Here is a 57,671-nt window from a genome sequence, read left to right on the forward strand (position 1 = left end):
CCGCAGCCTAGGGGGCCTAAGGGGCCAGCCCCCGAAGCGCCCGCACCGGCCCCCGAGGCTCCCGCCGCACCGGCACCCGGGGGCGGCGCGGACGGCGGCACGGCTCCGGCCAGCCCGACTCCGGAGCAGCCGGCGCCGCCGGGCCACATCCGGCTGGCCCCTTAGGCCCCCTAGGCTGCGGCCATCGCGGGCTCGCCGACCGCGGTGATGGACGTCCGACGAACGTAGACGCCGAACGTGATCAGCGCCGCGACCACGTAGAAGCAGGCAAAGTCCCAGAACGCGGCTGTGGCGGTACCGGAGGTCAGGTAGGACCTGCGCAGCGCCAGGTTGATCGCCACACCACCCAGGCCGCCGATCGCACCGGTGATCCCGATGACCGCGCCCGACATCGAACGCGAGTAGTTGGCTCGGGCTTCCTCGTCGCCCTCCAGGGATCGCGAGGTGGCGTGGAAGATCGACGGGATCATCTTGTACACCGCGCCGTTGCCGATTCCGCTGAGCACGAACAACACGGCGAAGCCGGTCACATACGCAACCATCGTCGCCGCGGTGGTGTGGCGACCCGACAGGCCCGAGGTGATCGCCAGTAGCGCGTCGCCGCCGAGCATTCCGATGAATGCCCACAACGTCACGGTTCCCCCGCCGACGCGGTCGGCGATCCGGCCGCCGTAAATCCTCGACACCGAGCCCAAAAGTGGTCCCACAAAAGCGATTTCGGCTGCGTGCAGGGACGCCTGCGCCGGGCTCTGTCCACCGGCGGCGAACGACATCTGCAGCACCTGGCCGAACGCGAACGAGAAGCCGATGAACGACCCGAAGGTGCCGATGTAGAGCAGGCTGACCAACCACGTGTGACGGCTGCGCAGTGCGGCCCGCATCGCGCCGAGGTCGACCGAAACCACGTCGAGGTTGTCCATGTAGCAGGCCGCACCGATCGCGGCAACGATCAGCGCCGCAACGTAGAAGGCGCATACCCAGTAGGGCTGCCGATTGCCCGCGGTCGCAATGACGAGCAGACCGACCAATTGCACGGCGGGCACGCCGATGTTGCCGCCGCCGGCGTTGATACCCAGTGCGATGCCCTTGAGGCGTTGCGGGAAAAACGCATTGATATTGGTCATCGACGAAGCGAAGTTGCCGCCGCCGAGTCCGCACAGTGCCGCGCAGACCAGGTAGAACCACAACGGACGGCCCGGTTGGGCAAGCACCGCCACGGTCGCGAGGACGGGCACCACCAGCACACACGCCGAGAACACCGTCCAGTTGCGGCCACCGAAACGTGCCGTCGCCATCGTGTAGGGCAACCGCAGCACCGAACCGACCAGGGTCGCGGTCGCGGCAATCAGGAATTTGTCCCCGGCGGTCAGCCCGTACACCGACTGCGGCATGAACAGAACCATCACCGACCACAGCGACCAGACCGAGAATCCGACGTGCTCCGCCGCCACCGACCACACCAAATTGCGCCGTGCGACGGCCTTTCCGCCCGCCTCCCACGCAACCCGGTCCTCCGGGTCCCACCCTGTGATGTGCGATCGCGCCACCGCATTCTCCTCGCCAGTCTCCGACACTTCCGAGGTGAACGTAAAAGTGCGATGTTGCCGCGCGGCGTCTCACGATGTCGCGGCCGTGAAATCACCCTCACGGGTGGCCTGGTGGCACCGTGAGCGATCGACGGCTGCCGGTGGCAAATGCCCTGCACTAGAGTGCTGGCATGGTCGTGGCGCCCACCCAGCCTGAGTCGGATGCGAGCCCCTTCCGGTTCGATCGGGCGGAAATGGCTGGGGCGCTAGGCGATCTGGGGGTGCTGGTCCCGATCGCGGTAGCGCTGATCGTCAAGAACGGTCTGACGCCGACCGCGGTCTTGTTGCCGGCCGGTCTGCTGTATGTGGTGGCGGGCCTGATCTATCGGCTACCGGTTCCGGTGCAACCGCTCAAGGCGTTCGGGGCCATCGCGATCGCGCACGGTTTCGGTGCCGACGACATCGCGGCCGGTGCGCTGTTGATGGGGATGCTGTTTTTGGCGCTCGGTGCGTCGGGCCTGCTGGACTGGGTTGCAAAAGTGTTCCCGCACGCGATCATTCGCGGGATTCAGCTTTCGGTGGGGCTGTTGTTCTGTCAGCTGGCGTGGAAGCTGGTGTCGACACCGCCCAAGTCGTTCACCGATCATCGGCACTCGACCTGGTGGCTGGCGGGCTTGACCGTCGTGGTCATCGTCGTCGCACTGCTGCTGCGACGTCGCCAGATCACCCTGGTATTCCTCGCGATCGCCGTGGTGGCCATGGTGGGCGCGTTTCACGGCACGGTCAGCTTCGGCCCGTCCGCCGTGCACATCCCGCATCTGAGTCAGCACGCGTTCGCCGCGGCAGCCGTCGCGCTGGTGTTGCCGCAGGTGCCGCTGTCGTTCGCGAATTCGTGTTTGGCCACGGCCGACACCGCCCGCACCTACTTCGGCGACGCCGCCCGACGGGTCCGGCCCGGACGCCTGGCCACCACGATCGGGGTGGCCAACCTGTTCGCCGGCTCGATCAGCGGGATGCCGGTATGCCATGGCGCCGGCGGCATGACGGCGCACCGCAGCTTCGGCGCCCGCAGCGGCGGCGCCCCGATCATGTTGGGCAGTGTCCTGATTGGGATCGCTCTGGCGATGGGAGCGACCTTGACCGCCGCGCTGGCCGGTTTCCCGGTGCCGATCCTGGCGGGCTTGTTGACCGTGGCGGGGTTGCTGCACATCACGCTGCTGAAAGATCTACGCGGAAGCTGGCATTGGGTGACGGCGATCGCGGTCGGCGTGACCGGATTTTTGACTAATCTCGCGGTGGCTCTGGTTGGCGCGCTGGTGATTTGGTGGGCGGTCGACGTGCTGTGTTCGCGCCGCGCGAATCACGAATGATCTTTGCCGGCAAGCTGATCCAGCGCGTGCTGCAGCACGCCAGCCAGCACCCCGAGGCCGTCGCGCACTCCGCCGGGTGAGCCGGGCAGGTTCACCACCAAGGTTCGACCGGCGACCCCACAGACGCCCCGTGACAGCACCGATGTCGGGACCTTCGGCAGGCCGGAGCGCCGAATTTCGTCGGCCAGCCCGGGAATTTCGTAGTCGAGCACGGCTTTGGTCTGCGACGGCGTGTGGTCGGTCGGCGAAATGCCGGTGCCTCCGGAAGTGATCACCAGGGCGACACCGTCGGCAATCGCGTCGCGCAACGCCTGCCCCACCGGTTCCCCGTCGCTGACCACCGTCGGTAGGACCGCCGGAAAGCCTTGCTGCACAAGCCAGTCAGCGACGATCGGCCCGCAGCGATCGTCGTAGGTGCCGGTCGACGCGCGGGTCGAGGCGACGATGATGCGCGCCGATTGGCCGGCCATCATCGCGCCCAGGTTCCGTGCCGTCCGCCTTCTTTGCGCAACACCCGGATGTCGTCGATGCGAGCGGCCGGGTCGACCGCTTTGATCATGTCGTAGAGCGTCAACGCCGCCACGCTCACCGCGGTCATCGCCTCCATCTCCACCCCGGTGCGGTCGGTGCTGCGCGCCGTCGCCGTGATGTCGACATTGCTTGCGCCGATGGAGAATTCGACGTCGACGCCCGTCAACGCGAGCTGATGACACAGGGGAACCAGCTCGCTGGTGCGCTTGGCCGCTTGGATTCCAGCTATCCGGGCGGTGGCCAGCGCATCGCCCTTGGCCAGGCCACCCGACGAGATCAGCTCCACCACATCGGCTGTCGTGCGCAGCGAGCCGGCGGCGACCGCTTTCCGTTTCGTCGCGGTCTTCTCGGTGACATCGACCATGTGGGCCGCGCCGCTGGCATCGATGTGCGATAGCGGACCGCTGGGTGGTGTAGGGGCGGCGTCAGGCATGGCAGTTCATCTTTGCAGTCCGATCATCCCATGTCCCAGATCTGGACCTGTGAGCCGGCGGGAAGCTCCGTCGTGTCGACCGGAATGTCGATCAGGCAGTTCGCCGAGGCCAGGTAGCGCACGTGATGCGAACCCGCCGGTCCGTGGCTTGCCACCGTGCCGCCCGTCGCGTCGAAGACCCCGCGACGGAACTGGCGCTTACCCGCCGGCGACCTCAGCCCGTCGACCAGCACGGCGGATCGCATGGGGCGATTCGGGGCCGGCAGCCGCATGGCCGACCGCAGCGCCGGGCGGACGAAAACCTCGAAGGACACCAGCGCGCTCACCGGATTTCCCGGCACGGTGACGATCGGCACGCCGGCGACCCGGCCGGTGCCCTGCGGCATGCCGGGCTGCATCGCCACCTTGACGAACTCCACGCCCTGATCGCCGGAGCGTCCGAAAGCGTCCTTGACCACCTCGTAGGCGCCCGCGCTGACCCCGCCGCTGGTGATGATCAGGTCCGCCGCTGGCGCGTACCGGTCGAGCACCGCGGTGAAGTCCGCGACGTCGTCGCTGGTGGTCGCTGCGGCGACCACCTCAGCACCCGCCTCCCGAACCGCGGCGGCCAACATGCTCGAGTTCGACTCGTAGATCTGTCCTGGCTGTAGCGCCGCACCGGGTGCCACGAGTTCCGAGCCCGTGGAGATCACCAGAACCCGCTGTCGTGGGATCACCGTCAACTGGTGTAGTCCGGTCGCGGCGGCCAGTCCGACCACGGCCGGGCTCACCGGCTGGCCGGCCCGCAACACGGTGGCGCCCTCCGAGACGTCCTCACCCGCGCGGCGGATGAAGCTCCCCGCGGCGCTCGGCGCGGTGATCGTCACGACGTCGGTCCGGCCGTCGGTCGCCTCGACGGGCACGATCGCGGTGGCCCCGGCCGGGATCGGCGCCCCGGTCATGATGCGGTGGACGGTCCCGGCAGCCAGCATCGGAGTGTCGGTGCGGCCTGCCGGAATATCTTCGGCGACAGGCAATCTCACTGGATGCTCGGCGGTTGCTCCGACCACCTCGTCGGCGCGCACGGCGTAGCCGTCCATCGCTGAGTTGTCGAACACCGGAAGCGACAGCGCCGCGGTCACGTCGTCGGCCAGCACCAGACCCTCGGCTTCAGGCAAGCCGACAGACGCCGCGGCCCGGGCTGTGATCAACTCGGCGACGACGCGCTGATGTTCCTCGACCGACCGCATCACGACAGAGGAGAAAACCGTTGGCTGTCAATCATCGACATGTCCCGCCACCCGGCCAACCTTCGCTCTCGAACGCCTGAGCTTGCCAATATAGTTGGTTGTCATGCGAAGTCGCGGCTCGGCGGGGCCTCGGGTGCTGCGCGCTGCCCTGACCGACCAGCCGATCACGCTGCGCGAACACGAAGACCTGGTGCACGAGCGCGCCGCAGGTGCCGTCGTCGGGTTTGTCGGCGCGATACGCGACCACGACGGCGGACGGCAGGTGCTGAAGCTGGAGTATTCGGCGCATCCCTCGGCTGCCGACGTCATCGCCGAGGTGGTGGCCGATGCGTGCGCGAATTCGGTTGGCGTGCGGGCGGTTGCGGCAAGCCACCGGATCGGCTCGCTGCATATCGGAGACGCGGCACTGGTGGTGGCGGTGGCGGCCGATCATCGCCGCGAAGCGTTCGAAACCTGTGCGCACGTTGTGGATGCCATCAAAGCGCGGCTGCCGGTCTGGAAGCACCAGTTCTTCGCCGACGGCAGCGACGAGTGGGTCGGCTCGGCCTAGCGCTATCCCCCGGCGAACGGCGGCAACACATCGACCGTGTTGCCGGTACGCAGCGCCTGGGCCGTGTCGCGCACCGCAACGCCGTCGCACAGATACGAGCACCGCAGCAGCACCCGCGCCAGCTCCGGGCTGCGTCCGCTCAGTTCGTCGACGAGCCCGCCGACCGTGATGCCCGCCGGGACGGTCAGCTGTTCGGCGTCGGAGCCGGCCGCAGCACCGGCGGCGGCGAAATACCGCACACCGACCTCGATCAACTCGGCCGTCACGTCAGCCTCCGATCGCGCTCATCGACCGCAGCGGCTGGACGAAGTCCGGGCTGTTGATCCCGTGACCTGCCGGTTTGTCCCACATCGCGGCCCGCCAGGCGGCCTCGATCGCGTCGTCGTCCGCTCCGCCACGCAGCAGCGCACGCAGGTCGGTCTCCTGGGTGGCGAACAAGCAGCTACGCAGCTGCCCGTCGGCAGTCAGGCGGGTCCGGTTGCACGACGAGCAGAACGGCTCCGACACCGACGCGACGATCCCGACCTGGCCGGCCCGACCCGTCTCGCCGTCGCTGACCTGCCACATCGCAGCTGGCGCGCCGCCCCTCGGGCTGTCGTCAGGCTCCACGGTGAACCCATGACCGCGCAGTTCCGCCAGCGTCTGGTCCGCCGTCACCATCGTCTGGCGTTGCCAGTGGTGTCCGGCATCCAGCGGCATCTGTTCGATGATGCGCAGCTGGTAGTCGTGTTCGAGGCAGAACCGCACCAGCGCCACCGCGTCGTCCAAGCCACTCACCGGGTCGAGCACCGCATTCACCTTGACCGGCCGCAATCCCGACGCAGCCGCCGCCGCGAGTCCCGCGAGTACGTGGGTCAGCCGATCGCGCCGGGTGATGGCCGAGAAATGCGCGGAGTCGACGCTGTCCAGCGATACGTTAACCCGGTCCACGCCGGCGCGGGCCAGCGCCTCGGCACGGTCTGCCAATAGCACGCCGTTGGTGGTCAATGCGATCTCCGGGCGGGGTCGTAGAGCCGCGGCCGACGCCACAACCGCGTCAAGGTGCTTGGCCAGCAACGGTTCTCCGCCGGTGAATCGCACCTTGGTCACCCCGAGCCGGGTCACCGCAATACGCACCAGCCGGTCGATCTCGCCGGGCTGCAGCAGTTCCGCTGCACCGAGCCACGGCAGACCCGCAGCGGGCATGCAGTAGGTGCAGCGCAGATTGCAACGATCCGTCAGCGACACCCGCAGGTCGGTCGCCGCCCGCCCGTAGCTGTCGACCAACGGGCCGTCCGCTGGCGGTCGGGACGCCCAGGATTCCCTCCCGCGTGGCACCAACGGGACGCCGAGCGTCGTGATCGTCACGAGACCACTCCACCGGTTGTAGCCCGCCTATGCGGGTGCTGAATGAACATCACCGCCCATTATCCCCGCACTGGCGCCGCGCGCCGCCTTCAGCCACTCGTACGGACGTTGGCAGGACTACACCAGGGTTCGGGGGGTATCCGGGTGAAATGGGTGTGCTGACCCGACGGCGGCTGAAGCGCAACCAGGTCTACGACTGGATGCGGCTGAAGGGCTATGTGGCCTTCAATCTGCCGCGCGCCGTGACGGCGTTGGGCGCGGGATTGTTATCCGGTATCGCCGCAGTGCACGTCTATGTGCTGGCCAGCCGGCCGGCGTTGCCGACCAGCTTCACGGTGTACACCGGCCTGATTGTTGCCTTGTGCCTGCTGACGGCGGCTGCCATGGGATTCGCCGTCAATCCGCGGATTCCACCGTGGGGCTGGTTCGTCGGCGACGGGGTGTCGGTCGCCTACCTCGCGGTCTACCTGGCCACTCGGCCGATTCCGCTGCCGGGCCTGGTGGCGGTGACGGGGCGATGGGACTTCGCGCCCGGGACCTTGGCGGGAGCGTTGGCGTTGGGCTTCGTCGCCGTCCACATGTCGGTATTGCTTGGCATCAACGTCGCCTATCCGCGACGTCAACAGTGGTCGGACTGATGACGGTGCCGCGATGACGACGTTCGACTATCCGCTATGGCTTCGGATCGACCACTGGCTCAACGTGTTGTTCGTGACGCTGATCATTCGCAGCGGGATCGAGATCCTCGCCACCCACCCGAAGTTGTACTGGCATGACGACAGCCGACCCGGAAGCGAGTGGGCGCGGTTCACCCGCAAAGTGATGCCGAAAGACCGGCTGTTCGACACTCTCGATGAGGAGGAGGACTACAGCCCGTTCATCTCACTGCCGGGTCGCGCGCAACTGGGCATCGGCCGACACTGGCATTTCTTCTCGGTGATCGGCTGGATCCTGGTCGGCCTGTCGTACTACATCCTGCTGTTCGCGACCGGGCAGTGGCATCGCTACTGGCCGGCCTCGTGGTCGATCTTCACCGAGGCCTGGGATGACGTCGTCACCTACATGTCGTTCAACCTGCCACCGTTGTTGCCCGGCGAACCAATGGATGCCATGCAGAAGCTGGCCTACGCGGGTGTCGTCTTCGGCTTGGCGCCTTTCCAAATCCTCACCGGCGCAGCGCAATCCCCAGCCGTCGAGGCCAGGTTCCCGTGGTACGTGCAGATGTGGGGCGGGCGGCAATGGGCACGCAGCCTGCATTTCATCGGCTTGGTCTCCTTTGTGATCTTCATCGTGATCCACCTGTCGATGGTGTTCTTCTGGGGCTGGGGGCATTTGACCGCCGCGATGATCTTCGGCTCGGTCCGCAACACCTACTGGGCCACCGCCCTGTCGTTGGTGATCATCGCCGCGATCATCGCCGTCCACGTCGCGGCGACAGTGTGGAGCCTGCGCAACCCCCGTTCGGTTCAACGGGTACTCGGCGCGGTGGTCACCCGCGTCCGCCTTATTGTGTTGCGGCCGTTGAACTCACGGCAGAATTACCCGGAACGAAAACTGACCTTTCAGCATCGGGTCAACGGCAAGCCTCCATGTTCGGCCGAGTACAAGGTGATGGCCGTGCACAACTTCGCCGACTGGCGGTTGCGGGTCGGTGGATTGGTCGAGAACCCGGTCATTTTGGACCTGGCGGCGCTGCGGGCGCTGACCGACCCGGAAACGCAGCGGACCATGCACAACTGCGTTCAGGGCTGGACCAGCATCGGCCAGTGGAGCGGCGTGCACCTCAGCGCGCTGGTGGAACTTGTCCGGCCGCTACCGGAGGCCAAATACATCTGTTCGATGACGATGCAGGACAACGACCGCGACGAGCCAGCCTCCCACGGCGGCGGGCAGTTCTACGAGGTCATGGACCTCGAACTCGCGTACAAGCCGCAAACGATCCTCGCTTACGAGATGAACGGCAAGCCGTTACCGATCAAGCACGGTGCACCACTGCGGCTTCGAGTCGAAACCCAGGTCGGATTCAAGATGGCCAAGTGGATCAACCAGATCGAGTTCATCAACGACTATTCCGGTATCGGAAAGGGTGCCGGAGGCTGGCGCGAAGACAACGTCTATTACGACAAGGACGTGGAGATCTAACGTGACCGAAAAAGTGGAGGTCCGACCGGAGCTGGTCAGCTTGGTGCCGGTCGACCGGGATCGTGTCGCGGAGTTGGTCGCCGCGAAAGGCGGGCATTGCGAAAGCTGCGACGGGACCGATTTCGAGGTCGGCCGCGCCCTTTACCTCGGGTTCCTATTCCTCGACGAGGACATCGACGCGTACATGGTGGCGTTGACGTGCCGCAACCCAGAGTGTGGTCGGCACACCGGGATCAGATTGCGCGAGAAGGAGTTTCTCACCCGCGGCGAAAGCGAAGCCCGCGCCGCGACTTGGCTGGCTTCGGCCCCGAGCGGCGCTCGGCCGAGGGGGTGAACTCTGGACGGGCCAGCCCGATTCGATCGATCAGGTCGGACAACCCACGCAGCTCGTCGCACAGCGCTTGAAAACGGCGCTCGTCGGCGTCGGCGAGCAGCCCGCGCGAGCTGTAGTGCACCAGCCGCGGCAGCCGTCCGGCCAGCGCGGTGCCCCATCGGATGCTGAAGTCATATTTCTGGCCGTCATCGACGTCGTCTTGGCGCCCAAGCTGTTTGAGCGCCTGAATTTGTTCGGTGAGCCATTCGACGTCGTCGTCGATGGTGACCGGAGCCGGGTTGTTGTCCATTGCTACAGGTGGGCTTTCGCGACACTGACAACCAATGGTGTCCCCGCGAAGGTGAGAAACACCCGGTGTGGCCCGAGAGCCATCCCCGACACCGGCGCAGATCGCTGCGATTCCGGCAGGGCGGCACGGTAATTGGTGATCCGTAGGACTGGAACTTTGTCGTCCTCGAAGCGCATGAAACTGTTCGTCTCCAGCGTCGCCACCTCCTGATCGGTGGCCACGTAGATGCGGCTCTCATCCGAGCCGATTCGCCGAATGGGCGACGGCAGCCGGGTCGCCGCCCGGACCCGCATACCCGTCCCGGTACGCCGGACGTCGATGACATACAGCGTGTCGTCATTGGGGCGAGCCACATAGCTACGCGTCGTGGCGGTGGTATCGCCCGCCGACACCGCGACGTCCAACGCCATCGATCCGCGCTCGTCGGGTGGCGATGAATGTCCTTTGAAGTAACGGACTCCCGAGGGTCCGCAGATGTGGTACTCGATAGTGCGCCCACGGTTGGAGCCGTCGAGAATGTCGGCGGGGTCACCGGCGACGGAGGCAGCCGGCAGTTTCTGGAAACCGTACTCGTCAACCGGTGTCACAGACGATCCGTCCGCCGACAACGCCAGCAAGACGCGCATTCCGGCGTCCTCGGACAGGTAAGCCGGTGCCGGCCCGGCGTCGAACTCATCCACCTTCCGCATCGTGCCCAGATCGAGGACGGCGACTGTGTTTCGTTGCGGCTGTGGGACGAATACGTGCTGTTCGTTCTTCCGGCCGATCTGGAGGTTGCGTCCCGGCGACAAGGGCTGCGACAGTCGCGTCGTCGCGTGACCTGAGAGCACGTCAGAGATTTCGGCAATTCGACCGTCGCCGGTGAGGCCGACGAGCGAATTGTCACGATACGACCACACGGGGTCGTGCAGCGCCGCGCCGGCGGTCATTACGACGACTTCGGGCGACTCCTCCGCGGAACTTCCCGGCGCCGAACAGCCGCCGGCCACAACGACACTGGCCGCAAGAAGGGCCTGCCAGCGCCAAGTTCGGCGCATCGTTGATCTCGTCATGAATTCTCTGCTCACCGATTTGTGCTACCAGTACCCGTAATCGCCGTCGCGCTAACGCTTAGGCTTGCGAAATGGGCACCAAACCCGCGAAGCAGATTGACTTTCAACGGTTGGCCGACGCATTGGGCAACTACCGGTTCGCCTACCTCGTCACCGTCGGCGACGACTACCGGGTGCACACCGTCACCGTGGAACCCGAACTGCGCGAACGGGTGCTGAAGATCGGGCTGATCGGTGACCGAACCCGCACCAACGTCGAGAGCCACGACGCGATCACACTGCTGTGGCCGCCGAGCGATCCCGACGACTACTCGCTGATCGTCGACGGCAGGGCCGAGGTCGTCGAGACCGACGGCGCCGCGGCACTTCAGGTGCTGCCGACCCGTGCGCTGCTGCACCGCAACGCGGACGGGCCCGGGGACGCGATCCACGACTGCGTGGTGCTGTCTCGGCAGTAGCGCCTTGACCTGGGGGTTTGCCACCTCACCGGATGCCTCAGCGCCCTGACAGGTCGAGTTGATCCGGGCGTAACCGGAGCGACGAAGCTCGAAACACGCCCGCGCGACCATGGAGGTCTGGGTCAGTGCCGCGATAGCGGCCGGGGACGAGTGGGTGGTATGGCTTCCTCTGCACGGGTCGCCACGGTGTGTGGGTACTGCGGCGTCGGCTGCGGTATGGACCTGCACGTCTCGGGCGGGACGGTGACCAAGGCCACGGGGCGCGCCGACCATCCCGCCAACCGCGGCCGGCTGTGCACCAAGGGCAACACCACCGCCGACATGCTCCGCGCCGGCGGACGGCTGGACAAGGCCCTGATTCGTCGCCAGCGCGGCGTCGACGCCGAACCGATCGCGGTGGACGTCGCCGTCGCGGAGGTGGCGGCACGGTTGTCGGCGATCCGCGACGAGCACGGACCCGACTCGATCGCCCTCTACGTCTCGGGCCAGATGACCATCGAGGCACAGTATCTCGCCAATAAACTGGCCAAGGGCTATCTGCGGACCCAGTGGATCGAGTCCAACTCGCGGCTGTGCATGGCCAGCGCCGGCACCGGCTACAAGCAGTCGCTGGGGGCAGACGGACCGCCCGGCAGCTACGACGACCTCGATGCCGCCGACCTGTTCCTGGTGCTGGGCGCCAACATGGCCGACTGCCATCCGATCTTGTACCTGCGCATGATGGACCGGGTCCGCGCCGGCGCCAAACTGGTGGTGGTCGATCCGCGCCGCACGGCCACCGCGGCCAAGGCGGACCTGCACCTGCCGATCCGCCCGGGCACCGACTTGGCGCTGCTCAACGGACTGCTGCGACTGGTTCGCGACGCGGGCGGGGTGGACACCGATTTCGTCGCTGCCTACACCGAGGGCTGGGAGCCGCTGGACGTCCTGCTCGACGAGTACCCGGTCGATCTCGTCGCCGACATCACGGGTTTGGCTGAGGCGGATCTGCGGGCGGTCGCGGAGCTGATCTGTGGGACGCAGAACTGGATGAGTCTGTGGACCATGGGCCTCAATCAGTCCACGCACGGCACCTGGAACACCAACGCGCTGTGCAATCTGCACCTGGCGACGGGTGCGATCTGTCGTCCGGGGGCCGGCCCGTTCTCGCTCACCGGACAACCCAACGCGATGGGCGGCCGGGAGATGGGCTACATGGGCCCGGGCCTGCCGGGACAGCGGTCGGCGTTGGATCCCGACGACCGCGCGTTCGTCGAGACCCGCTGGGGACTGGAGCCGGGGACCATTCGTGCCGAGGGGGGCACCGGGACGGTCGACATGTACCGACAGATGGCCGACGGCGACATTCGAGCGGCGTGGATCATCTGCACCAATCCGGTTGCCTCCGTGTCGAATCGGGCCTCGGTGATCGCCGGGCTGGAGCGGGCCGAGTTCGTGGTGGTGCAGGAGGCATTCAGCGGAGCGGAAACCTCCGCGTACGCCGACGTGGTGCTGCCGGCCGCGCTGTGGGCCGAAAGCGACGGCGTGATGGTGAACAGCGAGCGCACGGTCACCCACTGCGCGCCCGCGATGACCCCGCCCGGCGACGCCGCGCCGGACTGGCAACTGATCTGCCGGGTAGCGACCGCGATGGGCTATCCGGGATTCGAGTTCGATTCTGCCGCAGATGTTTTCGATGAACTTGTGGAGTTTCACAACCCGCGCACCGGCTGGGACCTGCGCGGTGTGAACTACGAGCGGCTGCGCCGTGGACCGGTGCAGTGGCCCGCTCCGCCCGGCGGCGCGGACCGCAATCCGATCCGCTACCGCAACGACGGCGTCAGCCAGAGTTTGCACACCGACGTCGACGGCACCGTACCCGCACTCGCCTTTCCCACTCCGAGCCGGCGCGCCCGATTCCTGCCGCGGCCCCATCTTCCCGCCGCGGAGTTGCCCGACGACGACTTCCCGATGGTCTTCACCACCGGGCGGCTGGCCCACCAATGGCACACGATGACCAAGACCGGGCGGGTCGCCAAGCTCAACAAACTCAACCCGGAACCGTTCCTCCAGCTACACCCCGAGGATGCCGCCCGGCTCGGGGTGCGCGACGGCGACAAGGTCGAGATCCGTTCCCGCCGCGGCCAAGCCGTGCTGCCCGCGAACGTCGACGACGCCGTCCGCCCCGGCGTCTGCTTCGCGCCCATGCACTGGGCCGATGCGTTCGCACCCGATGTCGCCGTCAACGCGGTGACCAACGACGCGGTCGACCCCGACTCGCTGCAACCGGAGTTCAAGGTCTGCGCGGTCAGCGTCACACCGGTCGAAACCGACACCGCCGCAGGCGAACTCACAACCCGGGAAGCGCGATCCCCGGTTGACGCACTCGCCGCGGTGCTGGACGCGCTGCCGGCGTCGGCGACGCTGTCCGCCGACGAACGGCTGTTCCTGTCGGGTCTGATGGCCGGTATACGTGCGAACCCACCGAGCGCCGAGGTGCCGTTGCTGCCCGCGGTGACGCCGCTGTCACCGGGCAACCGGATGTGGGTCGACGGCGTGCTGGCCGGAATCTTCTCCCGCTCGGCGGTCCCGGCCGCCGCCGAGCCCGGGCACGTCGCCGGCGAGCCGGTCACCACGGTGGTATGGGCGTCGCAGACCGGCACGGCCGAGGAGTTCGCTACCACGTGCGTCGAAAGACTCACCAGCGCAGGCATTGCCGCGCGACTGCGCGGCGCGGAAGAAGTCGCGGTCGCAGACCTGAGCGGCACGGTGCTGTTCGTGACATCCACCACCGGCGACGGCGATCCACCGGACAACGGCATCGCGCTGTGGGACGCCTTGGCCGCCGCCGAACCCGGTGACCTGGACAACCTCAGGTTCTCAGTCCTCGGATTCGGCGACTCGTCGTACGCCGATTTCTGCGGTTTCGCCCGCAAGCTGGATGCCCGGCTGGAATACCTTGGCGCCCAACGCTTCGCCGACCGGATGCTGTGCGAACCCGACTACGAGGCAACCGCGCAGACGTGGACCGACCGCGTTACCGCGGCGTTGACCGACCGAACACCCGAGGCGGCCGCACCGAAACAATCTGCACGGCAACGCTATTCGCGAGCAAACCCACTGCGGACCACCATCGTCAGCAACGTCGCGCTGTCTGGCGCGGGCTCCGACAAAGATGTGCGCAGCATCGGCTTCCACCTGCCCGAGGGAACGCTGGAATACGACGCGGGCGACGCACTCGGAGTGTGGCCGCACAACTCGCCCGAGGCCGTCGCCGAATTTCTCGAACTCACCGGCCTGGATGGCGCCGCCGAGATCGCGATCGGCGAACAGACGATGCCACTGGCCGAGGCGTTGCGGCGGCGACTGGACATCACCCGAATCACCCCCGACCTGGTGCGGTTCGTCCACGACCGCCATCCGGTCGACGAGTTGCGGTCTGCCATCGACGATCCGCCGCGGTTCGCCGAATGGGCTTGGGGCCGTCAAACTCTCGACCTGCTGACCGATTTCCCGATCCAAGCCGACCTCGACGAATGGCTGGACGTGCTGCGACCGCTGGCTCCCCGGTTGTACTCGATTTCGTCGAGCTCGCTCGAGGATCCGACCCAAGTCCATGTCACTCCCGGCATCGTGCGGTTCGAGTCGTCACGCGGGACACCACGGAGCGGCGTGTGCTCGGGCCATCTCGCCGGCCTGGGGGCCGGCGCGGAAGTGGACATCTTCGTTCAGCGCACCAAGCACTTCCGGCCGCCGCAGGATCCCGATGCACGAGCCATCATGATCGGTCCCGGCACCGGTATCGCACCGTTCCGCGCCTTCCTGCACGACCGCGCGGCACGCGGGCACTCTGGTCACAACTGGCTGTTCTTCGGCGAGCAGCACGAAGCAACCAACTTCTACTATCGCGACGAGCTGGACGCTTTCGCCCAGTCCGGGGTGCTGACCCGGATGGACACCGCGTTCTCGCGTGACGGCGCCACCAAGGTCTACGTGCAGGACCGGATGCAGGAAAACGCTCCCGACCTGTGGAAGTGGATCGCCGACGGCGCCTACGTGTACGTGTGCGGCGATGCGGCCAGGATGGCCCGCGATGTCGACGAAACGCTACGTGGCATCATCGCCCAGCAGAGCGGTCGCAGCCCCCACAGCGCGACCTCTTACCTACACGCGATGTCTGCGGAGCGGCGCTATGTACGGGATGTCTACTGAGCAGTGCCGGCGCAGGCCGCTGCACGCGATCATCCTTGCCGGCGGCGCCTCGACACGGCTGGGCGCCGACAAGCCGGAGCAGCTCGTCGGCGGGCGGCGATTGCTCGACATCGCCTTGGCCGCGGTGACCGACGCCGAAGCCGTCGTCGTGGTCGGCCCACCACGCGAGGTACCGACAGGGGTCACGGTGGTGCGCGAAGACCCACCCCAGCGCGGGCCCGCGGCCGCGCTGGCCGCCGGCTTCGCCGCACTGCCCGACGGTCCGGCCGACGTTGCGGTGCTGGCCGCCGACCTGCCGCGCATCACCGCGGAAGCCGTCAAGGCGCTCGCCGATGCGCGGGGCGACGCACCCGTCGCACTCGCCGTCGACGACGACGGGCGGCGGCAGTACCTCACCGCGGTGTGGGATTCGGCTGCGCTGGCGACCGCGCTCACCTCGGCTCCGTCGCGGATGCGAGATCTGTTGCCGGACAACGTGATCAACATCAATCTCGCCGACATCGCCGACGTCGACACCCCAGAGCAGCTCGCGGCGGCACGGTCGCGCGTTGACCGTTCGCCCGACGGGGTCCGATCCGCGGTACGCGCCGCGATCGGTCCGCTGCCTGCCGTCGACCGCGAACCGGACACCGCGGTCGGCGCGGTACTGGCCGAACCCCTCACGGCCGCAAGGCCGTTCCCGCCCTTCGACGTGTCGGCGATGGATGGCTGGGCGGTGGCGGGACCGGGCCCGTGGGTCCCGCAGGATGACGCGATCGCGGCCGGAACGCACGGTGGGACACTGGCAGCCGGGCGAGCCCGCCGTATCGCCACCGGCGCGCGCCTACCCACCGGCGCGCAGCGGGTGATTCGCGACGAGGAGGTCGACACGACCGGGACGTTGGTCCGTCAACGCGATTCCGGGCCGGCCGCGCGCGACGACACCCGTCGCTGCGGAAGCGAATGGACGGCCGGCGCCGCTCTCGCCTCGGCCGGCACCCGGATCGACGAAGCGCTGGCCTCGCTCGCCCGGTCGGCCGGTGTCGAGCGGCTCGTCGTGCGCGGGCCGGTCCGAATCACGGTGCACAGTTCGGGCGATGAAATCAGTTCCGGTGCAAAGGCTCTCGACCCACACGCGCCGCTGCTACCCGAAACTGCCGTGGCGCCGGTAGCCGCGCTGTTGCGCGGCTACGGGGCAATCGTCGAGATCGGGTCGCATGTGTCCGACGACCCGACCGCACTTGCGGCGGCGTTCGCCGGTGACGCGGACCTGGTGGTCATCATCGGCGCCACCGGTCGCGGGGTGGCCGATCATCTGCGCGCGGCGATCATGCGGGCCGGCGGCTTCGTCGTCGCCGACGGAGTGGCCATGCGACCGGGTGGCTCGGTCCTGGTTGCGACGTTGCCCGGGATGGATCCTCGAACCCGGGTGCTGCTCGGGGTCGGCGGCAACCCACTGGCCGCGGTCGCCGGGGCGGCCCTTCTGGGACCGGTCGTGATCGATGCGCTCACCGCGGCCCAGCACTCGGTGGTCGACATGATCTCGGTTCGGGGGGTGCCCAGCACGGATCGGTGGCGGGTGGTTCCGGTCGAACCGAACGGCAGCGGCGCCTGGGTCGCCGCCGCACACGCACCGACCGCCCATCTCGCCGCGATGGTCGGCCGTCGCGGGCTGGCCCTGATACCGCCCGATTCCCCCGACGGGGCCCTGGTCGAGCGCCTGTCCTAGCCCCTCACGCACGCACGTCGCAGGGCGTGAGGAAGCCGTGACGACGCGGCAACCCGGCGCGACGCCGCCGCAATACACGGCTTCTAGCGTCGATCTAGAAAATTCGGGAAAGGAGCGCCGGCAGTGGGTCAACGCACCGTGGCGGTAATCGGACACGGGATGGTCGGGCACCGCTTCGTCGAGGCCCTGCGGACCCGCGATTCCGACGGGGCCTGGCGGGTCGTGGTATTCGGCGACGAGCCCGACGCTGCCTATGACCGGGTCGGGCTGTCGTCCTACGTCGGTGCGTGGGATCGCTCCTTGCTCGCGCTGGCCGGCAACGACTATGCGGGCGATCCCCTCGTCGAACTGCGCCTCGGCAGCGCGGTCACCGCCATCGACCGCGACGCCAAGCGGCTGACGATCGCGGATGGATCCGAACAGGCCTACGACGCGCTGGTGTTGGCGACCGGGTCGTATCCGTTCGTGCCGCCGGTACCCGGCAAAGACTCCCCCGGCTGCCACGTCTACCGGACGCTGGACGACCTGGACGCGATCCGCGCTGACGCCGAGGCCGCGCTGGCCCGCGACAGCGAGGCCGTCGGCATCGTCGTCGGCGGCGGGCTGCTCGGCCTGGAAGCCGCCAACGCCTTACGCCTGCTCGGAATACGGCCCCACGTCGTCGAATTCGCGCCCCGACTGATGCCCCTGCAGGTCGACCAGGCCGGCGGCGAGCATCTGTTGCGGTCGGTGCGTGAGCTCGGTATCGGGGTCACTGTCGGCGCGGGCACCTCGGCCATCGAGCCGATCGACGAGGGCGCCAACCGGCTGCGGGTGACGCTGAGCAACGACGAGGTGATCGATGCGGCGCTGCTCGTTTTCTCGGCAGGGGTGCGGCCGCGCGACGAGCTGGCCCGCGCGGCCGGCCTCGAGATCGGCGAACGCGGCGGCGTCGTCTGCGACCTGACCTGCACGACAAGCGATTCCGCTGTGTATGCGATCGGCGAAGTCGCCGCGGTCGAAGGCCGCTGTTACGGCCTGGTGGCACCGGGCTACACGACCGCAGAAATCGTCGCCGACCGGCTGCTCGACGGCGACGCCGAATTCCCGGGCGCCGACATGTCCACCAAGCTCAAGCTGCTGGGTGTCGACGTGGCCAGCTTCGGTGACGCGCTGGCCACCACGCCCGGCGCGTTGGAAGTCGTGGTGTCCGACCCGATCGGCGGCACCTACGCCAAGCTGGTGCTGTCCGACGACGCTCAAACGCTGCTCGGCGGCGTCCTAGTGGGCGACGCATCCAGCTACGGGGTGCTGCGACCACTGGTCGGCTCTCAGCTGCCGGGTGATCCCGTCGCATTGATCGCGCCGGCCGGAAGCGGCGGGGCCGCGATCGGCATCGGCGCACTGCCCGACGACGCGCAGATCTGCTCGTGCAACAACGTCACCAAGGCGGACCTGTGTTCGGCCATCGCCGACGGCGCGTGCACGGTGGCCGACCTCAAAGGTTGCACCGCCGCGGGCACGTCGTGCGGGTCGTGCGTGCCCCTGCTGTCGCAGTTGCTCACCGCCGAAGGCGTCGAGGTCTCAAAAGCGTTGTGCGAGCATTTCTCTCAGTCCCGCACCGAGCTGTTCGAGATCGTCCAAGCCAGCGGCCTGCGCACCTTCTCCGGCTTGATCGAGCGGTACGGCACCGGAACCGGCTGCGACATCTGCAAACCGGCCGTCGCCTCGATCCTGGCCTCCACCAGCTCCGAGCACATCCTCGACGGCGAGGCGGCATCGTTGCAGGACACCAACGATCATTTCCTGGCCAACCTGCAGCGCAACGGCACCTATTCGGTGGTGCCGCGGGTGCCCGGCGGTGACATCACTGCCGAGCAGTTGATCCTGATCGGTGAGATCGCCCGCGACTTCGGGCTGTACACCAAAATCACCGGAGGCCAGCGCATCGACATGTTCGGCGCCACCGTCGACCAGCTCCCCCAGATCTGGCTGCGCCTCGTCGAGGGCGGAATGGAATCCGGCCACGCCTATGGCAAGTCGCTGCGCACCGTCAAAAGCTGTGTGGGCACCGACTGGTGCCGCTACGGCCAACAGGATTCGGTGCAGATGGCCATCGACCTCGAACTGCGTTACCGCGGGCTGCGGGCGCCGCACAAAATCAAGATGGGCGTATCCGGGTGTGCCCGCGAATGTGCCGAGGCCCGCGGCAAAGACGTCGGCGTGATCGCCACCGAGGCCGGCTGGAACCTCTACGTCGGCGGCAACGGCGGCATGACCCCCAAACACGCCCAGCTGCTCGCCTCCGACCTCGACAGCGAAACCCTGGTCCGCTACATCGACCGCTTCCTGATGTACTACATCCGCACCGCGAACCGGTTACAGCGCACCGCGCCGTGGCTCGACGAACTCGACGGCGGCCTCGACCACCTCCACAACGTGATCATCGACGACTCCCTGGGCCTGGCAGCCGATTTCGAGGCGGCGATGGCACGCCACGTCGAAGGCTACGTCTGCGAATGGAAAGCCGTCCTCGACGACCCGGACAAGCTGGCCCGGTTCGTGACGTTCGTCAACGCACCCGGTGCACCCGACCCAACCGTCGAATTCACCGAAAAGAACGGGCGCAAGGTCCCGGTCCTGATCGGCACACCTACTGTGAGGAACCGCTGATATGGCAACGTCTTTCGATCTCGGCCGCTGGCGTCACGACTGGACCGCTGCGTGCTCCGTCGCACAGCTGCAGCCGATGCGCGGCGTCGCGGTGCTTTTGCCCGACAACGCCCAGGTTGCACTGTTCCTGTTGGCCGACAACAGTATCCGTGCGGTCGGCAACATCGACCCGATCGGCCGTGCCGCCGTGCTGTCACGCGGCATTGTCGGCGACCGCGGCGGGTTCCCCGTCGTGCAATCGCCGCTGAAGAAGCAGGCCTTCAGCCTGCTCGACGGGCGGTGCCTGGACGCCGAAGGGGTGTCGATCCCGGTGTACGCGACGCGCGTCGGCATCGACGGCACGGTGTGGGTGGCCAATTCGCCCGACATCCGCTTCGGTTACCGGCGCGTGGGTCTTTCGGCCTAACTCAACGCGCCCGCAAAGGCCGGCGCCGCGAGCACGGCTTCGCGTCGGCGACGGCAGGCCAGCCGGATCACCGCGGAGTGCAGACCCAGCGGTGCGGTCACCACATCGGCGTCCGCCTCATACAGGCGACCCTGAAAAAGGCCGTCGGCCAACAGGTATGACGCCAGTGCGACTCGGTGGGCGCCCGATTGACGGGCCGCGGCCACCACCTCGGGCACCGACGGGTAGCCGGAGCCGTCGCGGCAGGGAGCCGCGAACGCGATCGACACCCGGTGCCCGACCAACGCCGACAATGCGGCGGCCGTCTGACGCAACTCGCCTTGCCCCCGCCGATCGCGGGTACCGGCTGCGACCAGCACTACGTGATCGTCGCGGCGCCAGCCGGCGTCGATCAGTCGACACAGCAACGCGCGGGCCAACTCCGGCGACGGGCCGAGCGGACGCGCGACGGTGACGCGCTGATGGCCGGACTCGGCGACATAGCGCGGCAGGTCGACGCGGACGTGGTATCCGCTGGACAGCAGCGCCGGTACGACAACGGTCGGCTCATCGCGCAACGTGCCCAGCACCTCGGCGGGCGTGGGTCCCAGAACGTCGACGAACCCGACCCGCACCGGTTCGTCCAGCACACCGGCAACGGCCGCAGCCAGGTCACCGATCATCGTGACGCCCAACGGGTTTCGAGTCCCGTGGGCCACCAACAAGGTGGTCACGTCGACGTCTCGTCTGGCATGAAGTCCACCGCCAGCCGATAGCCACGCTTGACCGCGGTGGCAATCAGCTCCTTGGCACCGATCGCCGACCGCAATCGTGCGACGGCGGCCTCCACGACGTGCGGGTCATCCCCGCCGAGCGCTTCCAGCATCACGTCACGCGACACCACCGCGCCGGGGGCGGCGGCCAGCATCTTGAGCAGAACCAACGAGTTGGGCGAAAGGTCGCGCACCACGCCATCGACCACGGCGCAGTTGGCACGCACCCCCAGGGTGTGCCCGGCGACCACCAAATCCGGTTGGCGGCGCGGCAATTCGTCGACCACCGCACGCGCCAACGCCCCGAGCCGCATCCGTTCGGGTTGTACCGACGGCACGCCCGCACTGCACAACGGCCGGGCCGTCACCGGGCCCACGCAAAATGCGGTGACCGTCCCGGTCATCGCCCGTCGCACGGCCTCGGTGAGCCGCAGCTCCTCGGCGCGCATCAGGAACGACGCCGCTGCGGGCGCCGAGGTGAACGTGATCGCGTCCACTCCGCCGAGCGCGACCTTTTCGATCAGTGCGTCCAGCGGGCCGAGGTCCTCCGGCGGCTCCCACCGATACACCGGCACCCCTACGACCGTTGCGCCACGTTCGGCGAGCGTGTCGATGAATCCCGGCACCGGATCCCAATCGTCGGTGGCACCGTGCAGCTGCACCGCGACGCGCTTGCCCTTGAGGTCGTCGACGGTCAGGTGGGCGAGCACCTCTTCGGACGACTCGGAGACAGGTGACCACTCTTCGCGCAGGCCCGCCGCCCGCAGTGCGCCGGTCGCCTTCGGCCCGCGGGAGATCACCCGGGCCTTGCCCAGAGCAGCCAGCAGCTGTTCCGCCAGTCCCCAGCCCTCGGCCGCTTCGACCCAGCCGCGAAACCCGATTCCGGTGGTGGCGATCAGAACATCGGGAGGCGCGTCGATGACATCGTGGGTGGCGGCTCGCAGCCGCACGTCATCGGCGAGCGGGACCATGCTCATGGCCGCCCCGGTCACCACCTCGGCTCCGCGCCGGCGCAGCATCGTGGCGAATTCGTCGACCCGCCGCGACGCGGTGATCGCCACGGTGAATCCCGTCAGCGACGCACTATCCGGCTCGGTCATACCGCGCCTCGTCCCCTCGATTGGCCAATGCCCCTGCCCGTTCCGCTGTTATCTGACGAACTTATGAGGGCGATGTTGCTGCCCCGATGCCCGCGATGTCGCCGCGATGAATTCGCCCTCACGTCCGCCCGGACGGCGATGTGAGCCGGGAGAAGTACCAGGTGAGGCGATGTCTGGCGCGCTATACCAGCGTCGCCGAATGCGTGCCGAGTTGCAAATCGCGGCAATGTTCCATTGCTCACCACCCACGCGACCCGCGTGCGAACTCACGGTGATGTGCGGCAATCGACTGGTTACCACCGGTAATCGCCGGGTGATGGCGGCATAACGGTCGGGCAATGCCCCGATGGTGAAGTGGTTGCCATGGGAATGTTGTCACTTCTGCGCCAGCGCAAAGCGCCTGTTCCCGCCGAATCGGTCAGTATCTTCGACGCGATCGGCGGCTACGAGGCGCTCGAAATCGTCGTCGAGGACTTCTACATGCGGGTTCTTGCCGACGACCAATTGGCCGGCTTTTTCGCCGGATCGAATATGAACCGGCTCAAGGGCAAGCAGATCGAGTTCTTCGCGGCCGCACTCGGCGGTGCCGAACCGTATACCGGCGCCCCGATGAAGCAGGTCCATCAAGGCCGCGGCATCATGATGTCCCACTTCTCCTTGGTGGCCGGGCACTTGACCGATGCGCTGTTCGCCGCCGGCGTGCCGCGAACAACCGTCGACGAGATCATCGGCGCGATCGCTCCGCTGGCCGCCGATATCGCGTCGGATCACGCGACCGCGCAAACCTGATCGGCGCGCCGCCCGGGTCGGCGACAATGCAGGCATGGGCCGGACGTTCGACGAGTTGGTTTCCGAAGCCGCGGCGGCGCCGATCGATGGCTGGGACTTCTCCTGGCTCGACGGCCGCGCTACCGAGCAGCGCCCGTCTTGGGGCTATCAGCGGTTGATGAGTCAGCGGCTGGCGACGGCGTCGGCGGCATTGGATATCGACACAGGCGGCGGCGAGGTGCTTTCTGGGGCCGAGGTTTTCCCACCGACGATGGTCGCCACCGAGTCCTGGCCGCCGAACGCGATCTTGGCCACCAAACTGTTGCATCCGCGCGGAGTCGTGGTGGTGGCCACGCGCGGCGATGACCCCAGGCTGCCGTTCGCCGACGAGGCGTTCGACCTGGTGACCAGCCGGCACGCGACCGTGGTGCGGTGGGAGGAGATCGCGCGGGTGCTGCGGCCGGGTGGCGGCTACCTCGCCCAGCAGATCGGGCCCGCGACCATGCGGGAGTTGTTCGAGTACTTCCTCGGTCCGCAGCCGTCGAAATGGGCTGAGCTGCAACCGGATACCCAGACGGCGCAGGCCGAGTCGGCCGGCCTGGAGGTCCTGCAGATGCGCCTCGAACGCCTCCGCGCCGAGTTCTTCGACGTCGGTGCGGTGATCTATTTCCTGCGCAAGGTGATCTGGACGGTGCCCGACTTCACCGTCGAGCGCTACCGCGACCGGCTGCTCGAGATGCACGAGCACATCGAGGCGAACGGGCCGTTCGTCGCGCATTCGACCCGGCTGCTGGTCGAAGCCCGCAAGCCATAGCGACCGATCGCGGTGCCGGAGTCTGCGCAGCTAGTGTTCGGCCCGCAGCACGTCGAGGGCATGCTGTAGATCCGCAGGGTAAGGGCTGACAAATTCGACCTGCCGGCCGTCGCCGGGATGGATGAACGACAGCGACCGCGCATGCAGCCATTGCCGTTCCAGCCCAAGCTTTTCCGCGAGTTTTGGGTTCGCACCGTAGGTCAGGTCACCGCAACACGGATGATGCAGCGCCGCGAAATGCACCCGAATCTGGTGTGTGCGACCGGTTTCCAGATGCACATCCAACAGGCTTGCGGCGACGAAGGCTTCGACGGTGTCGTAATGGGTCAGGCTGTGCCGGCCATCGGAGGTGACGGCGAACTTCCAGTCGTGGCCGCGGTGACGGCCGATCGGCGCGTCGATGGTTCCACTGGACGGGTCCGGATGTCCTTGTACCAGAGCGTGATACCGCTTGTCGACGGTGCGCTGTTTGAACGCCCGCTTGAGCAGCGTGTACGCCCGCTCGGAGATCGCGACGACCATCACTCCGGAGGTGCCGACGTCGAGGCGATGCACGATCCCCTGCCGCTCATGCACGCCCGACGTGGTGATCCGGTAACCGGCCGCGGCCAGCCCGCCGAGCACGGTCGGCCCGGTCCAGCCGACCGACGCATGCGCGGCGACCCCGGCCGGCTTGTCCACAACGACGATGTCGTCGTCGGAGTAGAGGATGTCCATGCCCTCGATGTCGACGGGTGTGTTCTGCACCGGTGCCGGCGCGTCGGGAATCCGCACCTGCAGCCAGGCTCCGGCGGTCAGCCGATCCGACTTGCCCGCGGCCACCCCGTCCAGTTCGACGCCGCCGTCTTCGGCCATCGCCGCGGCGGCGGTGCGGGATACCCCGAGCAGCCGCGCGACCCCGGCATCGACCCGCATGCCCGCGAGGCCCTCCGGCACGGGCATGGACCGATCGGTCATTGAGGTCCGTCGACGCCCTCGGCAGGCTCCTCCGCCGCGTCGCCACGCTCTGCGTCGTCGGCGGGCACCCGGCGGCCGACGGTGTCGAAATCGAATCCGAGCGCCGACAGGGTGACCAGCAGGATCGCTCCTCCGACGACCGACGGATCGGCGACATTGAACACCGGCCACCAGCCGATCGACAAGAAGTCCACGACGTGCCCGCGCAGCGGTCCCGGCGAGCGGAAGAACCGGTCGACCAGGTTGCCCATCGCGCCACCCAGGATCATCCCGAGGCCGACGGCCCACCAGGTCGACACCAGCCGCCGGCCCATCCAGAAGATCCCGGCCACCACAGCGGTTGCAATCAACGTCAGCATCCAGGTGTAGCCGGTCGCCATCGAGAACGCCGCCCCGGAGTTGCGGACCAGGGTCCAGGTGACGGTGTCACCGATGATCGGCACCGGCTGACCGGGGGTCAGCAGCTTGACCGCGGCCACCTTGGTGACGATGTCCAGCGCCAGCACGACAGCCGCGACCGACAGCAACAGTGGCTGCCGGCGCCGCGGCGTGACCTCGGCTTCTGAGCCCGTATCGGCCTCTGTCACCGGATCCGCCGATCCCGCTGGTTGGTCAGTCACGCCTCCATCATCCACTAGGGGCCGCCACGACCACGACCCGCCGCGCTGGCGGTCGCTCGGGCTACCGGCGTCGACCCGCTGCACCCGGCCACGCCGCGCTGGCGATCGCCGCGATGCGGGATGATCTACCGATGGGCCGCGTGACCGTCATCGCCACCGGGGGGACCATCGCCAGCAGCGCCGCGGCCGACGGGGTGCAGCGTCCGACCCACGGCGGTGCCGATCTCGCCGCCGGCCTCGATGTCGACGTGGTCGACGTGATGACGAAAGACAGCTCGCAGGTGACACCGGCGGACTGGGACGTGATCGGCGCGGCGGCCCGGTCCGCGGTCGACGCCGGCGCCACGGGTGTGGTCGTGACCCACGGCACCGACACCCTCGAGGAGACCGCGCTGTGGCTGGATCTGACCTACGCCGGTGCCGGTCCGCTGGTGATCACGGGCGCGATGCGCGGCGCCGATGCCCCCGACGCGGACGGACCGGGCAATCTGCGTGACGCCGTCGCGGTGGCCTCGGCGCCCGCCGCACGCGAGATCGGTGTGCTGGTGTCGTTCGCCGGCCAAATTCTGCGGCCGGCGGGGCTGCACAAGGTGGCCAGCGGTATCGGTTTCGCGGGCACTGTGCTCGGCACCGTGGACGGCGGAGTGACGTTGGCGCAGAACAAGACTCGCCCGTTGCTCGGCGAACTGCGCGCGGCGGACGCGCCGCGGGTCGACGTCGTCGCGACGTACGCCGGCGCCGATGCGACCGCGATGAACGCCCTGGTGGACGGTGGTGCGCGCGGCATCGTGCTGGAAGCGTTGGGTTCGGGCAACGCGCCCGCGTCCGTGATCGACGGGGTACGACGGCACTGCCGCGACGGGGTCACGGTCGCGGTGTCGACCCGGGTGGTCGGCGGCGTGGTGAGCCCGGGCTACGGACCGGGCCGCGACCTGGTCGACGCCGGCGCGGTCATGGTGCCCAGGCTGCCGGCGAGCCAGGCCAGGGTGCTGACGATGGCCGCGCTGGCAGCGGGGCTACCCCTGCGCGACGTCGTCGACCGAATGCTCTGACGCCGCTTCCTCGGCCAGGGCGCTGAGGTAGTCCGGCCAGTCGAGGCTGTCGAGCGGATTGGCCGCGGTGATGTCGTCGGTGTCGGAGGCGAAGGTGCGCGCCGCGCCCGGACCGGTGCCCCGGGTTTCGAACCGCACGGTGACCACACCGTGCCCGGCTCCCTGAACCCAGCCGTGACCCCACTCGCGGTGGGTGACGTCGTCTCCGATACGCCACCCCGCGGTGTCCGGCGTCGACGGCACGACGGCGTCCCGCTTACCCTGCGTGCCGTCGTCACCGGCCTCGGTGTCCGACATAGCCAGCTCCAGGTCGGGGAACAGCGAGTCCTGCCGCACATTGCTCAGGCCCGAAAAGCCCACGCCCAGAAGCCGAATCGGGCCGATCTGGCGGGGGTCGAGCAACAGCCGGTGGGCCGTCGCGGACAGCGCGGCGGCGTCGGTGGTCGCATACGGCAGCGTCGCCGAGCGGGTCAGCGTGCTCATGTCCGACTTTTTCAGCTTGACGGTGACGGTGCGTGCGCCGCGGCCGTCCCGGCACAGCCGTGCGTGGGCGTGCTCGGCGATCGGCGCGATCGCCTCGCGCAACTCCTCGAGGGTGGTCAGATCGACCGCGAAGGTGGATTCGGCGCTGATCTGTTTGGCCACCGCGCGTTCGGCCACCGGGCGGTCGTCGATCCCGCGGGCCAGCCGGTGTAGCGCGGGGCCGATCGTCGCGCCCAGGATGTTGGCCACCTCGGCGTCGCTCAGCGCGGCGAGCTGACCGATCGTGTCGATGCCCAGCCGGTGCAGCTTCTCCTCGGCGACCGGGCCGATCCCCCACAGCTTGCGCACCGCGAGACCGTCCAGCAGCCGCTGCTCGTCGGCACGCCGAACCACCTCGATGCCATCGGGTTTGGCCAACCCGGACGCGATCTTGGCGACCTGCTTACCCGAGCCGGCGCCAACCGAGGCGATCAGACCGGTCTCCTCGCGCACCCGTTGCCGCAAGTGCGCGCAGAAGTCTTCGACCTCGCCCGCCGTGGCGCCGGCCAATTCCGGTGGCTCACCGAATGCTTCGTCGAATGACAGCTGCTCGACGACGGGAATCATCGCACGCACGGTGTGGAACACCCGACGGCTCGCGACGCTGTACACCGCGCCGCGCGGCGGCAGCACTACTGCCGTCACACCGATCAACCTGCGCGCCTGATGCATCGGCATCGCCGAGCGCGCCCCGAAAACGCGCGACTCGTAACTGGCGCCGGCCACCACACCACGTCCACCCAGCCCGCCGACCAGCACCGGTCGCCCCCGCAGGGTGGGCCGGGTGAGCTGCTCGACCGACGCGAAGAACGCGTCCATGTCGAGGTGCAGCACCCAGCGCGAATCCACAACCACCGATGCTATTGCGCCAACGGCAAAGCGCCCCCGCAAGAGGCTGCAGTCGTCCGTTGGGCGTCAGACTTTGGCGATCGACACCCGCACGCCGTCACCAATATCCGCAGCGCCTGACCCCGGCTCGCCGAAATCGAAGCCGGTGGCCAGGATTTCGCCGGCGATCAGGTCGCGATGAACGGCCGCCCACTCGGCCCGCTCGGACGGCACCGACATCACCACGCTGATCCGGTCGGACACGTCGAGCCCGGCCGTCTTGCGCAGCTCCTGCAGTTCGCGAATGCGGTCCTTGGCCCAACCCTCGGCCTCCAGTTCGGGAGTGAGCGTGGCGTCCAGGACCACCAACCCGGCGCCGCCCGGCAGCGGCGCGGTGTACTCCGGATCGGCGGCCACCAACCGCGAGCTGTACTCCTCGGGCTGCAGCAGCGCCGGGCCGGCGGTCAGCGTCCCGTCGGCATTGACGACGCCCTCCCCTGCCTTGACCGCCTTGATCGCGGCCTGCACGTCCTTGCCCAGTCGGGGGCCCGCGACCTTGGCGTTCACCGTCAGCTCGAAACGGCCGTAGCCGGCGATGTCGTCGGTGAGTTCGACCGCTTTGACGTTGAGCTCGTCGGCGATCAGATCGGTGAACTGGGCCAGCCGGTCCGGGTTCTCCACCGCCACAGTCAGTTTCGGCAGCGGCAGCCGCACCCGCAGCTTCTTGGCTTTGCGCAGCGACGAGGCCACCGAGCACACCTCACGCACCTGGTCCATCGCGTCGACCAGCGCGGCGTCCGCCGGCACAACGCCGGCCTCCGGCCAGTCGGACAAATGCACCGAGCGTTCGCCGGTGATGCCGCGCCAGATGATCTCGGTCGTCATCGGCAGCAGCGGCGCGGCCAGCCTCGCGGTGACCTCCAGCGCGGTGTGCAGGGTGTCGATCGCGTCGGGGTCCTCTTCCCAGAACCGCGAACGCGACCGTCGCACATACCAGTTCGTCAGCGCCTCGGTGAACTGACGCAACTGCTCACACGCCCCCGAGATGTCGCAGCCATCCATCGACGCCGTCAGGTCGTCGCGCAACACCGCCAGTTTGGCCAGGATGTAACGGTCCAGGACATGCCTCGAATCGGCGCGCCAGGTACCGACCTTCGGCGCATAGAGCGCCAGGAAGCTGTAGGCGTTCCAGAACGGCAGCAGAACCTGACGCACGCCGTCGCGGATGCCCTGTTCGGTCACGATCAGGTTGCCGCCGCGCAGGATCGGTGACGCCATCAGGAACCAGCGCATGGCATCGGAGCCGTCGCGGTCGAAAACCTCGCTGACGTCGGGATAGTTGCGCAACGACTTGCTCATCTTCTGGCCGTCGCTGCCTAGCACGATCCCATGCGCCACACAGGTTTTGAACGCCGGACGGTCGAACAACGCGGTGGCCAACACGTGCAGGGTGTAGAACCAGCCGCGGGTCTGCCCGATGTACTCGACGATGAAGTCGCCCGGGTAGTGGGTGTCGAACCAGTCGCGGTTCTCGAACGGATAGTGCACCTGGGCATACGGCATCGAGCCGGAGTCGAACCACACATCGAACACGTCCGGGATGCGCCGCATGGTCGCCTGCCCGGTCGGGTCGTCCGGGTTAGGCCGGGTCAGCTCGTCGATGTAGGGCCGGTGCAGATTCTCGGGCCGGGTGCCGAAGTCGCGCTCGAGTTCGTCGAGGCTGCCGTACACGTCGATCCGCGGAAACGCGGGATCGTCGGAGACCCACACCGGAATCGGTGTGCCCCAGTAGCGGTTTCGCGAGATCGACCAGTCGCGCGCCCCCTGCAGCCACTTGCCGAACTGACCGTCTTTAACGTGCTCGGGGTACCAGGTGATCTGCTGGTTGAGTTCCACCATGCGGTCGCGAAACTCGGTGACGTTGATGAACCACGACGAAACCGCCCGGTAGATCAGCGGATTGCGGCACCTCCAGCAGTGTGGGTAGGGGTGGTCGTAGGTTTCCTGGCGGATCAGCACGGGATCGTTGGCGGCGGCCGGGCCGGTGCGGTTTTTCAGGTCGCGGATGATCTGCGGGTTGGCGTCGAACACGTGCTGACCGCGGTAATCGGGCACGGTGGCGTCGAATCGCCCTCGGGCGTCGACGGGTGTCACCGGCACGATGCCGACCCTGTCGGCGGTCGCCTTGTCGTCCTCGCCGTAGGCCGGCGCCAGGTGGACGATCCCGGTCCCGTCGTCGGTGGTCACGAAGTCGGCCTCGAGGACCTGGAAAGAGTTGGGCGAGTCCATGAAATACGGGAACGGTGGTCGATACCGCATGCCGGCCAGGTCGCTTCCCCGGTACGTGCCAAGCACGTCGGGTTCTTCACCGAACTCCCGTGTGTAGGCGGCCAGCCGCGGCTCGGCAAGAACGACTCGGTGCTCGCCGGCTTGCACCTGGACGTAGGTGACGTCGGGGTTGACGGCTACGGCCTGGTTCGACGGCAAGGTCCACGGCGTGGTCGTCCACACCAGCAGATGTGCCCCGGCCAAATCCCCGTCCGTGATCGCGAATCCGACGGTGAGGGCCGGATCCTGCCGGTTCTGGTAGACGTCGTCATCCATCCGCAGCTCGTGGTTGGACAGCGGGGTCTCGTCTCGCCAGCAGTACGGCAGCACCCGGTACCCCTCGTAGGCCAGTCCCTTGTCCCACAGCTGTTTGAACGCCCAGATCACCGACTCCATGTAGGGCAGGTCGAGCGTCTTGTAGTCGTTGTCGAAGTCAACCCAGCGGGCCTGACGGGTGACATAGGCCCGCCATTCATCGGTGTACCGCAGCACCGACTCGCGGCAGGCGTCGTTGAATGCGGCGATACCCATCGCGTCGATCTGCGACTTGTCCGTGATGCCCAGCTGTCGTTCGACCTCGAGTTCGGCCGGCAGCCCGTGGGTGTCCCAGCCGAACCGGCGCTCGACCTTGAAGCCACGCATCGTCCGGTAGCGCGGAACGATGTCTTTGACGTAGCCGGTCAGCAGATGCCCGTAGTGCGGGAGCCCGTTGGCGAATGGCGGCCCGTCGTAGAAGACATATTCGGGGGCGTCGGCGCGACGGGCGATGCTGGCGCGGAACGTGTCGTCGCCCGCCCAGTAGTCGAGAACCTCGAGTTCCAGCGCCGGCAAGTCCGGTGAGCCGCCCGCCGGCTTCGGATAGGTGTTCTCGGTCACTGCGCGTCGTCTCCATGTGCCGCTGTCTGGCACGGGGACGACGGTGCGCTGGTGCGCATGCGCCGCGGTACCACCCCGCTTGCCACGCCGGGGGCATGGCCGCTCATCGCTCGGCTGTGACGGGCCTACCCGTTCGGCTCTACTGGGTCCGCAGAACTGCAGGTGCGGGCTGTTCTTCCGAAGGCTCCCCGGTGATGGCCGGATCGACGCCAATGCGGCAATTCTACGGATCAGCGCAAACTGGACGGTCTCGGCCCGCTGACTCATCGCAATTAGCGTCAGCACGGCTACTCTGACCGGATGACCGCAACCTCCGATGTCATGACGCTTCGCGGCCGCGGCGCCGATGACGATGCGTCGATCGCACACGACTGGTGCCCCATGGAGCGCGCCCTCAAAGAGATCGGCACCAACTCCGCCCTGTTGCTCTTACGCGAGATCTTCTGGGGCGCAAGGCGGTTCGACCAGCTGGCCCGCGGAGCCGACATCACCGAGCAGATGGCCGCGATCCGGCTGAAACAACTCGTCGAAGCGGGGATTTTAACCAAGCAGCCGTATCAGGAACCCGGACAGCGAACCCGGTACGAGTACGTGCTCACCAGCCGCGGGCGCGAACTGTATCCGGTGATCGTCGGCCTGATCGAATTCGGGCTGTTACTGCAGGGCGACTCCAGTCGACTCGACCTGGTGCATGGCGGCGGGTGCGGGGCCAAGGTCGTCTCCGTCGTGCAGTGCGCGCAGGGGCACGTGGTACCGCTCGACCAGACCGACGTGCGGATCGCCAGGAAAACCCCTAACCCTTGAAATAGACGATCTGATACGTCGTGGCCAGCAGCGCGCCGTCGCGACCCCACAGTTGCGCGCTCTGGTCGAAAAATCCGCGGTCGAAGCGGTTGGCCTGCGCGGTGCCAAGGATGAAGTCACCACCCAGGGCTTCGAGGTGACCGCTGTCGGCGTGAAAATACGTCGTCATCGAAATGGTGCCGGACGGGACGATGCCGCGGCGCAGAAAAATTCGCGGAAAGAAGATGTCGGACAACGCGGTCAGGGCGGGAAAGTCAAGCCGACGCCGGGCGCCGTCGCGCACCCACAGCGTCGATACCGACGACGGGCCGGCCTCGACGCCGGTCCCAGAGAACGAACCGGCGGCAAAACGCATGTCGTACATCTGAAACCAGGTGGGGAGGTTCGTGACGTCGGTGCGCGGAATCTCATCGGGCGACGGCACCACCGGCATGGCCGCTTCGGTGTCCGACCAGGTGTCGCGGTGGTTCCCGAACACCGCCGTCGCTGTGGTCTTGACCTCCCCGGCCTGGCTGAGTTCGACGATCCAGTGCTGGTTGGTGCGGTTGGTCCGCGCAGCGCGACGCGAGATCTCGAAGTCACCGTCGGCGATCGGCGCGGCGAAATTGACGGTCAGGGCCACTGGCTCGCCGAGCCGGTGTGGATGCACGTCGATCGCCTGCAGGATGGCGGCCGCGGTGATACCGCCAAAGGGGCCAACCATGTTCGCCCACTCCGGTTGCGTCTCACCCCGCACCGCCTCGTCATTCACGACCTCGAATTCGATGGCGCGGTCCAAGGGGTGCAATTCGGCCTTCGACAACAGATCTCCTGAGTTCGACTCTGCTACAGCAGGGTTCGCAAGCGGTAGCGCTGCTGCCCGGTAGCCTACCTCTGGCTCAACAAGTCTCAAGACAGGGTAGTGATCGTTAGACTTCGACCTACCGCGATGCCCGACCCGGTTTAAATCCGCTGCCAGCGGGCTATCAACATGCGCAGAATTGGTGCTTGCGGATACTCAAAGGAGTAACACGATGACGAATACGCGGCGGCTGCTGCTCTTCGGTGGCGCGATCCTTCTCATCGCGGGTGTGATCGGGTTGTTCGTTCCCGTGTCGGTGTCTGGTGGCATTGGCTGCGGCAATGCATTCCATTCGGATCTGTCAGCGGCTCGTGCACAAGACGACCGCAATATCGGGAACTCGCCTGTCGTGCAACAGGTTCCTATCGCCAATCAACTCGCACCCAAGAGCCAGTTCGTCGCATCGTGCAATTCGGCTTTGGGTACCCGGCGGGCCTGGACTATCCCGCTGACCGTCATCGGCCTCGTCGGCGTAGGTGTCGCCCTCGCACAGCGACGAAGCGAAGGCCAAGCCGTTTAAGTCGCCGCGGCGCCGGCTACATCGCCGCCCAGCAGTGACGAAAAACTCCCGGCACCAAGCCAATCAAGCACTTGGGTGCCGGGAGCCTGCGACGCCTTTCAGGCACCGACCTCGATAACGCCGGCGCGCCACAGCGCGGCGTACAACTGACGCAGCGGAACACACAGCAGCCGAGCGGCACCGTCGACCAACGGGTCGCCGCCCATCAGACGGGGGCTGGGCCGCTTGGAGGTCTTCGGGGCGCGGGGTGTCATCGGTGCCGGGTCCGGCACCACCCTGAGCCGCGGCGCGGACGTCGCCGCTACTACCTCGTCGTACAGAACAGCGGTCATGATCGCCTCCTACGCAGAAAATCAAACGGGCACAATCGGATTCGGTGTCCGTCCGATACGGCGGTGAGCAGGCGAGAAGCAGTCAGGGCCGAAAATGGCTCAGCTGAAGGCAATGCGCCGCAGGCCGGATCGGGACGAAACGCCCGGATATCGATCCGGACTAGAACTGGAACTCATACGTCCCTCACCTCCTCGCGGTCGCTCGGCGTGCGGATACACCGCACAATTCACACGCAAGCAGGAATACAGAACCCGAACATCATCGGGAAGTCCGCACCCCACTCGTCAGAGTTTCGGCACTACACGGCGTATCCGGAAGATTCCGGAAGCCACTTGGGCTCAACCCTTAAGCCGGGAGGAGCTGTCCTGACCCTGGGCGTCTCTCGACGTTCGGGGTCAGTGGCCTGTATCCGTGTAGACGCCTCACCTAACGAGGTGCTTACCCCGTCGATGATGCACGAACATCCCGCCGCGGTCAAACCCCCACACCAAACGCGCTGACCAGCCGTTATGGTTTTGTGATCGGCTGGCTGGTCGCATTGTCCCGCGGCCGGAGGCCGTTGAGAGCAAACGAGACGACGATCTCCGAGACGTCCTCGGCGCTCACTCCGTCATCGGTGGAGAGCCGGCGATGCGCCAACTGGCCGATCAACGCCGCCAGGCTGAAGGCAAGCATCCGCGGCGGAGCGCTGATCACCGTCCCCAGCTGTTGCGCCACGATCATGTGCTTCTCGATGTCGTCGATGAAGCGTTCGTAGATGCTGCCCAGATGCTTCTCGAACTGGTCGCCGAGTGCGTAGGCGTCACGCAGCAAGAGTTTCGTCACGGCCTTGTCCGCCTCGAAGAATTCCAGCACCGCCTGCACAGTGATGCGCAGCGGCTCCCAATTCCGCTCGGGTCGGTTGCTGGCCGCGGCGATCGCGGCCGCGATGTGGGCGCGCAGGGCGTCGCCCTCGGCGGCCATCAGCGCATGGAAGATCTCGTCTTTCGAGTCGAAGTACCAGTAGACCGACCCGTACGCCAGGCCTGCCTCCTTGGCGATATGGGAGATCGTAGTGGCATGAAAACCATTGCGCGCGAACACTTTCTTTGCCGCGCTCATGATCTCGTCACGCCGCCTCGTCTTGTCTTCCTTACTGACTGCCCGCCGTCTGCGGGCGCCCGCAACCTCGGTCACTTGTCCACTACCCCCTCGAGATGTTCTATGGCGTCAATGAATTCGGCAACCATATCCAGTACGACGTTCTTGGCCGGCTGGACTTTGTTCATCGAGCCCACGACCTGGCCGACAAAGTAGGTAGCCAGCTCGCGAGCCTTTGAATCAGGCTGGGCCGCAGCATTATTGATGCGCATCTGGGCATCCTCGACCAGCGCCGTCTGCAGCGGCATCTGCAGCGGGTCGGGGTTCTCGCCACGCTCCCACTCGTCGGTCCACGCAGTGCGCAGCATTCGGGCCGGCTTGCCGGTCAACGACCGCGACCGCACGGTGTCCGACGAGGTGGCGGCGAGGAACTTGTCCCGGACCACGGGCGGGGTCTCCGCCTCCTCGGTGGTCAGCCACACCGACCCGCACCACACCCCTTCGGCGCCTAATGCGAGCGCAGCGGCGATCTGGCGTCCCCGAGCGATTCCGCCCGCCGCGAGCACCGGGATCGGCGCTACGGCGTCCACCACCTCGGGAACCAGCACCATCGTCGCCACTTCACCGGTGTGCCCGCCCGCCTCGGTTCCCTGCGCGACGATCAGATCGACGCCGGACTCGGCGTGCCGCAGGGCGTGCCGGGTACTGCCAGCCAGCGACGCGACGACGACGTCGCTGTCGTGCGCCCGCGCGACCAAGTCGGCCGGCGCAGGCCCCAGCGCGCTGGCGATCAGCCGGATCCGATGGCTGAAGGCGACGTCGAGCAACGGTTCGTAACCCTTGGGTGAAATGTTGAGCTGGCCGGGTAATCGGCGCTTTTGGTCGCCGGAAGGCGTTATGCCGTAACGGTTTAGCAGCTCGTCGACAAACGCGCGGTGTTCGTTGGGTAACAACTCGCGAACTTGGTCGCGGTCGATCCCGCCTTCGTCGTGTCCCACGTATTTGGGCGGCAGCAGCAGATCGACACCGTATGGCTTTCCGCCGGTCTGCTGCTCGATCCAGCTCAGTTCGCTTTCCAGCCGCGCCGGGCTGTGCGCGACAGCCCCCAGGATGCCGAAGCCACCGGCGTTGGAGACGGCCGCCACCACGTCTCGGCAGTGGCTGAAGGCACAGATCGGGAACTCCACGCCGAGCATTTCTGCCACTCTCGTCCGCATCGCAATGACGGTACGAATTACTGATTCGCATGTCAATATGTCGGGCGCATTATTGATTGATATGTCAATCGCACTATGTATTTAACTGACTGATGTGTCAATCAAACTTCGCCGCAGAGAATAGCGCACTTTTGGACCTCCGGAATCAACCGCGGTCGACACCATGGCGCATACAGGAGTGAGCCAGAAAAAGCAACAGTAAGAAAGCTTCGGTGTGTTAAAACCTTGCACCCGACGACCGACGGACTGAAACAGTGCTGAGAATCAGATGAGACACCGATAAAGAAACATCCTCCAAGTTGACGGGGCTGCTCGGCGACCTCACGATAAAACAACATCGCAAACTCTGGACAACGGCGTTGAATGAGTGTCTAATATCGTTCTCACCAGCGGAAGGCCTCATTGACATGCAAGGAAGCGAAGGATCGAGGATCCCGGCGGAGTCGACGACGACGTAGAGCTCTGCAGCATCGCGCGAGCGCCTTGGCGCTCCCATTTCCGGCCGTCGTAGCTCAGTCCGCTATTGCCACAAGGGGGAAAATGATCCTTTTGAGATCATTGTCGGCCGTTTGGCGGACGCCGATTCAAGTCGCTGTTTTCCCTTCGGCGGTAAACAGATGACAACCGGGGTTGCCATTGTTGGGGCCGTCTTTCGGTCAACTGGGGCACCTATTTCAGCAACCCATTGCGGGGAGCCGGAGCGCGTGATACTGATCTGCCAATCGGATATTTCGTTGGACCGGCGGCATGCCGTTGACCTTTTGGACCTAGACGGGTAACGCGCACTTAACACCTAGCGCGTTACGTATAGAAAGAAGGCGAATTGCATACTTCCGAGACGAATCAGATCCCGTCGTCATACCTGGACTCGGGTGAACCGTCGTCCAACGGCCCGCTTCCGACGACTCCCATCGCGGTCATCGGCATGTCCTGCCGGCTCCCCGGCGGAATCGACTCGCCAGAGCAACTGTGGGACGCGCTGCTGCGCGGCGACGACCTCGTCAAGGAGGTGCCGGCCGACCGATGGGACATGGACCAGTACTACGACCCCGAGCCCGGCGTGCCCGGTCGCTCGATTTCGAAGTGGGCCGCGTTTCTCGACGATCCGACCGGGTTCGATGCGGACTTCTTCGGCATCGGCGACCGGGAAGCGCTTGCCAGCGACCCGCAGCATCGCGTGCTGCTGGAGACCGCGTGGGAGGCCATGGAGCACGCGGGTCTGACCCCCGACCAGATCGCCGGGACGTTGACCGGCGTATTCGTCGGATTGACGCACTCCGACTACTCGTACTTGGCTGCCGACGCCGCCGCGCTGGAGGGGCCGTACGGATTCTCCGGGACCAACTTCAGCCTGGGCTCCGGGCGGATCGCGTATGCGCTGGGCGTGCACGGACCGGCAGTCACGGTCGACACCGCATGCTCGTCAGGTCTGTTGGCGGTCCATCTGGCCTGCCGCAGTCTGCACAGCGGGGAAAGCAATCTGGCCGTCGCGGCCGGCGCCTCGGTGAGCCTGGAACCGCGCAAGTTCGCGGCGGGCTCAGCCGAAGGCATGCTGTCGCCGACCGGCCGTTGCCACGCCTTCGACGCCGCCGCTGACGGATTCGCGGTGTCCGAAGGCAGCGTGGTGTTGCTGCTGAAGCGGCTGGCCGACGCAACGGCGGACGGCGACCGGATTCTGGCAGTGCTGCGCGGAACGGCCGCCAACCAGGATGGCCGCACGGTCAACATCTCGGTGCCATCGGCCAGGGCGCAGACGGCGGTCTATCGGGCGGCGTTGGCCGCGGCCGCCGTCGACGCCGCCACCGTCGGGATGGTCGAGGCACACGGCCCCGGGACACCGGTGGGTGACCCGATCGAGTACGAAAGCCTCGCCAACGTCTACGGCATCACCGGTCCGACGGCGCTTGCCTCGGTGAAGACCAACTTCGGCCACGCCCAATCCGCCTCGGGCCCACTCGGACTGATGAAAGCGATCCTGGCGCTGCAGCACGGTGTCGTGCCGCCGAACCTGCACTTCGAGCGACTGCCGGACGCGCTGGCCCCGATTCAGACCAAACTGTTCGTGCCACAGGTCACCACCCCGTGGCCGACCAACGGCGGTCACCCACGACGGGCATCGGTGTCGTCCTATGGCTTTTCCGGCACCAACGTGCACGCGGTGGTCGAGCAGGCCCCGGTTGTCGTTCCGGCCGGCGACGAGACGACCACCCCACCAGCCGAGGGCCCCCTGGTGTTCCCGCTGTCGTCCACGTCGCCCGATGCGCTGCGCCAGACCGCCGCGCGTCTCGCCGACTGGGTCGACGCGCACGCCGGCGAGATCACCGGTTGCGATCTGGGCTATACGCTCGCGCGCCGACGCGCGCACCGCCCGGTGCGGACATCGGTGACCGCCAACGATTTACCGCAGCTGACGGTGGCGCTGCGGGAGATCGCCGCCGACGACATTCCGTACGAGCCGGCCGCCGGCCGCGACGATCTGGGCCCGGTCTGGCTGTTCTCCGGGCAAGGTTCGCAGTGGGCCGGCATGGGCGCCGAATTGCTGTCGAAGGAGCCAGTTTTCGCCGCGACCATCGCACGCCTCGAGCCACTGATCGCGGCCGAATCGGGATTCTCGGTCACCGAGGCGATCTCGTCGCCGCAGACCGTGACCGGCATCGACCGGGTTCAACCGACCATCTTCGCCATGCAGGTCGCGCTGGCCGACACCCTGAAGTCCTACGGCGTGGTTCCCGGCGCGGTGATCGGACACTCGATGGGCGAAGCCGCGGCCTCCGTCGTCGCCGGAGCGCTTTCGCTCGAGGACGGCGTCCGCGTCATCAGTCGCCGATCACGGCTGATGCTGCGCGTCTCCGGTGCGGGCGCCATGGCGTCGGTGGAACTGCCTGCCCAGCAGGTTCTTTCCGAGCTGATGGCTCGCGGCATCAAGGACGTTGTGGTGGCCGTGGTGGCCTCGCCGAAGTCCACGGTCATCGGGGGCGCCACCGAGTCTGTTCGCGAGTTGGTCGCGGTGTGGGAGCAGCGCGACATCATGGCCCGCGAGGTCGCCGTCGATGTCGCGTCCCACTCGCCACAGGTCGACCCGATCCTCGACGAGCTGGCGGAGGTGCTGACCGACCTCGACCCCCGCGAACCGGCGATTCCGTATTTCTCGGCCACCCATTTCGACCCGCGTGATCTGCCGCAGTGCGACGCCGACTACTGGGTCGAAAACCTGCGCTACACCGTGCGATTCTCCTCGGCCGTGCAGGCAGCGCTCGAGGACGGTTTCCGGGTGTTCGCCGAACTGGCACCGCACCCGCTGCTGACCCACGCCGTCGACCAGACCGCCGGCAGCCTGGACATGCGGGTGGCGGCGTTGGCCGGCATGCGGCGCGAGCAGGACATGCCACACGGGCTGCGCGGCTTGCTGGGTGATCTGCACAGCGCCGGTGCGGCGGTGGACTTCTCGGTGCTCTACCCCCATGGGCAGTTGATCGATGCGCCGCTGCCGTCGTGGACGCACCGAAAGTTCGTCTACGAGCCCGGCGTCAAAGACCTTCGCTCACAGGGCATCAACACCGTCGCGGTGCACCCGCTGCTCGGCTCGCATGTGCGACTGCTCGAGGAGCCCGAGCGGCACGCCTGGGAGGCTGAGGTCGGCACCGCCGTATTGCCGTGGCTGGGCGACCACAAAATCCACGACATCGGGGTGCTGCCGGGTGCCGGGTATCTCGAGATGGCCCTCACCGCCGCCCGCGAAATCCTCGGTGAGACAGCCGAAGTGCGCGAGGTCCAATTCGAGCAGATGCTGCTGCTCGACGAGAAGACAACCGTCGGAGCCTCCGCGACCGTCACCGCACCCGGTGTCGCCCGGTTCGCCGTAGAAGCCGAGCAGGAAGGTGAGCGTGCGCGTCGGGCCAGCGCGGTCCTGCACGCGGGAGAACAAGAAGACTCCCCACCCGCTCATGACATCGCCGAGCTTCTCGCACAGCACCCGCGTCGGGTCGACGGTGACGAACTCAGGCAAGGATTCGACAAGCGCGGTCTGCAGTACGGCCCGGCCTTCAGCGGCCTGGCGGCAGTCTTGATCGCCGAAGACGCAGTCGACACAGTGCTTGCCGAGGTCGGCCTACCGCCGTCGATCCGGTCTCAACAGACCGCCTACAACGTCCACCCGGCGCTGCTCGACGCCTGCTTCCAGTCGGTCGCCGCCCATCCCGCGATCCAGGCGGCGGGCATCGGCGGGCTGATGCTGCCGCTGGGCGTGCGACGGCTGCGGACGCACGGCGCGGCCCGCGACGTCCGCTACTCCTACTCGCGCGTGATTCGCGCCGACGCGACCTGGGTCGAGGCCGACCTCGAGTTGCTGGACGAGCACGGCGCGGTGGTGGTCGCCGTCGAGGGACTCCACATCGGCAGCGGCACTTCGGAAAACGCCAACCGGCAACGGCTGCTCAACGAGCGGCTGCTGACCGTCGAATGGCAGCAGCGGGAACTACCCGAACCACCACAGGGCGACGCTGGAAACTGGTTGCTGATAAGCACTTCCGCGGCGGCGGATGTGGTGGCAACCGCGCTGACCGACGCCTTGAAGGTCGCACACGCCCAAACCACCACCATGTGCTGGCCGCAGGAAGCCGACCATGAGTCGAACGCCGAGGAACTCGCCGGTCACCTGCGCGGCGGCGAATTCAGCGGCATGGTCGTGCTCACCGGTCCGAAGAACGGCAACCCGGACGAAGAATGCGCGTCGCGCGGCGGCGACTACGTGCACCATCTGGTCCGCATCATCCGGGGTCTGCCTGAAAGCGGCAGCGCCCCACCGCGGTTGTTCGTGGCGACCCGCAACGCGCAGACCGTCCTCGCCGACGATCGCGCCAACCTGGAGCAGGCCGGGCTGCGTGGATTGCTGCGCTCGATCGGCAACGAGTATCCCGAGCTCCGGGTCACGCAGATCGACGTGGACGAGCGGACCGATCACGGCCAGCTCGCCCGCCAACTGCTCAGCGGCTCAGAAGAAGACGAGACCGCGTGGCGTAATGGCGAGTGGTTCACCGCACGGCTGTTCCCGAGCCCGTTACGGGCCGAGGAGCGGTTCATCGCGTCGGTCGACCCGGCACACGGCGGCATGCGCCTGCAGATCCGCACACCCGGCGACCTGCAGACGATCGAGCTCACCGCGTTCGACCGCGTCCCGCCGGGCCCAGGCGAGATCGAGGTCGCGGTAACCGCATCCAGCATCAACTTCGCCGACGTTCTTGTCACCTTCGGTCGCTATCCCTCCTTCGAGGGTCGGCTACCGCAACTGGGCACCGACTTCGCTGGCGTGGTGAGCGCGGTCGGCAGCGACGTGACCACACACAAGGTGGGCGACCGTGTCGGCGGCATCTCCCCCAATGGCTGCTGGGGCACGTTCGTGACATGCGACGCCGACCTCGCGGTCACGCTGCCCGACGGCCTCACCGAACACCAGGCGGCGGCCATCACCACCGCGCACGCCACGGCCTGGTACGGCCTGAACGACCTGGCCCGGATCGGTCGCGGCGACAAGGTGCTGATTCACTCCGCCACCGGCGGCGTCGGCCAGGCGGCGATCGCGATCGCCCGGGCGGCCGGTGCCGAGATCTTCGCCACGGCCGGCAGCGACGAGCGTCGACAACTGTTGCGGGACTGGGGTATCGAGCACGTCTACGACTCGCGAAGCGTCGAGTTCGCGCAGCAGATCCGCGACGACACCAACGGATACGGCGTCGACATCGTGCTGAACTCCGTCACCGGTGCCGCACAGCGGGCCGGCATCGAATTGCTGGCGCTCGGTGGACGATTCATCGAAATCGGCAAACGGGACATCTACGGTGACAGTCGCCTTGGCCTGTTCCCGTTCCGCCGCAACCTGGCGTTCCACGGTGTCGACCTCGGATTGATGTCGCACAGCCATCCCGCACGGTTCCACGATGTGCTGAACACCGTCTACCGGCTGACCGCCGAGGGTGTGCTGCCGCTGCCGGAGACCACCCACTATCCACTTACCGAGGCGGCCAACGCCATTCGCGCGATGAGCGGAGCCCAGCACACCGGCAAGCTGGTGCTCGACGTGCCGCGGACCGAGCCGACCCGGGTGGCTGTTCCACCGGGTCTGGTTCGGGTTTTCCGGTCGGACGGCTCCTACATCATTACCGGCGGACTCGGCGGGCTCGGTTTGTTCCTGGCCGAGAAGCTGGCCGCGGCGGGCTGCGGCCGGATCGTGTTGACCTCGCGCTCGCAACCGAGTGACGAGGTGCGCGAGGCCATCGAGTTGATCCGCGCCGCCGGCGCCGACGTCGTGGTGGAGTGTGGCGACATCGCCGAGAGCACCACCGCGGACCGGTTGGTGGAAGTGGCGACGAGCACCGGCCTGCCGCTGCGGGGTGTATTGCATGCCGCGGCGGTGGTGGAAGACGCCACCCTCGTCAACATCACCGACGGCCTGATCGACCGTGACTGGCGCCCAAAGGTTTACGGCGCGTGGAACCTACACGAGGCCACGATCGGCCAGCCGCTGGACTGGTTCTGCTCGTTCTCCTCCGCCGCATCGCTCGTCGGCTCACCCGGGCAGGGCGCCTATGCGGCGGCCAACAGCTGGCTGGACGCATTCACCCATTGGCGTAAAGCTCAAGGCTTGCCGGCGACCTCGATCGCGTGGGGCGCCTGGGGTGAGGTCGGACGTGCCACCGCTCTGGCCGAGCAACACGACTCCGCGATCGCACCGGATGAGGGTGCCTACGCCTTCGAATCGATGTTGCGGCACGACCGTGCCTACGCGGGTTACGCGCCGCTGATGGGCTCGCCGTGGCTGACCACGTTCGCGCAGCGCAGCAAGTTCGCGGAGATGTTCAAAACCGCGGGCCAAGGCGCCAAGGGCTCGAGCAAGCTGAGGGCCGAACTGAACGAGCTGCCGGTCGAGGAGTGGCCGGGCCGACTCCGGAAGTTGTTGTCCGAGCAGCTCGGTCTGCTGTTGCGGCGCTCGGTCGACCCGGACCGCCCGTTGTCGGAATACGGACTGGATTCCCTCGGCACGCTCGAGTTGCGCACCCGGGTCGAGTCCGAGACCGGGATTCGCATCAGCGCACAGAACATCATCGAGCACGGCACGGTGCGGGCCCTGTCGCAGTTCCTCGCCGACGAACTGGCGGCCTCGCAGAGCGTGTCGGCGGTCAAGGAGGACTGACGGTGGCGCAATCACGGGTCACTCCCGTCGCGGTCATCGGGATGTCGTGCCGGCTTCCCGGCGGCATCGACTCCCCGGAGCTGTTGTGGGAGGCGTTGCTTCGCGGCGACGATCTGATCACCGAGATCCCGTCCGACCGGTGGGACGCCGAAGACCGCTACGACCCCGAACGCGGAGCGCCCGGGCGCTCGGTCTCCAAGTGGGGCGGATTCCTCGACGACGTCGCCGGTTTCGACTCGGAGTTCTTCGGCATCGGCGAGCGCGAAGCGATCGCGATCGATCCACAGCACCGGCTGCTGCTGGAGACCTCCTGGGAGGCACTGCAGCACAGCGGGATTGACCCGACCTCTCTGGCCGGTTCGGCGACCGGGGTGTTCGTCGGGCTGGCACACGACGACTACACCGTGGTGACCGGCGACGCCAATGCCCTGGACGAACCATACGGATACACCGGTACCGCGTTCAGTATGGCGTCCGGTCGCATCAGCTACACGCTCGGCTTGAACGGGCCGGCGATCACGATGGACACCGCGTGCTCGTCGGGTCTTGTCACGGTGCACATGGCGTGTCGCAGCCTGCACCTGGGCGAAAGCGACCTCGCCCTGGCCGGCGGCTGCATGTTGATGCTCGAGCCGCGGGTCAATTCGTCGATGTCGGCGATCGGCATGCTGTCTGCGACGGGTCGCTGCCAGAGCTTCGACACGCATGCGAACGGATTCGTCCGCTCCGAGGGCTGTGCCATGGTAGCGCTCAAACGGCTCCCCGACGCGGTACGCGACGGCGACCGGGTGTTGGCCGTAATCCGCGGAACCGCAACCAATCAGGACGGCCGCTCCGACACGATCACGATGCCGTCGATGGAGGCGCAGGTGGCCGCGTACCGATCGGCGCTCGAGGTGTCGGGCGTGGACCCCGCCACCATCGGCATGGTCGAGGCGCACGGCACCGGGACTCCCGTCGGTGATCCCGTCGAATTCCGCGGCTTGGCACAGGTTTACGGCGTCGATGGCCCGTGCGCGTTATCGTCGGTCAAGAGCAACCTCGGCCACACCGAATCCGCCGCGGGAGCCGTCGGACTCATCAAGGCCGTATTGGCGCTGCAACACGGCACGGTCCCCCGGATGCTGCATTTCACCGAGCTGCCCGCCGACGTGGCCCAAGTCGAGACCAATCTGTTTGTACCGCAGGATATTACGCCGTGGCCGACCAACGGCGCACATCCGCGACGTGCCGCGGTTTCGTCGTACGGCATGTCGGGGACCAACGCGCACGCGATCCTCGAACAGGCTCCGCAGGCCGCCGAACACAACGGCGTGACAGTCGATTCCGTGCTGGCGGCCCCGCTGCTGTTCCCGATCTCGTCCACGTCGGGTGACGCGCTGCGTCACACGGCTGGTCGGCTGGCCGACTGGGTCGAGCGGAGTACGGCCCCGCTCGACGATGTGGCGTACACCCTGGCCCGGCGCCGGGCCCACGGGCCCGTGCGTGCGGCTATGCTGGCCGAAGACAAGCCGCAGCTTGCCGCGGCGCTGCGTGAGGCCGCGGAAAGCGATTTGCCGTATCTGCCCACCGTCGGCGATGACAAGCACGGACCCGTGTGGGTCTTCTCCGGGCAGGGCTCGCAGTGGGCCGGCATGGGTGTCGAACTGCTGGCGGCAGAACCGGTTTTCGCCGCGACCATCGCACGCCTCGAGCCAATGATCGCCGCGGAGTCCGGCTTCTCGGTCACCGAGGCGATGACCTCACCGGAGACCGTGACGGGTATCGACCGGGTCCAGCCGACCCTATTCGCCATGCAGGTCGCGCTGGCCGCCACCATGAAGTCCTACGGTGTGCTGCCCGGTGCGGTCATCGGACATTCGCTCGGCGAGGTCGCCGCCGCCGTCGTCGCCGAGGCACTGTCCTTGGAAGACGGCGTGCGGGTGATCTGCCGCCGTTCCAGACTGTGCCTCGCCCTCGCTGGAGGCGGAGCGATGGCATCGGTCGAATTGCCTGCGCAACATGTTCTTTCGCAACTCGCCGAGCACGGAATCAACGACGTCGTGGTGGCCGTGGTGGCCTCGCCGTCGTCCACCGTGATCGGCGGCGCCACCGAAACCGTCCGCGAACTCGTCGCCGGCTGGGAGCAACGCGAGATCATGGCGCGCGAGGTGGCCGTCGACGTCGCGTCGCACTCGCCACAGGTCGACCCGATCCTCGACGAATTGACCGATGTGCTGGCCGATCTCGCCCCGGCGGCACCGACAATCCCCTACTACTCGGCGACGTCGATCGACCCGCGCGAGGAACCGTTCTGCGACGCCGACTACTGGGTGGAGAACCTGCGCCAGATGGTGCGGTTCGCCGCGGCCGTACAGGCTGCACTCGAGGACGGCTACCGGGTGTTCGCCGAATTGTCGCCGCACCCGCTGCTGGTTCGCGCGGTCGAGCAGACCGCCCTGAGTCTCGAGGTGCCCGCGGCCGCGCTGGCCGGCCTGCGCCGTCAACAGCCGCTGCCGAACGGCATGCGCGGACTGCTGGCCGATCTGTACGGGGCCGGGTCCGCGGTCGACTTCTCGGCGCTGTACCCGACCGGCCACCTGGTGGACGTCCCCCTGCCGAGCTGGACCCATCGCCGTCTGCTCTTGACCGCGCAGGACTCGACGACGCATGGCACCACAACGGTATCGGCGCATCCCCTGCTGGGTGCGCACGTCCGCCTGCAGGAAGAACCCGAGCGCCACGTCTGGCACGCCGAGGTCGGTACCGCTGCGTCGCCGTGGCTGGCCGACCACCAAATCCACAGTGTCGCAGCCCTTCCCGGGGCCGCTTATTGCGAAATGGCGCTGGCCGCCGCTCGCACCGTTCTCGGAGGCGCATCCGAGGTCCGCAACATCCGTTTCGAGCAGATGCTGCTGCTGGACGAGAGCACCACTGTCGGAGCGGTCGCATCGGTCGAGACGGCCACAGCCGCGGCCTTCTCGGTGGAGTCCCACGAGGAGGGCACCAACACCCGGTGGGCGTCTGCCACACTGCACAAAGCGGACGACGATCACCCGCCGGCGCACGACCTGAGCGCACTTATGGCCGACCACCCGGTTCGGATCGACGGCGCCGACGTCCGAGAGTCGTTCGCCGCCCGCGGGATCCAGTTCGGCCCCGCATTTGTCGGCCTCACCGCCGTACACACCGGCAGCGGGTCCCACGGCACCATCGTCGCCGAGATCAGCATGCCGAGTCCGATTCGCTCTCAACACAATGCGTTCGGCGTGCATCCCGCGCTCCTCGACGCCTGCTTCCAGTCGGTCGCTGCGCACCCGGGTGCGCAGCACATCGGCAACGGCGGTCTGCTGTTGCCGCTGGGCGTGCGTCGATTACGCCTCCACGGCCACGCCCGCGAAGCGCGCTACTGCTACGCACGAGTCACCGCGTCCGCCACCGGCCTCGACGCCGACCTCGAACTCATCGACGCGCACGGTGCCGTGCTGCTGACCGCTGGCGGGCTGCAGATGGGCACCGGCACCTCGGCGACCGCGCGTCACGACCGCCTGCTCGCCGAGAACCTGCTGACCATCGAATGGCAGCCCCAACAGCTGCCGGCGGTCGGCAGCGCCCAGCGCGGAAAGTGGCTCCTGGTCGACACATATGACGAGCCAGACCTGCTGGCGACCGAGTTGGCCGACAGACTCAAGCTGCACGATGCCGACGTGACGTCGATGGCGTGGTCGGCGCACGCCGATCACGCCCTCAGCATCGAACGGTTCGCGAGCCTCGTGCGCGAAAGCGAATTCGCGGGAGTGGTCGTGCTGACGGCACCGGGCGGCGACAGCGCGGACGAACAGACGCTGACCGACGGCCGAGAACAGGTGTGCCATCTGGTGCGGATCGCACGGGAACTGACCGAGCTGCCCGGAACATCGCCGCGTTTGTTCGTGGTCACCCGCGACGCGCAACATGTCACCTCGCAGGAGGCACTGAACCTGGAGCAGGCAGGCCTGCGTGGCCTGCTACGTGTGGTCGGCGCCGAGAACCCGCACCTGCGCGTCACCCAGATCGACGTGGACAACCGCACCGACGCTGAACTGCTGGCGCGCGAACTCCTCTGCAATTCGAACGAGGACGAGACGGCCTGGCGCGCCGGGCAATGGTATGTGGCGCGCTTGCGGCCCGCTCCGCTGCGCCCGGACGAGCGGTACACGACCCTCGTCGATCACGCCGAAGACGGTGTGCGACTCAAAGTCCGCACGCCAGGCGACCTGGAGACGATGGAACGAATTGCATTCGAACGTCTTTCGCCAGGTCCGGGCCAGATCGAAGTGGCGATCACGGCGTCCAGCGTGAATTTCGCCGACGTGCTGATGGCCATGGGCCGCTTTCCCACTATCGATGAGCGCGAACCCGAGTTGGGCGTGGACTTTGTCGGGGTGGTAACGGCGGTCGGTCCGAACGTCACGGAGCATCGCGTCGGCGACCGGGTGGGCGGATTCTCCCGAAACGGTTGCTGGGCAACCTTTGTGACCTGCGATGCCCGAGTCGCTGTTACGCTGCCGGCGGAGTTGACCGACCGCCAGGCGGTCGCGGTGTCGACCGGCCACGCGACGGCCTGGTATGGACTGCACGACCAAGCGAGAATCTCCGCGGGCGATCGGGTGCTGATCCACTCGGCGACCGGCGGCGTCGGGCAGGCCGCGATCGCCATCGCCCGCGCCGCGGGCGCAGAGATCTTCGCCACGGCTGGTAGCCCGCAGCGCCGGGAACTGCTGAAGAGCATGGGCATCGAACACGTCTATGACTCGCGCAGCACCGACTTCGCCGAGTTGATCCGTCGCGACACCGATGGCTACGGAGTGGACATCGTGCTCAACTCGCTAACCGCCGCGGCCCAACGCGCCGGGTTCGAATTGCTTTCTGACGGTGGACGTTTCATCGAGATCGGTAAACGCGATGTCTACGCAAACGCACGTCTGGGCCTCTACCCGTTCCGTCGCAACCTGACGTTCCACTACGTCGACCTCGCGCTGATGTCGGAAACCCACCCGCAGCGGATCGGGCAGCTGCTCGACACCGTGTTTCGTCGCGTCGCCGACGGTGAGTTGCCGCCCGCGGAATTCAACGCGTATCGATTCGACGAGGCGGCCACGGCCATCCGGGTGATGAGCGCGGCCGAGCACACCGGCAAACTCGTCCTCGATGTGCCGCGCGCGGGAACCGTCAGCGCGATGGTGCCCCCGGTTGAGGCCCGCCCCTTCCGCGCCGACGGCTCCTACCTGATCACCGGCGGATTGGGCGGTCTCGGTCTCTACCTGGCGGAGCAAATGGCCGCCGCGGGCTGCGGCCGTATCGTCCTGACCTCCCGCTCCCAGCCGGATGCGTTGGCCCAGGCCACCATCGAGCGGATTCGCGGGACCGGCGCCGACATCGCGGTGGAGTGCGGCGACGTCGCGACCCGTGACACCGCGGACCGCCTGGTGGAAGCCGCCACCGCCACGGGGCTCGCGCTGCGCGGAGTGCTGCACGCCGCAGCGGTCGTCGAGGACGCGACGCTGAATAACATCTCGGATGATCTCATCGACCGGGACTGGGCGCCAAAGGTTTACGGTGCCTGGAATCTGCACCACGCGACGGTCGATCAGCCGCTGGACTGGTTCTGCTCGTTCTCGTCCGCGACCGCCCTGCTCGGCTCACGCGGGCAGGGGGCCTACGCGGCCGCGAACAGTTGGCTGGACGTCTTCACCCACTGGCGACGCGCACAGGGCCGCCCCGCCTCTGCGGTCGCGTGGGGAGCATGGGACAAGATCGGTCGCGGTGCCGGTCTCGCCGCGGTCGGTGAGACCACGATGATCGCCCCAGAAGACGGCGCCCACGCATTCCAGGCGCTGTTACGGCACGACCGCGCGTACGCGGGCTACATCTCGATCACCGGAACGCCGTGGTTGACCTCGCTCGCGCAACGTAGCCGGTTTGCCGAGGCGCTCCAGTCGGTTGACCAAAGCGCCACGGAGGCAGACAAATTCCGCGGTGAGCTGATCGAGTTGCCGTCCGAGGAGTGGCCCATCCGGCTACGCCGCCTAGTCTCCGAGCAGGTCGGCCTGATCCTGCGACGAAGCGTCGATCCCAACCGGTCTCTCGCGGAATACGGTCTGGACTCGCTGGGCAATCTCGAGCTACGGACCCGCATCGAGACCGAAACGGGCATCCGGGTCAGCTCGTACCACATCACCACCGTTCGCGGGCTCGCCGGCCATCTGTGCAACGAATTGTCAGACCTGGAGGCCATGCCGGCCTGATGGACGTTTCCGCATCCACGCACCACACACCGAGGAGGCGACAGTGCTCGAGGTAGGGAAAGTGACCGTGAAGAGCGTGTACGACTGGGTACCGGAACCCGGTTCAGTCGTCTCATGGGACCCGACTCCGGCCACGCTGGTCAAAGCCGCTGAGGCACAGGTCAATCCGACACCGCCCAGCTATATGCAGGCCGAACACCTGCGCAGCTGGCTCGATTTCGCCGCCAAGGGCGTCGACATGTCCCGTCTCTGCATTGCGACCTGGGAGATCCCCGGCCACTGCGACGTCCGAGCCATGACACACGTGATCAACATGCACCTGCGGCGGCACGACACGTTCCACAGTTGGTTCGAGTACATCGACAGCAAGAACATCGTGAGGCGCACGATCGACAACCCCGCGGCGATCAAGTTCGTTCCGACCACGCACGGCGAGATGACTCCCGCGGCCCTGCAGAGCCTGGCGATGGCCACGCCGGACCCGCTGCAATGGGACAGTTTTCGCTTCATGGTGATCCAGCACTCCGACCACTTCACGTTCTGCATCTCGATCGACCACATCAACATCGATGCGGCGTACCCGAGCGTGCTGTTGCCGGAGATCCAGATGCAGTATGCCGCTCTGGCCACTGGTGGAGCGCCCATCCCGTTGCCGAAGGCGGGCAGCTACCTCGACTACTGCGAACGCCAGCACCAGTACCTGTCGTCGCTCACCGCGGACTCCCCGGAGGTGAAAGCCTGGATCGAATACTTCGAGAGCAACTCCGGGACTCTCCCGGATTGCCCCGTGTCGCTGGGCGACGGATCCGGCATCTGCGACCTCATGAGCCTGACGCTGCTCGACCAGAAGCAAACGGCCGCTTTCGAATCAGTCTGCGTGTCGGCGGGCGCCCGATTCAGTGGTGGTGTGTTCGCCTGCGCCGCGCTGACCGAGCGGGAGCTCACCGGTGCCGACACCTACTACGGCTATGTGGTCACCGACATCCGGTCCACCCCTGAGGATTTCATGACGTCGGGTTGGATCACCGGCTTCGTCCCGATCACGGTACCTGTCGGCACCTCGTCGTTCGACGAGACCGTGCGAGTCGCTCAGGCGTCGTTCGATTCCGGGCGAGAGCTCGCGAAGGTCCCGTTCGCCCGGGTTCTGGACCTGGCGCCGTGGTTGCAGCGCCCCGACCGACGCGTGCCGCTGATGTTCCACATCGACCTCGGCATCCCGCCGTTCTCGGCCCTGGTCACCGAGAAGCTGGAGGGTCTCAATGCCCGGATCTTCCAGGACGGCGGGGCGCCGGCCCAATTCGACATCCGGGTGACCCGACTCGAGAACGAGACGCGCGCAGTCGTGCTTTTCCCGGACAACCCCGTCGCGCGCGAATCCGTCACCCAATTTCTGGCGGTGCTGAAGTCCGTGTACGTGCGGGTTGCCGAGCGCCGCTACCGCGCCATCTCGGAACGTGAGGTGGCCTGATCAGCTGCGGCCCGCAGCCGAGTCAGGCGCATGCTATTCCGGAGGTAACCACGCCCATGTCGTCGCGGACGGTTGAGATCGACCCGCCTTCGACGAAGGGTGTCTACCCGAAGCTGGGCGCCTTCGTTACCCGGCATCCGCTCATCGTCATCGTTACCTGGATCGCGCTTGCGGCGGGGGTTTCGCTCGGTCTGCCGCCGCTGGCAGTGGTCATCGGGCAAAAGCAGGCGCAGATCATGCCCGACGATGCGCCGATGATGGTCGCGGCCCGCGAGATGGTTGCCGCCTTCCATGACAAGGGAACCGACAACGTCGTCCTGGCCGTACTGACCGACGACAAGGGCCTGAGCCCCGCCGACGAAGGCACATACCGCACTCTGGTCGGCAAGCTGCGCGAAGACTCCGCCGATGTCGTCTCGCTGCAGGACTTCCTGAACTCGCCTGAAGTTCGCGAGGTGCTGTCGAGCAAAGACAAGAAAGCGTGGTATCTGCCCATCGCCCTCGCCGGGCACGCGGGTTCGGCGGAGGGCGCGGTCGCGTTTCAGAACGCGTCCAGGCTGATCAAACAGACCGTCGCGGGCTCGACACTGGTCGCCCACCTGGCGGGACCGGCGGCCACCGCCGCCGACCTCACCGCGATCAGCGAGCGCGACATGCACGTGATCGAAATCGGCACGGGGATCATGGTGTTGCTGATCCTGCTGATCGTGTATCGCAATCCCCTGACGCTGGTGATGCCGCTGATCACCATCGGCATATCGCTCGTGACGGCGCAAGGAGTCCTGGCCGGATTGGCCCTATTGGGCCTCGGTGTGTCCAGCCAGACCATGGTCTTCATGAGCGGCATTGTGTACGGCGCCGGTACCGACTACGCCGTGTTCCTCATCAGCCGCTATCACGACTACGTGCGGCTCGGCGAGGACTCGGACCGGGCCATCCGAAATGCGTTGGGCTCCATCGGAAAGGTGATCGCCGCCTCGGCGGCCACGGTGGCGGTCACGTTCGTCACGATGGTCTTCACTAAGCTGCCGGTGTTCTCGACGGTCGGTCCGGCGTTGGCAATCGCGGTCACGGTGGCTTTCCTCGCTGCGGTGACCGTGCTTCCGGCGATCATGACACTCGCGGGGCGGCGGGGCTGGATCAAGCCGCGTCGCGAATTGACCACACGGTTTTGGCGCACATCGGGTGTACGGATCGTGCGCCGACCGAAGATCCACCTGGCCGCGAGCCTGCTGATCCTGATCACCTTGGCGGTCTGCTCGGGCTACGCGCGCTACAACTACGACGACCGCAAGACTCTGCCGAGCTCGGTCGAGAGCGCCGCGGGATACGACGTGATGGCGCAACACTTCCCGCTGGACACGATCATTCCGCAGTACCTGTTCATCCAATCGCCGCGCGACATGCGCGACCCGAAAGTCTTGGCGGACCTGGAACAGATGGCGCAGCGGGTGAGTCAGCTGCCCAGCATCTCGATAGTTCGGGGTATCACGCGTCCGACCGGGGAGTCACTGGAGCAGGCCAGGCTGGCATGGCAGGCCGGTGAAGTCGGCAACAAACTCGGCGACGCCTCACAACAGATCAACGGCCACGCGGGCGAACTCGACACGATGACCGATGGAGCCGACCAATTGGCAAACGCACTGGGCGACTTGCGATCTCAGGTCGACCAGGCGTTACCGAATATCACCGGTCTCGTCGATTCGCTGACCGTCTTGCAGAAGAACTTCGGCGGGACAAAGATTCTCAACCAGCTCGAAGACGCCGCCAAGCTCGTCGGCGACATGCGCACGCTCGGCCAGACGCTCGATCTGAACATCGTCGATGTCAACAACATCGCCAGTTTGGCGAGACCAATCCTGAACGCCCTCGACACGACCCCGGTGTGCGCCCTAGACCCGAACTGTCTCTCCGCCCGCAATCAACTGCAGCGCATCGCCGAAGCGCATGAGAGTGGCGCGCTCAACAACGTCGCGGAGCTGTCGAAGAAACTCGAATCGACTGAGGGCACCGAAAGTCTCGGCGCAGCAACCGACAAGTTGAAGCAACTGGTGACACAACTCAACAGCGCGACGCAGATGTTGGGCGGCGGTGGGCTGCAGGCGAAGCTGGCCTACCTGCAGAACGGCGCCAACCAACTCGCCGACGGCAGCCGCAAGCTAGCCGACGCCGTCGCCCTGCTAGTTGGCCAGACGAAGCAGATGGGGGCGGGCCTCAACGACGCCTCCGGCTTCCTGATGGCGATGAAGAACGGCGCTAACGACCCCCCGATGGCCGGATTCTTCATCCCGCCGCAAGTGTTGACGCGGGACGACTTCAAGAAGGCGGCGGGCATTTTCGTCTCCCCCGACGGGCATGCCGTGCGGTACCTGGTGCAGACCAAGCTGAATCCGTTCAGTGTCGCGGCGATGGATCAGGTGAACGCGATCCTTGAGACGGCCCGGGAGTCGCAACCGAACACCACCCTGTCCGACGCCAAAGTGTCGATGGCCGGAATCTCGGTGGGGCTCCGCGATACCCGCGACTATTACAACAAAGACTTCAACTTCATCATCGTGACGACCGTCGTCATCGTCTTTCTGATCCTGATCGCCTTGCTGCGGGCGATCGTGGCACCGCTGTACCTGATCTGCTCGGTGATCGTCTCGTATCTGTCGGCACTCGGCATCGGGACGATCGTGTTCCAGTTCGGCCTCCACCAAGAACTGCACTGGACCGTTCCCGGGCTGACGTTCATCATCCTGGTGGCGGTCGGGGCCGACTACAACCTGCTGCTCATTTCACGTATCCGCGACGAATCAGCGCACGGCATTCGTCTCGGGGTGATCCGCACGGTCGGCGCGACCGGAGGCGTGATCACCGCGGCGGGACTGATCTTCGCCGCGTCCATGTTCGGCTTGTTATTCGCCAGCATCAGCATGATGGTGCAGGCCGGCTTCGTGCTCGGCACGGGACTTCTGCTCGACACCTTCCTGGTACGCACCGTGACGGTGCCGGCGATCGCCACTTTGGTCGGCAACGGCAACTGGTGGCCGTCCCGGCCCAAGAAGAGCCGGCCGCTCGCGCGCCGTCGGCCCAGTCGCGCGGAGCGATTCAGGAAGCAGGTCACCCCGCGATTCATCCGCCGGCGGCGCGCCTCACCCCAGCCCGACGAGGACCTGTTGCACGACAGCGAGTTCCAGGACGACCCGACATCACTTCCCCCGCTCAGTGAACCACCGGCCCTCGCTCCCAACTGCGAACCACCCGCAGAGCGACGGCCGGTCGCGCTCGCAGTAGTGCTGAACCGACGGGTCGGCGGAAGACTCGACCGATGAAATTCGCGCTGGGGATCCACGGCAGCCGCGGCGACGTCGAACCGTTCGCCGCGCTCGGCCTTGAGTTGCAGCACCGCGGCCACGACGTGCGAATGGCAGTTCCCCCCGACATGCTTGGCTTTGTCGAGTCGGTCGGTCTCCCCGCGGTCAGCTACGGGCCCAGTTCCCAAGCCGTGAACGACGAGGAATTCGTCCGCAACTTCTGGGACGTCACGACTCCAGTCAGGATCGCGCGGGCCGGCAAGCATTATCTCGGCGAGGTCTGGGCCGACATGGGCCGCACCTTGCAATCCCTGGCCGATGGCGCCGACCTTTTGCTGACAGGCATGGTTCAGCAGGGACTCGCCCTCAACGCCGCCGAATACCATCGGATTCCGCTAGCAGAGCTGCACTGCTTTCCGGTCCGGGTCAACAGCCAGATTCTCCCGGCGGTCCCGTCACCGCTGATCCGGTCGAGCATCTCGGCGCTGTGGTGGGCGCACTGGTTGGTGACGAAACGTACCGAGGACGACCAGCGCCGACAATTGGGGTTGCCGCGGGTAACCCGGCCCTCCACGCGACGCATCATGGAGCGCGGATCCCTTGAGATCCAGGCATACGACGAGGTGTTCTTCCCCGGCCTCGCGGCCGAGTGGGCCCGATGGAATCAGCAGCGCCCCTTCGTGGGTGCGCTGACTATGGCGAAACCGACGGCTGCCGACGACGAGATCTCGGCGTGGTGCGCCGCCGGAACACCCCCGATCTATTTCGGCTTCGGCAGCATGCCGGTGCGATCTTTCGGCGCGACGGTCGACATGATCAGTGGGGCCTGCGCCGAATTGGGTGAGCGGGCCCTGATCGGTGCCGGTGCACACGACTTCGACGGCAGCGCGCGCTCCGAGCGCGTCATGATCGCGGACTCGATGAACCACGGCGCGATCTTCCCGTTGTGCCGCGCGGTCGTCCATCACGGAGGTGCCGGCACCACGGCCGCGGGAGTACGTGCCGGCGTTCCGACGCTGATCTTGTGGGTCACCGCGGACCAACCGATCTGGGCGGCCCAGATCAAACGGCTCAAAGTCGGTTCTGCCAGGCGCTTTTCAGCCACCAACCGAGACTCACTGGTCTCCGACCTGCGGTCCGTTCTCACCCCGGATCACGTCGCCACCGCCCGTGCGGTTGCCCGGCAGCTGACCCCGCCCGCGGTCAGCGTGCGCTCGACGGCCGACCTTCTGGAGGGCGCAGCCAGAATGAAGCGGGTTGCCTGATGTGGAGCGCAGTCTTGTTTTTCGGGATCATCGCCGCTCAGGATCCGGTGCGTATCGGGATCATGGCGTTGTTGATCTCGCGCCCGCGCCCGCTGTCCAATCTGTTCGCGTATTGGTTGGGCCTTATGACGTCCGGATTCGGACTGGCACTCGCAGCGCTATTCCTCTTGCACGACTTGTTGATTCCCATTGTGCGGCTGACGCATTCGATCGCGATTCATCCTGCGCTACCGTTCGTCCAAGCCGTGGTGGGTGTCCTCGCGCTCGTGGGCGCCGGCGTTCTCGCCAGGCCCCGGTCGGTCCGCCGGGGCGCACCCGTGATGATGCCCGCCACCGGTCTCGACACACAGATCGGCGAACCCGGCGCGTCACCGCCAGCGGACGCCAGCGTGAGTCTCCCACGGCTGTCGTGGACAGCCATCCTGGAAAGAAAGTCGCTCGGAATGCCATTCCTCGCCGGGCTGTGTACCTCGACTCAGCTGCTCGAGTTCTGGGGGGCGATGCTCGCTATCCTCGCGTCCGGTGCACCGGCCGCCACCCAGGTCGCCGCCGCACTGGTCTTCACGTTGGTGGCTTACACGATCACCGAGATTCCGCTCGTCGCCCACGCGATATCACCGGCCAAGACCGAGTATGTCGTCATGGGCATGCATGGCTGGTTATTCGCCCGTCGCAGAACGGTTTTCGCACTGCTGCTCGGCGCACTCGGTGCGATGATGCTCGTAAAAGGTGTCGGCGAATGGTGACTTCGGACCTCGGCATTCCAGGACAACGGAGGCGGCAATGACGGACCGTGGCGCTCGCGGCAAGTGGGTAGGGGTGCTGGCCACCGCCGGCCTGGGTCTGCTGTCCCTGGCGCCGTTGGCGGCCCCCGCAATCGCACACGGCGACGACACGCTTCCCTACCTGGTGATGGGCGGCAGCGGCATGCCGCTGCCGGACGACGCCTGGGTCGACACGATCGCAAGCCTCTTCCTGCCGGCGAATGCCGACGCGACCGCGCTCTACACGCCGGAGGAGTTCTACCCGTTGAGCCTCAATGAACTGACGCTCGACGACTCGGTGTCGCAGGGCCTCAACGACCTGAACACGGCCCTGCAGCCCTACCTCGATTCCGGTACACCCGTGGGCGTATTCGGATACTCGCAGAGCGCGATCATCGCGTCGCTGGAGATGTCACAGCTCGAGGCCCAGGGAGTGCCCAGCTCCGACGTCAGCTTCACGTTGATCGGTGATCTGATGAACCCCAACGGCGGGCTCTTCGAACGTTTCGCCGGCCTCGATCTGACCAGCCTCGGAATCGACTTCTCCGGCGCGACGCCCTCCGACGACTACGCCACCACCATCTACACGATGGAATACGACACCTGGGCCGATTTCCCGAAGTACCCGTTGAACATCCTGTCCGACCTCAACGCGTTCATGAGCCAGACCCACTTCGACTACGACACTTTGACACCCGAGCAAATCGCACAGGCGATTCCGCTGGAGACGACGGGCGGTCTGACGGATTACTACATCATCCCCGCGGACGACCTCCCGCTGCTGGACCCGGTGCGCGACATTCCGATCGTCGGCAACCCGATTGCCGACCTGCTGCAACCGGATCTGACCGCTCTGGTGAACCTCGGCTACGGCGACCCCGATTATGGCTGGTCGACCACCCCGGCCAACGAGGCCACCGAGTTCGGACTGTTTCCGAGCATCGAGGACATCGAGAAGCTTCCCAACCTGTTGATCACAGGCACCGAGCAGGGAATCCAGGACTTCATCGGCGATTTCACCGGCACGGGACCGAATCCCGTGTCACTGTCGCTGGATTCGCTGTTGGCAGGTCTGACCGACTCGACAACGTCGACGTCGACCACCGCGCTGGATCCCGATGCGGTCGTGTCGGCGCTGACGACCCTGCTGAGCGACCCCACCGCCTTGGCGGCCGTCCCGGGTGACCTCACCGACGCCTTCACCGACATCGGCAACACCCTGTCCGGCAGCCTGACCGCCACCGAAGACATTCTCTACGCGGCGATGGTCAGCGTTCCCGAGTACAACCTGAGTCTCGTTCTGGATAACCTGGACAACCCGATCGAGGCGCTCGGATTGCCGATCGCTGCCGATCTGGCTATCTACAACCTGTTGGGCGGCTTCGAATCCACCGTCCTCGAGAACGCCGCATCATCGATCACCGCGTCACTGACCGAATTGCTGCCGGCACTATGAGCCAGCCGATGCCCGTCGTGGCCGCCGTCCCCAACTACAACATGGGACAGCATCTGCGCGAACTCATTCCACAGTTGCTGGCTCAGAACTACGAGCGGATCTTCGTCCTCGACGACGCCTCCACCGACGACAGCGTCGACGTGGTGCGCGGGTTCGGCGACGACGTCCGGCTCGTGCGCAGTCCCGAAAACCGCGGGGCCGGCGCCAATCGCAACCAGGTGATCGATCACGTCGGCGACGGTGCCCTCATCCACTTCATCGACGCCGACATGGAGTTGAAGACCGCCGACACTCCCGTGGTGGCGCGGGAACTCGCCGACCGCTATCGCCGCTACGG

The 57,671-nt window shown here is 66.9% G+C and carries 41 protein-coding genes and 1 riboswitch (1 of these 42 running past the window's edge); of the genes, 23 read left to right on the forward strand and 18 right to left on the reverse strand.

What is annotated here, in order from left to right; all coding sequences use genetic code 11:
- Nucleotides 1-170: 170 nt before the first annotated feature.
- On the reverse strand, nt 171-1,547 hold the full coding sequence (locus A5658_RS09400) for a NarK/NasA family nitrate transporter (RefSeq protein ID WP_067333419.1): 1,377 nt from the start codon (nt 1,545-1,547) through the stop codon (nt 171-173).
- A 170-nt stretch (nt 1,548-1,717) separates the two neighbouring features.
- Here A5658_RS09400 and A5658_RS09405 point away from each other — a divergent pair, with 170 nt between their 5' ends.
- Nucleotides 1,718-2,896, forward strand: a complete 1,179-nt coding sequence (locus A5658_RS09405) for a putative sulfate/molybdate transporter (RefSeq protein ID WP_082993046.1) — start codon at nt 1,718-1,720, stop codon at nt 2,894-2,896.
- Here A5658_RS09405 and A5658_RS09410 read toward each other — a convergent pair.
- From A5658_RS09410 to glp, 3 genes are read right to left on the reverse strand one after another with little or no spacing between them, the layout of a single operon-like run.
- A complete protein-coding gene (locus tag A5658_RS09410) occupies nt 2,887-3,366 on the reverse strand; it encodes a molybdenum cofactor biosynthesis protein B (RefSeq protein ID WP_067333287.1) in 480 nt (159 codons plus the stop codon). The two genes, A5658_RS09405 and A5658_RS09410, sit on opposite strands and share 10 nt — an antisense overlap.
- Complete coding sequence (moaC, locus tag A5658_RS09415; RefSeq protein ID WP_082993047.1) at nt 3,366-3,860, reverse strand: cyclic pyranopterin monophosphate synthase MoaC; 495 nt, start codon at nt 3,858-3,860, stop codon at nt 3,366-3,368. Before moaC ends, A5658_RS09410 begins: the two co-directional genes overlap by 1 nt.
- A 23-nt stretch (nt 3,861-3,883) precedes the next feature.
- Nucleotides 3,884-5,089 (reverse strand): gephyrin-like molybdotransferase Glp, encoded by a 1,206-nt coding sequence (glp, locus tag A5658_RS09420; RefSeq protein WP_067333291.1) that lies wholly within the window; start codon nt 5,087-5,089, stop codon nt 3,884-3,886.
- Nucleotides 5,090-5,192: 103 nt separating this feature from the next.
- Between glp and A5658_RS09425 the strand changes: the two genes are divergently transcribed.
- A complete protein-coding gene (locus tag A5658_RS09425; protein WP_067333293.1) occupies nt 5,193-5,639 on the forward strand; it encodes a molybdenum cofactor biosynthesis protein MoaE in 447 nt (148 codons plus the stop codon).
- Between the two features lie 2 nt (nt 5,640-5,641).
- Here the strand turns inward: A5658_RS09425 and A5658_RS09430 are convergent, their stop codons facing one another.
- Complete coding sequence (locus A5658_RS09430; RefSeq protein WP_067333295.1) at nt 5,642-5,905, reverse strand: MoaD/ThiS family protein; 264 nt, start codon at nt 5,903-5,905, stop codon at nt 5,642-5,644.
- Nucleotide 5,906: 1 nt separating this feature from the next.
- Nucleotides 5,907-6,986, reverse strand: coding sequence for a GTP 3',8-cyclase MoaA (gene moaA, locus A5658_RS09435; protein ID WP_067333297.1), 1,080 nt, complete (start codon nt 6,984-6,986; stop codon nt 5,907-5,909).
- A 149-nt stretch (nt 6,987-7,135) separates the two neighbouring features.
- On the opposite strand from moaA, the gene A5658_RS09440 reads away from it, so the two are divergent.
- From A5658_RS09440 to A5658_RS29295, 3 genes are read left to right on the forward strand one after another with little or no spacing between them, the layout of a single operon-like run.
- Entirely contained in the window at nt 7,136-7,624 is a 489-nt protein-coding gene (locus A5658_RS09440; RefSeq protein ID WP_067333299.1) for an oxidoreductase, read from the forward strand.
- Between the two features lie 13 nt (nt 7,625-7,637).
- Nucleotides 7,638-9,128, forward strand: a complete 1,491-nt coding sequence (locus A5658_RS09445; RefSeq protein ID WP_067333301.1) for a molybdopterin-dependent oxidoreductase — start codon at nt 7,638-7,640, stop codon at nt 9,126-9,128.
- 1 nt (nt 9,129) lies between these two features.
- Nucleotides 9,130-9,462, forward strand: a complete 333-nt coding sequence (locus A5658_RS29295; RefSeq protein WP_067333304.1) for a hypothetical protein — start codon at nt 9,130-9,132, stop codon at nt 9,460-9,462.
- On the opposite strand, the gene A5658_RS09455 is transcribed toward A5658_RS29295, so the two are convergent.
- Entirely contained in the window at nt 9,386-9,751 is a 366-nt protein-coding gene (locus A5658_RS09455; protein WP_067333307.1) for a hypothetical protein, read from the reverse strand. The two genes, A5658_RS29295 and A5658_RS09455, sit on opposite strands and share 77 nt — an antisense overlap.
- Before the next feature lie 2 nt (nt 9,752-9,753).
- A complete protein-coding gene (locus A5658_RS09460; protein ID WP_067333309.1) occupies nt 9,754-10,788 on the reverse strand; it encodes a hypothetical protein in 1,035 nt (344 codons plus the stop codon).
- Between the two features lie 86 nt (nt 10,789-10,874).
- On the opposite strand from A5658_RS09460, the gene A5658_RS09465 reads away from it, so the two are divergent.
- The 5 genes from A5658_RS09465 (at nt 10,875) to nirD (ending at nt 20,218) form a co-directional block, all read left to right on the forward strand.
- On the forward strand, nt 10,875-11,261 hold the full coding sequence (locus A5658_RS09465) for a hypothetical protein (protein ID WP_067333311.1): 387 nt from the start codon (nt 10,875-10,877) through the stop codon (nt 11,259-11,261).
- A 159-nt stretch (nt 11,262-11,420) separates the two neighbouring features.
- The gene (locus tag A5658_RS09470) at nt 11,421-15,452 is read left to right on the forward strand and encodes a bifunctional nitrate reductase/sulfite reductase flavoprotein subunit alpha (protein ID WP_067333314.1); all 4,032 of its coding nucleotides are present in this window, start codon (nt 11,421-11,423) and stop codon (nt 15,450-15,452) included.
- Complete coding sequence (locus A5658_RS09475) at nt 15,442-17,160, forward strand: NTP transferase domain-containing protein (RefSeq protein WP_067333421.1); 1,719 nt, start codon at nt 15,442-15,444, stop codon at nt 17,158-17,160. The genes A5658_RS09470 and A5658_RS09475 overlap by 11 nt, the downstream gene beginning before the upstream one ends.
- 159 nt (nt 17,161-17,319) lie before the next feature.
- Entirely contained in the window at nt 17,320-19,812 is a 2,493-nt protein-coding gene (gene nirB, locus A5658_RS09480) for a nitrite reductase large subunit NirB (protein WP_067333424.1), read from the forward strand.
- A 1-nt stretch (nt 19,813) separates the two neighbouring features.
- Nucleotides 19,814-20,218: a nitrite reductase small subunit NirD gene (gene nirD / locus A5658_RS09485; RefSeq protein WP_067333316.1), complete on the forward strand. Its 405-nt coding sequence runs from the start codon at nt 19,814-19,816 to the stop codon at nt 20,216-20,218.
- Here nirD and A5658_RS09490 read toward each other — a convergent pair.
- Both A5658_RS09490 and A5658_RS09495 read right to left on the reverse strand, forming a co-directional pair.
- Nucleotides 20,215-20,931: a sirohydrochlorin chelatase gene (locus A5658_RS09490; protein WP_067333318.1), complete on the reverse strand. Its 717-nt coding sequence runs from the start codon at nt 20,929-20,931 to the stop codon at nt 20,215-20,217. The two genes, nirD and A5658_RS09490, sit on opposite strands and share 4 nt — an antisense overlap.
- The gene (locus A5658_RS09495) at nt 20,928-22,070 is read right to left on the reverse strand and encodes a uroporphyrinogen-III synthase (RefSeq protein WP_067333320.1); all 1,143 of its coding nucleotides are present in this window, start codon (nt 22,068-22,070) and stop codon (nt 20,928-20,930) included. Before A5658_RS09495 ends, A5658_RS09490 begins: the two co-directional genes overlap by 4 nt.
- Before the next feature lie 363 nt (nt 22,071-22,433).
- Here A5658_RS09495 and A5658_RS09500 point away from each other — a divergent pair, with 363 nt between their 5' ends.
- On the forward strand, nt 22,434-22,859 hold the full coding sequence (locus tag A5658_RS09500) for a group 1 truncated hemoglobin (protein WP_067333322.1): 426 nt from the start codon (nt 22,434-22,436) through the stop codon (nt 22,857-22,859).
- Between the two features lie 34 nt (nt 22,860-22,893).
- Complete coding sequence (locus A5658_RS09505; RefSeq protein WP_067333324.1) at nt 22,894-23,652, forward strand: class I SAM-dependent methyltransferase; 759 nt, start codon at nt 22,894-22,896, stop codon at nt 23,650-23,652.
- Nucleotides 23,653-23,682: 30 nt separating this feature from the next.
- Here the strand turns inward: A5658_RS09505 and A5658_RS09510 are convergent, their stop codons facing one another.
- Nucleotides 23,683-24,609 (reverse strand): RluA family pseudouridine synthase, encoded by a 927-nt coding sequence (locus tag A5658_RS09510; RefSeq protein WP_067333326.1) that lies wholly within the window; start codon nt 24,607-24,609, stop codon nt 23,683-23,685.
- Nucleotides 24,606-25,229, reverse strand: a complete 624-nt coding sequence (gene lspA / locus A5658_RS09515; protein ID WP_082993056.1) for a signal peptidase II — start codon at nt 25,227-25,229, stop codon at nt 24,606-24,608. The genes A5658_RS09510 and lspA overlap by 4 nt, the downstream gene beginning before the upstream one ends.
- Nucleotides 25,230-25,360: 131 nt before the next feature.
- Here lspA and A5658_RS09520 point away from each other — a divergent pair, with 131 nt between their 5' ends.
- The gene (locus A5658_RS09520) at nt 25,361-26,281 is read left to right on the forward strand and encodes an asparaginase (RefSeq protein WP_067333330.1); all 921 of its coding nucleotides are present in this window, start codon (nt 25,361-25,363) and stop codon (nt 26,279-26,281) included.
- Here the strand turns inward: A5658_RS09520 and A5658_RS09525 are convergent.
- Together A5658_RS09525 and ileS are read right to left on the reverse strand one after the other, a co-directional pair.
- Entirely contained in the window at nt 26,246-27,637 is a 1,392-nt protein-coding gene (locus A5658_RS09525) for a DNA polymerase IV (protein WP_082993057.1), read from the reverse strand. The two genes, A5658_RS09520 and A5658_RS09525, sit on opposite strands and share 36 nt — an antisense overlap.
- An 81-nt stretch (nt 27,638-27,718) precedes the next feature.
- Nucleotides 27,719-30,835 carry an isoleucine--tRNA ligase gene (ileS, locus tag A5658_RS09530; RefSeq protein WP_067333334.1) on the reverse strand — a complete coding sequence of 1,039 codons (3,117 nt, stop codon included), beginning with the start codon at nt 30,833-30,835 and terminating at the stop codon, nt 27,719-27,721.
- 300 nt (nt 30,836-31,135) lie between these two features.
- On the opposite strand from ileS, the gene A5658_RS09535 reads away from it, so the two are divergent.
- Nucleotides 31,136-31,639 carry a helix-turn-helix domain-containing protein gene (locus A5658_RS09535; RefSeq protein ID WP_231997260.1) on the forward strand — a complete coding sequence of 168 codons (504 nt, stop codon included), beginning with the start codon at nt 31,136-31,138 and terminating at the stop codon, nt 31,637-31,639.
- On the opposite strand, the gene A5658_RS09540 is transcribed toward A5658_RS09535, so the two are convergent.
- On the reverse strand, nt 31,629-32,444 hold the full coding sequence (locus A5658_RS09540) for a thioesterase family protein (protein ID WP_369830504.1): 816 nt from the start codon (nt 32,442-32,444) through the stop codon (nt 31,629-31,631). The genes A5658_RS09535 and A5658_RS09540 overlap by 11 nt on opposite strands.
- 208 nt (nt 32,445-32,652) lie before the next feature.
- On the opposite strand from A5658_RS09540, the gene A5658_RS09545 reads away from it, so the two are divergent.
- Entirely contained in the window at nt 32,653-33,000 is a 348-nt protein-coding gene (locus A5658_RS09545; protein ID WP_067333339.1) for a hypothetical protein, read from the forward strand.
- Between the two features lie 98 nt (nt 33,001-33,098).
- Here the strand turns inward: A5658_RS09545 and A5658_RS09550 are convergent, their stop codons facing one another.
- The 3 genes from A5658_RS09550 to A5658_RS09560 form a co-directional block, all read right to left on the reverse strand.
- Nucleotides 33,099-33,332, reverse strand: a complete 234-nt coding sequence (locus A5658_RS09550) for an Rv1535 family protein (RefSeq protein WP_067333341.1) — start codon at nt 33,330-33,332, stop codon at nt 33,099-33,101.
- A 270-nt stretch (nt 33,333-33,602) separates the two neighbouring features.
- Nucleotides 33,603-33,774: riboswitch (M-box (ykoK) riboswitch) on the reverse strand.
- Between the two features lie 66 nt (nt 33,775-33,840).
- Nucleotides 33,841-34,509: a TetR/AcrR family transcriptional regulator gene (locus A5658_RS09555; protein WP_067333343.1), complete on the reverse strand. Its 669-nt coding sequence runs from the start codon at nt 34,507-34,509 to the stop codon at nt 33,841-33,843.
- On the reverse strand, nt 34,506-35,630 hold the full coding sequence (locus tag A5658_RS09560) for a nitronate monooxygenase family protein (RefSeq protein ID WP_067333345.1): 1,125 nt from the start codon (nt 35,628-35,630) through the stop codon (nt 34,506-34,508). The genes A5658_RS09555 and A5658_RS09560 overlap by 4 nt, the downstream gene beginning before the upstream one ends.
- Nucleotides 35,631-36,492: 862 nt before the next feature.
- Here A5658_RS09560 and pks2 (A5658_RS09565) point away from each other — a divergent pair.
- The 8 genes from pks2 (A5658_RS09565) to A5658_RS09600 all read left to right on the forward strand — a co-directional run.
- Complete coding sequence (gene pks2, locus A5658_RS09565; RefSeq protein ID WP_255361322.1) at nt 36,493-42,816, forward strand: type I polyketide synthase; 6,324 nt, start codon at nt 36,493-36,495, stop codon at nt 42,814-42,816.
- Nucleotides 42,817-42,818: 2 nt separating this feature from the next.
- Entirely contained in the window at nt 42,819-49,082 is a 6,264-nt protein-coding gene (gene pks2, locus A5658_RS09570; protein ID WP_082993050.1) for a type I polyketide synthase, read from the forward strand.
- Nucleotides 49,083-49,143: 61 nt separating this feature from the next.
- Nucleotides 49,144-50,550 carry a condensation domain-containing protein gene (locus A5658_RS09575; protein ID WP_067333348.1) on the forward strand — a complete coding sequence of 469 codons (1,407 nt, stop codon included), beginning with the start codon at nt 49,144-49,146 and terminating at the stop codon, nt 50,548-50,550.
- Between the two features lie 56 nt (nt 50,551-50,606).
- A complete protein-coding gene (locus A5658_RS09580; protein WP_067333350.1) occupies nt 50,607-53,867 on the forward strand; it encodes an RND family transporter in 3,261 nt (1,086 codons plus the stop codon).
- Nucleotides 53,864-55,114: a glycosyltransferase gene (locus tag A5658_RS09585; RefSeq protein ID WP_067333353.1), complete on the forward strand. Its 1,251-nt coding sequence runs from the start codon at nt 53,864-53,866 to the stop codon at nt 55,112-55,114. The genes A5658_RS09580 and A5658_RS09585 overlap by 4 nt, the downstream gene beginning before the upstream one ends.
- Nucleotides 55,114-55,860, forward strand: a complete 747-nt coding sequence (locus A5658_RS09590) for a GAP family protein (RefSeq protein WP_067333356.1) — start codon at nt 55,114-55,116, stop codon at nt 55,858-55,860. The genes A5658_RS09585 and A5658_RS09590 overlap by 1 nt, the downstream gene beginning before the upstream one ends.
- 37 nt (nt 55,861-55,897) lie before the next feature.
- The gene (locus A5658_RS09595; protein WP_067333358.1) at nt 55,898-57,334 is read left to right on the forward strand and encodes a PE-PPE domain-containing protein; all 1,437 of its coding nucleotides are present in this window, start codon (nt 55,898-55,900) and stop codon (nt 57,332-57,334) included.
- Nucleotides 57,335-57,342: 8 nt separating this feature from the next.
- Nucleotides 57,343-57,671, forward strand: partial view of a glycosyltransferase gene (locus A5658_RS09600; RefSeq protein WP_231997261.1) — the 5' portion only. 490 nt of this gene lie beyond the right edge of the window; 329 of the gene's 819 nt are visible here — the first part of the coding sequence; the start codon lies at nt 57,343-57,345; its stop codon lies beyond the right edge, outside the window.

It is taken from the genome of Mycobacterium sp. 1245111.1 (genome assembly GCF_001673405.1).
Taxonomy (GTDB): domain Bacteria; phylum Actinomycetota; class Actinomycetes; order Mycobacteriales; family Mycobacteriaceae; genus Mycobacterium.

What these genes read in the sequence shown, in the direction of transcription:
- A5658_RS09550 (WP_067333341.1), bottom strand. Translation starts at nt 33,332, where the DNA reads ATGACCGCTGTTCTGTACGACGAGGTAGTAGCGGCGACGTCCGCGCCG.
- A5658_RS09455 (WP_067333307.1), bottom strand. Translation starts at nt 9,751, where the DNA reads ATGGACAACAACCCGGCTCCGGTCACCATCGACGACGACGTCGAATGG.
- A5658_RS09425 (WP_067333293.1), top strand. Translation starts at nt 5,193, where the DNA reads ATGCGAAGTCGCGGCTCGGCGGGGCCTCGGGTGCTGCGCGCTGCCCTG.
- glp (WP_067333291.1), bottom strand. Translation starts at nt 5,089, where the DNA reads ATGCGGTCGGTCGAGGAACATCAGCGCGTCGTCGCCGAGTTGATCACA.
- A5658_RS09445 (WP_067333301.1), top strand. Translation starts at nt 7,638, where the DNA reads ATGACGACGTTCGACTATCCGCTATGGCTTCGGATCGACCACTGGCTC.
- A5658_RS09505 (WP_067333324.1), top strand. Translation starts at nt 22,894, where the DNA reads ATGGGCCGGACGTTCGACGAGTTGGTTTCCGAAGCCGCGGCGGCGCCG.
- A5658_RS09510 (WP_067333326.1), bottom strand. Translation starts at nt 24,609, where the DNA reads ATGACCGATCGGTCCATGCCCGTGCCGGAGGGCCTCGCGGGCATGCGG.
- A5658_RS09590 (WP_067333356.1), top strand. Translation starts at nt 55,114, where the DNA reads ATGTGGAGCGCAGTCTTGTTTTTCGGGATCATCGCCGCTCAGGATCCG.
- A5658_RS09595 (WP_067333358.1), top strand. Translation starts at nt 55,898, where the DNA reads ATGACGGACCGTGGCGCTCGCGGCAAGTGGGTAGGGGTGCTGGCCACC.
- A5658_RS09535 (WP_231997260.1), top strand. Translation starts at nt 31,136, where the DNA reads ATGACCGCAACCTCCGATGTCATGACGCTTCGCGGCCGCGGCGCCGAT.
- A5658_RS09460 (WP_067333309.1), bottom strand. Translation starts at nt 10,788, where the DNA reads ATGCGCCGAACTTGGCGCTGGCAGGCCCTTCTTGCGGCCAGTGTCGTT.
- A5658_RS09495 (WP_067333320.1), bottom strand. Translation starts at nt 22,070, where the DNA reads ATGACCGAGCCGGATAGTGCGTCGCTGACGGGATTCACCGTGGCGATC.
- moaC (WP_082993047.1), bottom strand. Translation starts at nt 3,860, where the DNA reads ATGCCTGACGCCGCCCCTACACCACCCAGCGGTCCGCTATCGCACATC.
- A5658_RS09500 (WP_067333322.1), top strand. Translation starts at nt 22,434, where the DNA reads ATGGGAATGTTGTCACTTCTGCGCCAGCGCAAAGCGCCTGTTCCCGCC.
- A5658_RS09470 (WP_067333314.1), top strand. Translation starts at nt 11,421, where the DNA reads ATGGCTTCCTCTGCACGGGTCGCCACGGTGTGTGGGTACTGCGGCGTC.
- A5658_RS09440 (WP_067333299.1), top strand. Translation starts at nt 7,136, where the DNA reads ATGGGTGTGCTGACCCGACGGCGGCTGAAGCGCAACCAGGTCTACGAC.
- A5658_RS09585 (WP_067333353.1), top strand. Translation starts at nt 53,864, where the DNA reads ATGAAATTCGCGCTGGGGATCCACGGCAGCCGCGGCGACGTCGAACCG.
- nirB (WP_067333424.1), top strand. Translation starts at nt 17,320, where the DNA reads ATGGTCGGGCACCGCTTCGTCGAGGCCCTGCGGACCCGCGATTCCGAC.
- A5658_RS09475 (WP_067333421.1), top strand. Translation starts at nt 15,442, where the DNA reads ATGTCTACTGAGCAGTGCCGGCGCAGGCCGCTGCACGCGATCATCCTT.
- nirD (WP_067333316.1), top strand. Translation starts at nt 19,814, where the DNA reads ATGGCAACGTCTTTCGATCTCGGCCGCTGGCGTCACGACTGGACCGCT.
- A5658_RS09560 (WP_067333345.1), bottom strand. Translation starts at nt 35,630, where the DNA reads ATGCGGACGAGAGTGGCAGAAATGCTCGGCGTGGAGTTCCCGATCTGT.
- A5658_RS09465 (WP_067333311.1), top strand. Translation starts at nt 10,875, where the DNA reads ATGGGCACCAAACCCGCGAAGCAGATTGACTTTCAACGGTTGGCCGAC.
- A5658_RS09520 (WP_067333330.1), top strand. Translation starts at nt 25,361, where the DNA reads ATGGGCCGCGTGACCGTCATCGCCACCGGGGGGACCATCGCCAGCAGC.
- A5658_RS09580 (WP_067333350.1), top strand. Translation starts at nt 50,607, where the DNA reads ATGTCGTCGCGGACGGTTGAGATCGACCCGCCTTCGACGAAGGGTGTC.
- A5658_RS09410 (WP_067333287.1), bottom strand. Translation starts at nt 3,366, where the DNA reads ATGGCCGGCCAATCGGCGCGCATCATCGTCGCCTCGACCCGCGCGTCG.
- A5658_RS09545 (WP_067333339.1), top strand. Translation starts at nt 32,653, where the DNA reads ATGACGAATACGCGGCGGCTGCTGCTCTTCGGTGGCGCGATCCTTCTC.
- A5658_RS09405 (WP_082993046.1), top strand. Translation starts at nt 1,718, where the DNA reads ATGGTCGTGGCGCCCACCCAGCCTGAGTCGGATGCGAGCCCCTTCCGG.